The organism is Nocardia inohanensis NBRC 100128 (genome assembly GCF_001612945.1).
Taxonomy (GTDB): Bacteria; Actinomycetota; Actinomycetes; order Mycobacteriales; family Mycobacteriaceae; genus Nocardia; species Nocardia inohanensis.
This window is the reverse complement of the sequence record NZ_BDBK01000021.1, coordinates 1-57,671: the sequence shown is the minus strand read 5'-3', so window position 1 is coordinate 57,671 and position 57,671 is coordinate 1. Positions and strand designations below refer to the sequence as shown.

Below are 57,671 nucleotides of genomic sequence, written 5' to 3'. Positions count from 1 at the left end.
TCGTGGAAGGCGTTCTTCTTCGGCTCCTCCGATGCGGCCAACTCCATCACCGTCGACAAGACGCCGCTGTCGCTGTGGCCGATGGAGTTGTCGGTCCGGATGTTCGGGCTCTCCAGCTGGGCGATGCTGCTGCCGCAGGTGCTGCTCGGCATCGGTTCGGTCGCATTGCTGTGGGCGACCGTGCGACGAAACTTCGGGGCCACCGCCGGACTGCTGGCGGGGTTCGCGCTCGCGGTGACTCCCGTTGCGGCGCTCATGTTCCGGTTCAACAATCCGGACGCCATGCTGGTGTTCCTCATGATCGCGGCGGCGTGGGCGATGACCCGCGCGGTGGCGGATGGACGATGGCGGTGGCTGGTGCTCACCGGGCTGTTCATTGGATCGGGGTTCCTGGCAAAGCAATTGCAGGTGCTGCTGGTGGTGCCGGCGCTCGCGCTGACCTACCTGGTCGCCGGTCCACCTCGGCTCGGCAAACGGATTCTGCAATTGTTCGCGGCCGGGGCTTCGATGATCGCCGGAGCAGGATGGTGGGTGCTCATCGCCCAGCTGTGGCCGGCTTCGGATCGACCGTATTTCGGTGGTTCGCAGCATAATTCGATCATCGAGCTGACCCTCGGATACAACGGGCTGGGACGCCTCAACGGTGAGGAGAGCGGGAGCGTCGGGCCCGGCGGCGAACTACCGGCCGGCGGGAACGGCATGTGGGGTTCCACCGGTATCGGGCGACTCTTCGAACCAGCACAGGGCGGTCAGATCGCCTGGTTGATCCCGGCCGCGCTCATCCTGCTCGCCGGTGCACTCCTGTTGCGCGGCAAGGCTCCTCGCACCGATGCGCGCCGGGCGTCCATGATCCTGTGGGGCGGATGGCTGCTGGTCACCGGGCTGACCTTCTCCTTCATGAAGGGCATCTTCCACCAGTACTACACGGTGGCCCTGGCCCCGGCCGTCGCGGTGGTGACCGCAGCGGGCGCGGTGTTGCTCTGGCGCGAACGCCACCGCCCGTGGATTCGAGTCGTCCTGGCTCTCGCACTCGCCGCGACCACCTTCACCGCCTGGATCCTGTTGTCCCGCAGCAGCACCTTCCTGCCCTGGCTGCGCTGGACCGTATTGATCGCGGGCATCATCAGCACCCTCGCTCTCCTCGTCCCGCTCCCCCGCAAAACAGCCATCGCGACGGCCTGCGCGGCAACGGTGATCGCCCTGGCCGGGCCGACCGCCTACACCGCGCAAACCCTCACCGCCGGGCACGCGGGCCCCATCCCCAGCGCCGGACCCAGCGTCGGCCACGGTTTCGGCGGCTTCGGCGGTGGACCCGGTGACGGTCGAAGCCGAACCGACGGCGCCGGTGCAGCGCCCGAGCGCGGCCAGCCGGGCGGCGGCATGATGGGTGGCGGACCGGTCGGCGGCATCATGGGCGCGAGCAAGCCGAGCGATGCGGTGACCGCGCTGCTCGCCACCGACGGTGACAACTACACCTGGGTGGCGGCCACCGTAAGTTCCAACAGCGCAGCCGGATTCCAGCTGGCGACACAGTTGCCGGTCATGCCCATCGGCGGATTCAACGGCAGCGACCCCTCCCCCACCCTCGCCCGATTCCAGCAGTACGTAGCGGAAGGACAGATCCACTACTTCGTCGCCGGCTCCCAACCGGGCCGGGAACGCGACGGCGGATCAGCGAATACCAGTTCGCAGATAACCCAGTGGGTGAAGGACCACTTCGCCTCCCGGGAGGTGGACGGGGTCACCCTCTACGACCTCACCACCCCGCTCCCCTGAAATGTCGAGATCATCCGGCGGAAGGCGACTTCCGCCGGATGCTCGCGTCCTACCCTGAAACAAGCATCGGACCAGCGAGTTTCAGGGACTCCACATGACCCCTCCCATGCCCCTCAGCGACGAACACCGAGAAGCTTTCTGGCGCACCGTCGGCTGGCGTCCAGACCTCCCCGACCAGGAGCGCGAGCACATAGAGCGCTGCTGGGACGACCAATCCATCGAACTGGCCGAGGCTTTCGGCTTCTGATCGGTCCGGCGTATTCCTAGGATCAGTGAATCATCACCGATTCACATGGGGGTTCGCCGCTTTGACCTATCCACCGCATGCACGGCGACATCGCCGATCGGCCATGATCTTCGGGCTGGCCACCGCATTGATCGTCGCAGCGGGCGCAACAGCATATTTCCTGATGAATCGGGCAGACGAGCCCGAGCAGGTCGCCCGAGGCGGGTTCGATAATCCGCTCTCGCTCGACCCCTGCTCGTACATCGAACCGAAGACATTCGCCGCCGTCGCGGACCGAGCGCCCCAGGGCGGTCCGTGGGTCCGCGTGCGGCCCGCCGGCTTCAGCATCTGTACGGCGGAGGTGATGCACTCAGGCCTTCCTGTCACCATCAACCTGGAGGCCAGGCATTTCGAGTCGCACGAAACCTCCTACACCGCAACGAAAACCACGAAACGCGGATCTGTCGAGATAGCCGATCTCGGCAGCAATGGACTGGAACACTGCCCGCAATTGCTCATCCGTCCGGATGGGGCCGCCGTCCGGCTGTCGGCGTCCATGGATTCACCGCGTGGCGCGAACACCCGTGAAACAGTATGCGAGATCCGCGATGCCGCCACCGACGCGGCGGTATCGGCACTCACCCGCGGTTCCGCGAAAAGCCTCGAATACCCCGCCGATTCACTCGCCGGCATCTCCCCCTGCTACCGCTTCACCGCCGCGAACCTCCAGTCCACCGTCGGCCAGTCCCCGGTGACCAAGCACCCATCCGAATTGCCGTACACCTGCGAATGGGAAGTCGGCAACGCCACCGTCCACCTCGAAATCGGTCTGAAACCGAAATCCGAAACCGGTGGATTCGGCGACGAAACACTCGAAGGCCATCAAGCCAACGCCATGCAATTGAACACAACCGAGTGCATCGTCCAGACCCTCGGACGCGGTTGGGAACCCTGGCCGGGCAGCCACGCCAACTATCCCGGCGGCACCGACGCCGACTCCGCGGCCTACGTCGAATTGGCTACGCTCAGTGTCCGGGGAACCACGGATGACGGCTGCGGCAAGGCCGCAGCACTTGCGACCATCCTGTGGCGACAACTGCCGAAGGCGTAGGAGGCCCACCCCGGTTTTCGCGGCAGGCGCCAGGGAAGACGAATTCCTATGATCGAGTGATCGATTCGTACTCGGCAGGGGGTTCGCCGCTATGTCCGAACCACAGCAAGAACCCGACACCGGTTCCGGGCAGTCGCCGTGGGCGCGGTCCGATGCTCAGCCGCAGTACGCGGTGGAGATCGGGCCGCCTGCCTACATCGAGCCGCCGCTCCCGGCCGCAGCACCGGAAGGTGTAGCGCCGCAACCCGACTCGAGGAGGTCCAGCGCTGCTCCGCCGAAGCGCAGGACGGCCCTGATGCTGGGTGCGGTCGGAGTGCTGCTGGTAGCGGTGGCCGGCACGGCGGTGATGGCCGGTACGCGGGGCGAAGACCGAAGCACTTCCGCCGCGACTGCTTCCGCGAGTGCCAGTAGCTGGGCAGGCGGGGGATTCGATGATCCGGCGTCCATCGACCCTTGTTCGTTCGTCGAGCCGTCGATGTTCGCGGGGGTCGCGGCGAAGAGTTCGGGGGGCGTGCCGGAGGTGCGGATCGAGCCGGAGAGTTTCTCCGGGTGCGCGGTGGAATTGGGGTTGGGTGGAACACGGCCCGGGGTGACGGCGAAGTTCGATATCGCGCGGCTGCCCGCGGAATTTCTGGCGCGGTATGCCGATCTTCCGATGGTTCAGCATGGTCCGGTGAAGACCACCGATGCCGGTGCGGTCTCGGCGGAGGAGTGCGGGCAGTTGATCCTGCGCGGCGACGGGGTCGGGGTGATCCTGTCGGTGACCGCCGCGGGGGCGCATGGCACTGTCTCCGAAACCCTGTGCAAGGTACGCGATATCGTGAGCGAGGCGGCCGTCGCCGCGTTCACCGGCAATACGGCGAAGCGCATGAGATATCCGTCCGATTCGGTGGGCTGGGCCGATCTTTGCGCATTGTTGAGCGAGTCCGAGCTGCGGTCGGCGACGCGGGCGAGTTCGGCTGCCGCCGAAGACGATTCGATCGCCTATCACTGCCGCTGGAAGGCCGATCAGGCCGTCATCAATCTGCATGCCGAGCTGGCCGGGCGGTCGCAGCCCGTACCGGGCGGTGCTACGGCGATCATCGCGGGCCGGAAAACGGTGGTTGAGGACGATCCGGCGGGGCGATGCGTGCTGACGCTCACGGGGCGTTCGTGGGAGCCGTGGTCGGGCACCCATTTCGACTATCCGGACGCCGCCGACGACAGTGCGTCACGGTTCGCGGAGCAGATCACGCTGATCGTCTACAACGGGAAGGACTCCTGCGTCGCGGCGAAAGCCCTGGCCGCGACTGCTTGGCCGAAACTGCCGCACTGATCAGTGCGCAGCGTTCAAAGCCGTGTGCAGGGTGGCGGCCCACTGCTGGACGATGTCCTTGCGGCGCAGGGAGTCGTCGGTGAGGACGTCCGCCAGGCCGAGGCCACGGGCCATGTCGAGGGTGGCTTGGACGAGGTGGTGGGCGACCGGGTCTTTGTCGTCCACGCCGAGGGCTTCGACGGCCAAGCGGTGCTGGGTGCGGCCGAAGTGGGCTTCCAGCGGGACTATTCGTTCGCGTAGGACCGGGTCGGCGGCGGCGTGGGTCCAGACCTGGAGGGCCGCTTTGAAGAAGGGGGTGGTGTAGCCCTCCACCAGCGAGGTGACCACGGCTTCGGTGCGGCCCACGCCTTCGGCGATCTCGTCGATGGACTTGGCCTCCGTCATGGCTTGAACCATGCGGGTTTCGAACATGTACTCGAGGGCGGCGGTGATCAGGTCCTCACGGGTGGGGAAATGATGCTGGGCCGCGCCTCGGGACACCCCGGCGCGTTCGGCGACCACGGCCACCGTGGCGGCTGCCCAGCCGTTCTCGGCCAGGCAGTCGATGGTGGCCTCCAGCAGCCGCTGCCGGGTGGCCCGGCTGCGGTCCTGCTTGGGTTCGTGGGGTGTCGCCATGGGGGCTATTCTGCCCAGTTCGGTGGACGCTTCTGAAAGAAGGCCGTCATGCCCTCGATCACCTGGGGGGTTCCGAAGAAACCGGCCGAGCGTTTGGCCAGGTCCTCCGCCGCGCGATCGAAGGCGATGAGCAGGTCGGCGTTGACCAGGCGCTTGGATTCGGCCAGGCCCTGGGGAGCGCCCTTGCGGAGTTCACCGCAGAGCCGGGCGGTCTCGATCGCCGGGTCTTCGGCCGCCACCGTGATGAGGCCGATGCGTTCGGCTTCGGCGGCGTCGAAGGTCTCGCCGGTGCTGAAATAGCGGGCTGCCGCACGGGCGGACAGGCGCGGGAGCAGCGGGAGCGAGATCATGAAGGGAGCCAGGCCGATACGGACTTCGGTGAGGCCGAAGCTGCTGCTGGTGCCCGCCACCGCGATGTCACAGGCGGCGAGGATGCCCATGCCGCCCGCGCGGACATTACCGTTCACCTGTGCCACAACGGGTTTCGGCATCTCCAGGATGGTGCGCAGGACCGAGATCATCCAGCGGGTGCGGATGTCGGCGGCGGCGGCCGGGTCGGCGTCCAGGGTTTCCTTGAGGTCCGCGCCCGCGCAGAAGGTGTTGCCGGTGTGGGTCAGGATGACGCCGCGCACCGCGTCGTCGGCGGCCGCCTGCTCCAGACCCGCGAGCAGTTCGGTGATCAACCGCGAGGACAGCGCATTGCGGTTGTGCGGGGAATCCAGTGTGAGAGTGGCGAATCCGTCCGCTACCGCGTAGCGGACGAACGGGCCCTCGGGCGCTTCGCTCATCAGTAGGACCTCGGGAGGCCGAGGGAGTGCTGGGCGACGAAGTTCAGGATCATTTCGCGCGAGACGGGGGCCACGCGGGCGATGCGGGAGGCGGCGAGCATGCCCGCCAGACCCACATCCGAGGTCAGACCGGCGCCGCCGTGCGTCTGGATCGCCTGATCGAGTGCCTTGATACTCGCTTCGGCCGCAGCGTATTTCGACATATTGGCGGCTTCGGCGGCCCCGAAGTCGTCACCGCTGTCGTAGAGGAACGCGGCCTTCTGCATCATCACCTTGGCCAGCTCGAGTTCGATCTTCACCTGGGCGAGCGGATGCGAAATGCCCTGGTGCGAACCGATCGGCGCACCCTTCCACACCGCGCGCTCCTTGGCGTACTTCACCGCCTGATCGATGGCGTAACGCCCCATGCCGACCGCCATCGCCGCACCCATGATGCGCTCGGGGTTCAGGCCCGCGAACAGCTGCGCGATGGCCGCGTCCTCCTGGCCGACCAGCGCGGTCGCGGGCAGGCGCACGTCATCGAGGAACAGCGTGAACTGGTTGTCCGGCTCGATGATGTCCATTTCCTGCTTCGTCTTGATGAAGCCGGGGGCATCGGTGGGGACGATGAACAGGGCGGGCTGGAGATTGCCGGTCTTGGCGTTCTCGGTGCGCGCCACGATCAGCACCGCCTCGGCCTGATCCACGCCGGAGATGAAGATCTTGCGGCCGTTGAGGATCCAGTCCTCGCCATCGCGGCGGGCGGTGGTGGTGATCTTGTGCGAGTTGGAGCCCGCGTCCGGCTCGGTGATGCCGAAGACCATCTTGCCCGAGCCGTCGGCCAGCTTGGTCAGCCAGTGCTGCTTCTGCGCCTCGGTGCCGTACTTGGTGATGATGGTGCCGCAGATGGCGGGCGAAACCACCATGAGCAGCAGGCCGCAACCCTGCGCGGCCAGCTCCTCCTGCACCAGCGCGAGCTCGTAGATGCCCGCGCCACCGCCGCCGTACTCCTCGGGCAGGTTCACGCCCAGGAAACCGAGTTTGCCCGCCTCGTCCCACAATTCGTCGAACGGCTCGTTGCGGCGGGCCTTGGGACCGGCGTAATCGCGGAAGTTGTATTTGGCGGCGAGCTTCGCGACGGCGGCCCGCAGCGCCTTCTGTTCGTCGGTTTCGATGAAGCTCATTGCCTACTCCTGGTTTTCAGCGTCGTCGGACTGGACCACGGCGAGGATTGCGCCGACTTCGACCTGCTGGCCTGCGGTTACGTTGAGTTCGGTGAGAGTGCCCGCGGCGGGGGCCGCGATGGTGTGCTCCATCTTCATCGCCTCCAGCCACAGGATGGGCTGGCCCTTCTCGACCCGGCTGCCGACCTCCGCGCCCACGCGGATGACCGCGCCCGGCATCGGTGCGAGCAGCGAGCCCTCGGCGACCTGATCGGCCGGATCCTCGAAGCGCGGCAGGCGGCGCACGGCCACCGGGCCGAGCGGGGAATCGACCGCGACCAGGTCACCGTAGCGGGCGACACGGAAAGTGCGGCGAACCTTGCCGCGCTCCCCCGGCACCAGCAGCGTGACGGAATCCGGTGTGGCATCCAGCAATTCGAGGCCGTCGATGCCCTCCACCTCGAGGCCGGCACGGGTGATGCGGTAGCGCACCTCGTGCTTGCCGGTGAGGCGGCTGTCGTAGGACTTGGACTGGCTCTGCGACGGCAGATTGCGCCAACCGGACGGCAACCCACGGCCGACCCGCGCCGACTTCCGGTTGGCGGCGGCATCGGCGAGCGCGGCGGCCACGATCGAGAGCTGCTCGTCAGCCTCGGAAACCAAAGGCGCGGAGAGCTTTTCCAGGCCGTGCGTGGCGAAGAAGGCGGTATCGGTGTCGCCCGCCAGGAACGCCGGATGCCGCAGCACGCGCACCAGCAGGTCCCGGTTGGTGACCAGGCCGTGGATTTCGGCGCGCTGCAAGGCCGATGCCAGCAGATGCGCTGCCTCGTCCCGGGTTTCGGCGAAGGAGATGACCTTCGAGAGCATCGGATCGTAGTGCACGCCGACCACGGAACCGTCCACCACGCCGGTGTCCAGACGCACGCCCGGTTCGGTCAGGACGGTGAATTCGCCTGCGGTGCCGGGGATATCGAGCTTGTGCACGGGGCCCGACTGCGGCTGCCAATCGTGCGCGGGATCCTCGGCATACAGCCGCACCTCGATGGCATGCCCGCGCATCTCCGGCTGCTTCGCCGGCAGCGGGCGACCCGCCGCCACCTGCAACTGGAGGCGCACCAGGTCCAGGCCGGTGACCTGCTCGGTGACCGGATGCTCCACTTGGAGACGGGTATTCATCTCCAGGAAGAAGAAGTCGCCCTTCTCGTCGGCCAGGAATTCGACGGTGCCCGCACCCTCGTAACCGATGGCCTCCGACGCCAGCTTCGCGGCCTCGAACAGCCGCGCCCGCATGCCGTCGATCTTCTCGACCAGTGGGGACGGGGCCTCCTCCACGACCTTCTGGTGGCGGCGCTGAATCGAGCATTCGCGTTCGCCGACCGCCCACACCGTGCCCTGGGTGTCGGCCATGACCTGCACTTCGATGTGGCGGCCGGTCTCCAGGTAGCGCTCACAGAAGACGGTCGGATCACCGAAGGCGGACTGGGCTTCCCGCTGCGCGGCCTCGATCTGCGGGGTCAGGTCGGCCAGCTCGCGCACCACGCGCATACCGCGGCCGCCGCCGCCCGCCGACGCCTTGATCAGCACCGGCAGCAGGTCGGCGGTGACCTCGGCGGGGTCGAGCTGCTTCAGAACGGGCACACCGGCGGCGTCCATCATCTTCTTGGACTCGACCTTGGAGCCCATCTGCTCGATGGCGGTGACCGGCGGGCCGATCCAGGTCAGCCCGGCATCCTGCACCGCCTTGGCGAATTCGGCGTTCTCGGAGAGGAATCCGTAGCCCGGGTGGATCGCGTCGGCGCCGGCGGCCAGCGCGGCCTCGATGATCAGCTCAGCGCGCAGGTAGGTTTCGCCGGGAGTGTTGCCCGGCAGGCGAATCGCCGCGTCCGCCTCGGCCACATGCGGGGCGTTGGCATCGGCATCCGAGTACACCGCGGTCGTCGCGATACCCATCCGGCGGCAGGTGGCGAACACCCGCCGGGCGATCTCGCCGCGATTGGCGACCAGAACGTTCGTGATCTCCATACTCGGCCTCACATCCGGAAGACGCCGAAGCCCTCGGCGCCCTTGATCGGGGAATTGTGGATGGCGGACAAGGCCATTCCCAACACCGTGCGGGTATCGCGGGGGTCGATGACGCCGTCGTCGTAGAGGCGGCCCGACATGAACATGGGCAGCGATTCGGCCTCGATCTGCGCCTCGATCATGGCGCGCAGACCGGCGTCCTGCTCCTCGTTGAACGGAATCCCGCGTGCCTCATTGGCCGCCCGGCCCACGATGGAGATGACGCCCGCCAGCTGCGCACCACCCATGACAGCGGATTTCGCACTGGGCCAAGCGAATACGAAGCGCGGATCGTAGGCACGACCGCACATGCCGTAATGGCCCGCACCGTAGGACGCACCCATGAGCAGCGAAATGTGCGGCACCTTCGAGTTCGACACCGCGTTGATCATCTGCGCGCCGTGCTTGATGATGCCCTTCTGCTCGTACTCCTTGCCGACCATGTAGCCGGTGGTGTTGTGCAGGAACAAAAGTGGCGTATTCGACTGGTTCGCCAGCTGGATGAACTGGGTGGCCTTCTGCGCTTCCTCGGAGAACAGCACGCCGCGCGCATTGGCGAGGATGCCGACCGGGTAGCCGTGCAGTTCCGCCCAGCCGGTGACCAGACTGGAGCCGTAGAGCGGCTTGAACTCGTCGAAGTCCGAACCGTCCACCACGCGGGCGATGACCTCGCGCGGATCGAACGGGATCTTGAGGTCGGTCGGCACGATGCCGAGCAGTTCCTCCTGGTCGTAGAGCGGCTCGATGATCTCCTCGATCGGTCGCGCCGCCGGACCCTGCTTCTGCCAGTTCAGCCGCTTCACGATGGAGCGGCCCAGGCGAATCGCGTCCTGCTCGTCCACGGCCAGGTAGTCCGCGAGACCCGAAGTGCGGGCGTGCATTTCCGCACCGCCCAGGGATTCGTCGTCGGACTCCTCACCGGTGGCCATCTTGACCAGCGGCGGACCGCCCAGGAACACCTTGGAGCGATCCTTGATCATGACCGTGTAGTCGGACATGCCCGGGATGTACGCGCCGCCCGCGGTCGAATTGCCGAAAACCAGTGCGATGGTGGGGATTCCGGCCGCCGACAAACGAGTCAGGTCCCGGAACATGCGCCCGCCGGGGACGAACACCTCTTTCTGCGTGGGCAGATCCGCGCCGCCGGACTCCACCAGGCCGATCACCGGCAGGCGGTTCTCCAGCGCGATGTCGTTCATGCGCAGGGTCTTGCGCAGCGTCCACGGGTTCGAGGTGCCGCCGCGCACCGTCGGATCCGGTGCGGTGATCATGCACTCGACGCCCTCGACGATGCCGATGCCCGCGATGACGCTCGCACCCACATGGAAGTCACTGCCCCACCCGGCCAGCGGGGCCAGCTCCAGGAACGGCGAATCCTCGTCGAGCAGCAGCTCGATGCGCTCGCGCGCGGTCAGCTTGCCGCGCTTGCGATGCCGCGCCATCTTGTCCGGACCGCCGCCTGCGATGTTCTTGGCGTACTCGGCCTCCACCTCGGTCAACTTGGCGGTCATGGCTTCGGCGGCCGCCTGATAGTCGGCCGATTTCGGATCTACGGTGCTACGCAGAGTGGTCAAGACTGGAACCCCAATCGCTTGGCCGCGAGGCTGGTCAGGATTTCGTTGGTGCCGCCGCCGATACCGAGAATGCGAACGTCCCGGTAGTGGCGCTCGACCTCGGACTCACGCATGTAGCCGAGCCCGCCGAAGAGCTGAACCGCCTGGTGGGCAACCCATTCGGCGGTCTCCACGGCGGTGTTCTTGGCGAAGCACACCTCGGCGATGAGATCGGTCTCGCCCTGGGCGGCACGGTCCACCACATGATGGGTGTAGACGCGGGCCACATCGATGCGGCGCGCCATCTCCGAGAGGGTGTTCTGCACGGCCTGGCGGCTGATCAGCGGGCGGCCGAAGGTTTCGCGGTCGCGGCACCATTGCAGGGTGAGGTCCAGGCAGCGCTGGGCGTGACCGTACGCCTGGGCGGCGAGGCCGACACGTTCGCTCACGAAGGCCGTGGCGATCTGGGCGAAGCCGGAGTTCTCCGCGCCGACCAGGTTCGAAACCGGCACGCGCGCATCGACATAGGAGAGTTCGGCGGTGTCGGAGGCCAGCCAGCCCATCTTCTCCAGCTTGCGGCTGACGGTGAAGCCGGGCGTGCCCTTCTCGACGACGAGCAGCGAGACGCCGGCCGCGCCGGAGCCGCCGGTGCGCACCGCCGTTACCACGTAATCGGCGCGCACGCCGGAGGTGATGAAGGTCTTGGAGCCGTTGACGATGAACTCGTCGCCGTCGCGTACCGCGGTGGTGCGCAGGTGGCCGACATCGGAACCGCCACCCGGCTCGGTGATCGCCAGGGAACCGATCTTCTCGCCCGCCAGGGTCGGCTTCACCCAGCGCTCGATGTGCTCCTGATTCCCGGACGCGACGATGTGCGGCACCGCGATCCCGCAGGTGAAGAGCGAGGCGAACAGGCCGCCCGAGCAGCCCGCGTAATGCAATTCCTCGCACACGATGGCGGCGTCGATACCGTCACCGCCGGAACCGCCGACCTCTTCGGGGAACTGGATGCCCAGCAGCCCCAGCGCGCCCGCCTTCTTGTGCAGCTCGCGCGGGATCTCGCCGCTCCGTTCCCAATCGTCCAGATACGGGAGCACTTCCCGCTCGGCGAAACCACGCACGGTAGCCCGCAATTCGCGACGCTCCGGCGTGGTCCAGGGATTCACGTATCCGGTCTTCATGGCAGCAACTCCACAGGAATCTCGATGTGCCGGGCTCGCAGCCATTCCCCGAGCCCCTTGGCCTGCGGATCGAAGCGCGCCTGATAGGCCACGCCCTCCCCCAGCAGCCCTTCGACAATGAAATTGAGGGCCCGCAGATTCGGCAGGACATGCCGGGTCACGGGCAGTTTCGCGGTCTCCGGCAGCAGCAGGCGCAACTCGTCGACGGTCAAAGCGTTGACCAGCCACCGCCATTCGGCGTCGGTGCGGACCCAGACGCCGATATTGGCATTGCCGCCCTTGTCGCCGCTGCGGGCCAGCGCGATCGTGCCCAGCGGGACGCGCTTGGTTTCACCGGCCGGAAGCGGCTGTGGCAGAACCGGTTCCGCGACCTCCGCCAGCGTCAATGTCTCCGATGCGGGTGCGATGGCGACCTCGGAACCGTCCGGCAGCACGGCGGTGTGCGGAACTTCCCCGGAATCGACGTAACCCGGCTTGAAAACTCCGTACGGGCCGCCGTTTCCGGGCGGTGCGGTCAGCGAGAAGCCCGCGTAGCTGGCCAGCGCCAATTCGACTGCCACGCTGGAGAATCCACGGCCCACCTTGCTGGGGTCGGGATCGCGCACGACACAGCGCAGCAGCGCGCTGGCCTGCTCCTCGGTCTCGGCGTCCGGGCGGTCCAGGCGCACCAGCGACCAGTCCAGCTCGGCGGGGCGCACCGGCAGCCAGGACTCCAGCTGCTGTTGCGCCAGTCGCGCTTTGGCCTCGATATCCAGGCCGGTGACGATGAATTCGACTTCATTGCGGAAGCCGCCGATGGTGTTCAGCGAGACCTTGGTCCGCGCGGGCGGGGCCTCGCCGAGCACGCCGCTGATCAGCACGCGGTCCGGCCCCTCCTGGCTGAGCCGGATGCTGTCCAGGCGGGTGGTCACATCCGGGCCGGCGTAGCGCGGGCTCTGGATCTCGTACATGAGCTGGGCTTCCACCGTGTCCACGGTGACCGCGCCGCCGGTGCCTTCGTGCTTGGTGATCACGCTGCTGCCGTCGCGGCGGAGCTCGGCGATCGGGAAGCCGGGGCGGTTCATATCCGGGATCTCGGTGAAGAAGGCGAAATTGCCGCCGGTGGCCTGGGTGCTGCACTCGATCACATGGCCCGCCACCACGGCGCCGGCGAGCGCGTCGTAATCCGTACGGCTCCAACCGAAATGGGCGGCGGCGGGGCCGACCACCAGCGAGGCGTCGGTGACGCGGCCGGTGACGACGATGTCCGCGCCCGCGTTCAGGCATTCGGCGATGCCCCATGCGCCGAGGTAGGCATTGGCCGTGAGCGGGGCGCCCAAGCCGAGTTCGGCGGCGCGCGGCAGCAGGTCGTCACCGGTCACGTATGCGATCTTCGGTGTGAGACCGAGCTTTTCGGCCACCTCGCGGACGCGCTGCGCCAGCCCGGCGGGGTTCAGGCCGCCCGCGTTCGCGACGATCTTCACGCCCGATTCCAGGGCCAGGCCGAGGCTGCCCTCCAGCTGCTTCACGAAAGTCTTGGCGTAGCCGAGGTTCGCGTCCTTCATACGATCCCGGCCCAGGATCAGCATGGTGAGTTCGGCCAGATAGTCGCCGGTGAGCACATCGAGCTGCCCGCCCTCGAGCATCTCGCGCATGGCGCTGAGCCGATCACCGTAGAAGCCGGAACAGTTGCCGATCCGAAGAAGCTCCGGATTCTCGGCGAGCTGACTCATACTGGGCCTCCCATGTGCACCCGCGTCCGGGCGCGGCGTCTCTGCCGCGGTCGGATCAAGGGTCACATCGGGACAAGAAAAAATCAAGCCTGCGTGCTTGTTAATTTGTGGGATCGCAGGTCAGAGCCGGTGTCGGGCGATTCGGCACCCTTCCTGCAAACTTGAGCGATGTCGTCGAGCGTGATTTTCGTGCTGCTGCTGGCCCTTGCCGGATTCCTGCTCGGCGGGGCCTACACGACCTGGAAGACAGCCAAGCCCCTCGCCATCGCGCTCGCCGTGGCCGGTGCGCTCGCCGTGGCCGGGGCCATCCTCTGGATGTAGACGACTCTCGTAGCTCTCAGGGGCTTCGCCCCCGAACCCCCTCGAGACTTCGGGGCTCCGCCCCAGCCCCCTCGCGACTTCCGGGGCTCCGCCCCCGGCCCCCGATGGTTCTTGCTACTCGGCGTCGAGGCGGAAGATGCGCAGGTCCTCCGGTACTCCGCTGAGCGGGGCGGCGAAGAAGCTGCGGCGGTAGGGCTTTACGCCGAAACCGAGTTCTTCCAAGGTTTCCGGGTCGAGGGAATCCAGGGTGACGGCGGAGAGCATGGTGTTGCCGTTGCCGCCCGCTTCCATCACGCGCGCGGCGATGGTGACGTCGACACCCAGCCAGTCGCCGCCGATCTCGCGGGGCGAACCCGTGTGCAGGCCCACCCGCATCTGGGGGCGGTAGCCGTCGATGCTGACGCCCGAGAGGTTCTCCTTGGCGGCCACGGCCGCCCGTACGGCCCGATCGGCCGACGGGAAGACCGCCATCACCCCATCGCCCATGCGCTTCACCACGGAGCCGCCACGGTCCACGATGGGCGGTTCGATGGCCTTGGCCACGCGGCGCAGCAGTTCCAGGGTCGCCTCGTCACCGGCGGCGAGGGACCAGCTGGAGAAGGCCACCAGATCGGTGAACATGATGGTGATCTCCTGGGTGCCGCGGCCCTTGCCGACCCGTTCCAGCATGGCCTGCCAGACCTGGAGGGCGCCCAGGCCCAATTCGCGTGCGGCACTGGGCGAATCGCCGACCAGCTTGTCGGCGGCACGGGCCACAGCGCGGGCGCTGCCGGGACCGGAGACCGAGAGCGGATCACCGAAAGCGGGGTCGCCGGGCAGGTTTTCGCGGGCCTTGCGGATCGCGCCGATCAGGTCGCCGCGCTGATTGGCGGCGGCCATCAGGCCGGAGAGCTGGCCGGGGAAACGGCCCCGGCGGCGGTTGGCTTCGTTCTCGTCGATATCGGCCGGGACCAGCGGAATCACCACATCCGGATCGATGGGACGCGGTTCACGCGGACGGGAACCGGTCGAGTTCTTCGACCGGTTGCGATCGGTGCCCAAACCTTCGGTGCGGTTCGCGTCGTTCGCGCGGTCTCCGCCGTCGGAGGGTCGTTCGCTCACGCCCAGAGCGTATCTCAGGGCTTGATCCTCGGATGGATTAATGATTGCCACCTGTACACCTCCCGATCGGTACGAGCGGCCACAACGTTGAGCCCGCCGATGTTTGAGTGCGTTGGTTGCTGAGGCGATGCTACCGACGGTTCAGTTCGGCGGCTAGGCCCTTCCGGATGGAAGCGACAGTTTTCACACAGCGTTCTTCTCAACGTACCTGTCACCCCGGTCGCGACCCGGAAATGACATCCCCCGGAAATGACATCGGCCCGATACGGAGACTCCGTATCGGGCCGATGGCGCTACCGGCCGGGCAGTGGCCGGCAGCTCCCCGGGCAGGGTCTAGGCGTCGCGCTCATTGGTCACATAGAGCGCGGCGGCGAACACGATCACCACGAAGGCTGTGAAATAGACCAGCGAACCCCACTGGCCCCAATGCCACGGTGCGGAGTCGTCGGCCGAGAGGCCGAGGAAACGGGACGCGTTCTGGAAGGGCAGGAACACCCGGATATTGCTGCCCACCTTGCCGAAAACGCTGACGATCGGCTCGATCAGGGTCGGCCACACGATCAGCAGCGACAGCGCCGCCGCCGACTGGCGCAGCAGCGCGCCCAGGCCGACCGAGAGGAACACCACCAGCGCGATGAAGATCGGGACGCCGTAGAAGACGCGCAGATCGCCGCTCAAGCTCAGGTCGTGGCCGACATCGGACTTGGTCAGCGCCTTCAGGATGAAGAAGCTCAGGAAGGTCAGCAGCCCCGAGAAGACCGCCATCACCACCGCGATGAAACCGGCCTTGGCCGCCAGCACCGCCGCGCGATTCGGGACCGCCAGGAAGCTGGCCTTGATGGTGCCGAAACGGTACTCGCTGGTCACCGCCAGCGCCGCCACGATCATCACCAGGATGTAGCCGAAGCCCGGAATGAACGGCGGCACCCCGATGAAGCCCAGCCCGGCCACCGCGTTGTCGGCGCTCGGGGGCTCGGCCATGGTGACGTGACCGCTCTCGACCTGCTTGTTGTACTCGCTCATCTCGAAGTTGAGCAGGAAGGCGAACCCCACCGCCAGCAGCAGCGCCCAGACGGCGATCAGGGCCGAACACCACCAGGGCGAACGGGTAGAGGTGAGCTTGATACGTTCCGCGGCAAGCACTCCCATCAGAGCGCACCTCCCATCACCTGATCGAAACCGGCGGCGTGGTACTGGACCGAACCGCCCGTCATGCTCATGAACGCTTCCTCCAGCGAGGCCCGCTGCGGGGACAGCTCGAAGAGCGTGATGTCGTTGGCGCCGGCCAGTTTTCCGACCGCGTCGCTGGTCACGCCGACCACGATCAGGGCCGGGCCGTCGCCGTCCTCACGCACCGTCATCCCGTTGGAGGTGAGCAGGCTGCGCAATTGATCCAGCTGCGGACTGCGCACGCGCACAGACGCTTCCGACGACTTCTCGATGAAATCCTTGGTGGGGGTGTCGGCGATGAGACGGCCCTGGCCGATCACGATGAGATGGTCGGCGGTCTGCGCCATCTCGGCGAGCAGGTGGCTCGAGACCAGCACGGTGCGACCCTCGGAGGCGAGGCGCTGCATGAAACGGCGGATCCACAGAATGCCCTCGGGATCCAGGCCGTTCACCGGCTCGTCGAACAACAGCACCTGCGGATCGCCGAGCAGCGCGCCCGCCAGGCCGAGCCGCTGGGACATGCCGAGCGAGAAGCCGCCCGCCTTCTTCCCGGCCACCTCCGACAGGCCGACCAGGCGCAGCACCTCGTCGACGCGGGAGACCGGGAGACCGTTCGAAGCCGCCATCCAGCGCAGATGCGAACGAGCCGAACGATTCGGATGCACCCACTTGGCATCCAGCAGCGCACCCACCTTTGTGAGCGGATTCGCCAGGTCGCGGTACGATGTGCCGTCGATCAGCGCGGTACCCGAAGTCGGTTTGTCCAGACCCAGGATCATGCGCATGGTGGTCGATTTACCGGCCCCGTTCGGGCCCAGAAAACCGGTCACCTGGCCCGGGCGGACCGAGAACGACAGATCCTGCACCGCGACGGTCTGGCCATAGTGTTTGGTCAGGCCCCTCAGTTCGATCATGGGGAACAGTCTTCCTCGAGAACCGGTCCCGGACCATAGCTCAGAGGTCGCGCGTTCCGTCCTACTCGAGGATGACCTGTCCCCCGAGCCACTCCCGCCATACCCTCACATACGAGTCACGGGGGCTACGGGTTCACCGCCGGCGGGATTCAGAGCGAAGGAGACGACGCCTGCGCCCAGAAACGCTTGGGGATACGGCCCGCTTCCCTTGCCAGCCAACCGGCTTCGACCGCGTGCGCCATGGCCGCCGCCATCAGGGCGGGGCGGCGTGCGCGGGTGACGGCGGTGGCGAGCAGGACGGCGGAGCAGCCGAGCTCCATGGCCAGGGCGGCGTCGCTGGCGGTGCCGATGCCCGCGTCGAGGATCACCGGGACACCCGCGGCGGCGACGATCATCTCGATATTGTGCGGATTGGAGATGCCCAGGCCGGTGCCGATGGGGGAACCCAGGGGCATGACGGCGGCGCAGCCCGCGTCCTCGAGGCGCTTGGCCAGCACCGGGTCGTCGGTGGTGTAGGGCAGGACGGTGAAACCGGCGTCCACCAGTTGTTCGGCGGCGCTGACCAATTCGATGGCGTCCGGGAGCAGGGTGCGCTCGTCGGCGATGACTTCCAGCTTCACCCAATCGGTTTCGAGGGCTTCGCGGCCCAACTGGGCGGTGAGCACGGCTTCGGCGGCCGAGCGACAGCCCGCGGTGTTCGGCAGCGGGGCGATCTCCAGGCGTTTGAGCAGGTCGAGCACGCCCGTGCCGCCAGCGGCGTCCACCCGGCGCATGGCGACCGTGGTCAGCTCGGTCTTCGAGGCGACCAGGGCCTCCTCCAGGACCGTCAGGTTCTCCGCGCCGCCGGTGCCCATGATCAGGCGGGAGCCGAACTCGCGGCCCGCGATGACCAGCGGGCTAGCCACCCTGCACCGCCGTCAGCACCTCGAGCTCCCAGCCCCGGCCGACCGGCTCGTCCCAGCGGGACTTGGGGAACAGGGCGCCGTCGACGGCCACCGCGACGCCCTGGCACGGGAGGTTCAGGGTCTCCAGCACCTCGCGCACCGAAGTGTGCTCGGCGAACTCGTGATCGACACCGTTCACGGTGATACCGACCGGGATCGCGGTCATTCAATTCCTCCTGAGGAGACGGGGGCGGTCCGGAAGCGTTGGGGGGCGGCGGATTCGGCCGCCGGGAGCACGGTGTCCGCGAGCAGGGCGGTGACCGCGTCGGCGGTGACCGGGGTGTCCAGGATGCCGTTGCGGCCGTGGCCGGTCGCGGCGATCACCCGGTCGTCGAGGTAGCCGATGAGCGGGAGATTGTCCGGGGAACCCGGGCGGGACCCGGCGATGGCCTCGGCGAACTCGTACTCCCCCAGGCCGGGGAAGACGGTTTCGGCATCGGTGACGAGGTCACGCACGCCGGCGACGGTGACGGCGGTATCGAATCCCACCTCGTATTGTGTTGCCCCGAGCACGATTCCGTCGGCGCGCGGCACAAGATATATAGGACGGCCGTGCACGCGGGCCCGGATCACGTGCGCCGGGACCGCAGGCGCACCGGGCCGACGCCGCAACCGCAGGATCTCCCCCTTCACCGGGCGCACCGGCAGGCCGGGCCACAATTGAGCGGAGGCGGCGCCGGCGGCGAGCACGATCCGGTCGTGCGGCAGGTCGGCGAGATCGGTGACCGGTTCGGCGCGGAACTCCACGCGCACCGCCGCGCAGGCTTCCCGCAATGCGGTCACCAGCGCCCGGTTGTCCACCGCGGGCTCGCTCTCCGACAACAACGCGGCCCGGATTCCGCGGCCCAGCCCCGGCTCCGCGGCCCGCACGCCGGCACGGTCCAGCAGCCGCAGCCCCGGAGCACCGAGGTTCTGGGGCGAGCTCACCGAAAGCCGGTCCGCAGCAGCGGCATCGGCCTGCGGCATGGCGAATTCGCCGGTGACCGAGGCCGGGCCGGAGGATCGCGGCACGGTGAGCGAAGGCAATTCGCGGGAATTGACCCAGTCCGCGATGGTGCGCAGGTCGGCCGCGTCGGCCGCGTCGAGGGCGACGGTGAGGGTGCGGCCGGCGGTGAACAGGTGCGTGCCGGTGATCGCTTCGAGCGCGGCGGCGAAGGCGGGCCAGCGGGCGAGGGAGGCCGCACCGAATGCGAGGGCGGCATCCTCGCCGGGCCAGCCTTCCGAGAGCGGGGCGAGCATGCCGCCCGCGACCCAGGACGCCCCGGAGCCGGCCGCCGGGTCGAACAGCGTGACGGTCCAGCCCGATTGCGCGGCGCGCCACGCCACCGACAGGCCGATCACACCGCCGCCGACGACGGCCAGGGTCCGCATAGGAATCCACCTCACGCTGTATCAACTCGCGCCGTTCGGCGGCGCTCCCGCCGCCTCGGGCTTACTTCGCGACCCGCTCGCACACCGCCGCGAACAGCGTTCCGGACCGGGCCGGTGACAGGGGCTCGCGGCCGGGCGTCGCTCCGGGTTTCCGGCCGAACGCCGGATCCGAGGGTTCGCGACAGCATCGTCGACCGCCACCGGGGGGCATGGCACGTTTCGCATCCAACGGTAGCGCGACTAGGTTCGAAGGCGTGCAGCCCTCCCTTCCGAACCGGCCCGTATCACCGCGTGAACGCCTCGCCGACGCACGGTTGTACCTGTGCACCGACGCCCGGCGCGAGAAGGGGGACCTGGCCGAATTCGCCGACGCGGCGCTGGCCGGGGGCGTGGACATCATCCAGCTCCGGGACAAGGGGTCGGCCGGGGAGAAGCAGTTCGGGGCGCTCGAAGCCAAGGCCGAACTGGGGGTGCTGGCCGAGTTGAAGGCGGCCGCGCGGCGGCACGGTGCCCTGGTGGCCTGCAATGATCGCGCCGACATCGGGCTGGCGGCCGGGGTGGATGTGCTGCATCTCGGGCAGGGCGACCTACCGCCCTGGTACGCGCGCCGGATTCTCGGGCCGGACGTGGTCATCGGCCGGTCCACCCACAATCGCGCACAGGCCGGACTGGCCGCCATCGACGAGCACATCGACTACTTCTGCACCGGGCCGGTCTGGACCACTCCGACCAAGCCCGGACGCACGCCCGCCGGACTGGAGCTGGTTCGCTCGACCGCCGATTCCCACACCCGGCGGCCGTGGTTCGCCATCGGGGGCATCGACGACGAGCGGCTGCCGGAAGTCCTCGGCGCGGGCGCGACCCGAATCGTCGTGGTGCGGGCCATTACCGAAGCCCGCGACCCGGAGGCCGCGGCCCGTGCACTGAAGCAGCGCATTCTCGACAACACCGCCGGCTGAGCCGGTGCGCCGAGTCAGTCGATACCGGCCGGCTCGATTCGGACCGGGACGCCGTTGAGGTTGGACATGCCCGCGAGGCGTTCTATGTCTTCGAGGTTGGTCGAGGTCAGGTCGTTCACGTTGGCGCCGCCCGCCGCGTTCGCCAGTTGCCAGCCGCCGTTGTGGCCCCAGCCGTGGGGGACGGCGATGGTGCCGGGGGTCATGTCCTCGGTGCAGAGCGCGGGCAGGGTGATGGAGCCGTGCGGGGAGGTGATGCGGCAGGGGGTGCCGTCGGGAATGCCCGCGGCGGCCGCGTCTTTGGGGTGGATGCGGGCTGATTGGCGGCGGGGGCCGCGCATCAGGGGTTCGGCGTTGTGCATCCAGGAGTTGTGGGATTTGAGTTCTCGCATGCCGATTACCCGGAGCGGGTAGGAGGGATCCGGCGGGGAAGTCGTGAGGGTGGTCAGTTCGGCGATGATTTCGGGTGGAGCCAGTCGCACTCGGCGATCCTTGTGCTGCACCACTTTTCGGAGGACACCGGTGGGGATGGAGTCGGACAGGATGAGGCCGTGGGGGTGGCGGCGGAGTTCGGCCAAGGAGAGCCCGCCGCGGCGCAGGCCGAAGCGGTCGCCGTAGGGGCCGGTGCGCAGGGCCAGATCCAGCAGCAGCTTCGGGGTGGGTCGGGCGGCGGAGCCACCGGGGATACTGCGGCGCAGGGCGCTGACGAGGCGGCCGAGCGGGCGGGCGGGGCCGGCGGCGAAGGGCTGCACACCGATTCGGGTGGCGATGGCGTCGATGATCTGCCATTCCTCGCGGGCTTCGCCGGCGGGTTCCAGGACACGTTCGGTGTATTGGGTGTACGGGGTCGGAGCCAGGGCGGCGAAGGGCAGTGGAATGTCGTCGCGCTCCAGCCAGGTGGTGGCGGGGAGGATGTAATCGGCGGTGCGGTTGGTGTCGTTGACGTAGAGGTCTATGGAGACGAACAGGTCCAGCTGTTTCAGGGCGGCGGCGAGTTCGCGGCCGTTGGGGACCGAGGAGACCGGGTTGCCCGCGGAGGTGAAGAGGGCGCGGAGCCGGCCGTCGCCGGGGGTGGTTATCTCCTTGGCCATGACGGCGGCCGGGAAGGTGCCGAGGACGTCGGGGAAATCGCCTATGCGGGAACGGTTCTTGCCGTAGCCGATGAGACCCAGGCGGGCATTGAGTTCGGAGACCGCGACCAGTTCCTTGCCGAAGACCAGACCGCCGGGGGCGTCCAGATTGCCGGTCACCACGGCCAGGGCGTCGATCAGGAAGGCGACCAGGGTGGCGTGGCGGCCCAGGCAGGTGCCGGTGCGGCCGTAGACGGCGGCGGCATCGGCGCGGGCCAGATCGCGGGCGAGGGCGCGGACGCGCTCCGGTTCCAGACCGGTGATCTCGGCGGTCAGTTCGGGGGTGAATCGGCTTACGGCAGTGCGGAGTTCGCGGACGCCGGCCGCTTGGCGGCGCAGTGCCTGGGCATCCTCCAGACCTTCGGCGAAGATGACCTGGAGCAGCGAGGCCAGCAGCCAGGCATCACCGTCGGGACGGATGCCGACATGCTCGAAGAGGCGGGCGGTTTCGGTGCGGCGCGGATCGACCACGACGACGCGGCCGCCGCGTTTGGTGATGGCGGTGAGCTTCTCGCGGATGCGCGGCACGCTCATCGCACTGCCGTGCGAGACAACGGGATTCGCGCCGAGCACGAGCAGGAAGTCGGTGCGGTCCAGGTCGGGTACGGGCACCGAGGTCAGGGAGCCGTAGAGCAGGTGACTGGCCACGAAGCGGTTGTTGATGTCCTGCGAGCCCGCCGAATAGATGTGCCGCAGTCCGGCTCCCAGCTGGAAGCCGACTATCCACAGGGTGTGTGAATAGGAGAACGAGGACGGGTTGCCGAAATACCAACCGAGGCTTCGCCGTCCGTGTTCGCCGATGATGCCGCGCAGGCGCGCGCCGATATCGTCGAGCGCCTCGTCCCAGGAGACCTGTTCGAAGCCGTCGGCGGTGCGGCGCAGCGGATGCAGCACGCGATCCGGATCGTTCTGGACGGCGGTGAACGCGATCCCCTTCGGGCAGGCATTGCCGCGCGATAGCGGATGCTCCTTGTCGGCGCGCAGCTGAAGCAGCCTGCCGTCCTCGACGGTGGCGATCAGGCCGCAGAGCGGTTCGCAGATCCGGCAGTACGTGGGAATCTCACGTGGGCTCACGCCTCAAGACAACACCTGGGCCAGGGTGAGGAACAACACATTTCCGGTCAAATCGGCGGTGTCGGAGATCGTTTCGCCCGTGCCGATGCGGACTCGGCGGCCATTGCCCAGGCCGTGCGTCTGCAACCAGAGGAAGCCGTGGTGGGCCAGGTCGACCGTGCGCGGCAACGCCGCCGCCACCGTGTCCGCTTCGGCCAGATCGATGAGGTCGATCAAGGTGGGGGTGGCGCGCAGGGCGGGCCAGGCGGCGGCGAAACCGGGATGCAGCGGACGGGCGTCGACCTCGGATTCGGGCACCCAGGCCAGCGCTTGGCTCTCGATATTGCCCTCGGTGGCCAGCTGCTCGGTCGCGTCGGCGATGACGGTCGTATAGGTCCAGCCGCTCGGCGCGGTCGCCGTCACCCGGGTGCCGCGCACCCGGATCGCGCCGGCGGCGATGCCCGCCTCCTCCTCGGCCTCGCGGACGGCGGCGTGCACGGTGGTCTCGTGGCTGTCGCGCGCCCCGCCGGGCAGCGCCCAGGTGCCGCCCTGATGGCTCCACGCCGCCCGATGCTGCAACAGCACGGCCGATCCCCCGCCCGCCAGCGGAGCTCGCAGCAACAGCCCGGCAGCCCCGAAACGACCCCATTGGCGCGTGCCATCGGGGCTTTCGGACCAGCCGTCACCGTCACCACGCATGCCTGTCTCCATCCTTCGAACCGGGACGCAGCGCAACGCATCGTGTTCCCGCGTCACGGCACCGGTACGTCCACAATAAGCTCATCCGGGATAAGCAAGTCGATCGTTCGGTTTCGGTCAGTGGGAGGTGAGCATGGCTCGCACGGAGCAGTTGCGGCTCGACGAGCTGTCGCCCCGTGCCGCCGCGGCGGCCGTGCGCCAACGGCTCGCGACCACCGAAATGCGGGCCTTCGCGCACTCCTCGCCGGCCAAATTGATCGCGGTCGGGCTGGTGCTGCTCGGTCTGTGCCTGACCGCGGGCGTGGTCACCGGGACCGCGGTCACCAGCCGGCAACACGCCCTGGACGTGCTGCTGGATCAGGCCGAACCGGATGCCTATTCGGCGCAGCGGCTCTACACCTCGCTCTCGGTGGCCGATGCCTCGGCGGGCACCGCCTTCATCTCCGGCGGGCTGGAGCCCAAGCCGGTGCGGGACCGGTACAACCAGGCGGTCGGCGAGGCGGGGGCCGAGCTGGTGACGCAGTCCAATCGCAGCGACCAGGACACCGATTCGCACCTGCGCAGTGGGATAGCCACGGGATTGCCTGTGTACACCGGGATCATCGAGACGGCGCGGGCCAACAATCGCGGCGGACAACCGGTGGGCGCGGCCTATCTGAGCGAGGCGTCCAACCTCATGCAGGCCACCCTGCTGCCGATGGCGCAGGAATTGCAGAAGCATCGCGAGAGCGCCATCGCGGGGACGCAGCGCAATCATGTGCGACCGCCCTGGCCCGCCATCGTGCTGCCGCTGGTCGCGGTGGCCGCGCTGGTGGCGGCGCAATGGTTCCTGTTCCGGCGGTGGCATCGGGTGCTGAATCTCGGGCTGCTGCTGGCCACTACGACGATGGTGGCGCTGCTGGCCTGGACGGTGATCGCGGGCGTCATCTCGGCGGTCGCCACCACCGATTCGCGCGATGACGGCAGCGTGCCCGCGGCCAGCCTCACCGAGAGCCGGATCCTGGCGCAGCAGGCGCGCACCGCGGAGACCCTGAAGCTGGTGCGGCGCGATACCAGCGCGGGCTACGACAACACCTTCGACGCGGCCGTCGCGAAACTGCGCGGCATCCTGGCCGACTATCCTTCCGGCGCACCGGGTTCCGCCGATGTGAGCACCGCGTCCGCCGCCCTGGAGCGGTGGAAGGGGGCGCATCAGCGGATGAACGACGCGCTGTCCAAGGGCGATTTCATCGGGGCCGGGGCGGTGGCCACCGGGCCCGGGGCGAACGAGGCCACCGCGCAGGTGGACGCGCTGGACCGGGCGCTCGGCGACGGCATCGCCGATACCCGGAACATGCTGCGCTCCAACACCTCCCGGGCGGCGCGGGCGCTGGACCTGCTCGCGCCCGGCGCACTGGTGCTGAGTACGGCGGCGGCCGTGCTCATCGCCGCCGGGCTCTGGCCTCGACTACGGGAGTACCGATGAGCCGAAGACCGCTACGCATCGCCTCGGCCGCCGCGCTCACCATGCTGGCGGTGACCCTGACCGGCTGCGGCGAGGACGCCACCGCGCCGCCGGTCACCACCCGGGTGCCGAGCTATGTGGAGCCGCCGCTGCCGGCGGGAGCGGTTGCGGCGCAGACCCATTCACCGCTGCCACCGGATACCGAGACCTGCGCGGATCCGACGGCGAGCTTGCGGCCCAACGGAATTCGAACCGGAGCGGCCATCGATGCGATCCGGGCGCGCGGGCGGCTGGTGGTCGGGCTGGATCCGGGCAGCAATCTGTTCAGCTTCCGCGATCCCACGACGGGATCGCTGGACGGGTTCGATGTGGATATCGCCAAGGAATTGGCGCGGGATCTGCTGGGGAATCCGGAGCTGATCGAATACCGCGTTCTCGGGTCCGCGGACCGGGAGCGGGCGTTGCAGGAGCATACGGTGGACGTGGTGGTGAAGACCATGACGATCACTTGTGAACGGCGGCAACGGGTTACCTTCTCGACCTCCTATCTCCAGGCGCATCAGCGGGTGCTGACCACGCAGAATTCCGGGATCACCGGGCTGACCGATCTGGCCGGGCGGCGGGTCTGCGTGGTGCGCGGGACCACCTCGCTGGATCGCATCCGGCGCGAGCAGCCCGCCGCCTCGATTCTGACCGTGCCCAGCTGGGCCGATTGCCTGGTGGTGTTGCAGCAGCGGCAGGTCGAGGCGGTGAGCACCGATGACACCGTGCTGGCCGGGCTGGCCGTGCAGGACCCCGCCACCGCGGTGGTCGGGCCGAACCTCTCCACCGAGCAGTACGGGATCGGCATCTCGCAGGGCGCGGACGATCTGGTGCGGTTCGTCAACGGGACGCTGGAACGGATTCGCGGGGACGGGACCTGGAATCGGCTCTACCGGCGTTGGCTGGCGGCCCAGCTCGGGGATGCCGCCGTGCCGCCGCTGCCGAGGTATCAGGACTGACTATGACCGAGACCCCCGAGCCCGAACCGGATCAGGATGCCGCGGCCGAAGCCGACAGCACCGCCGCCTACCACCGCCCGATCGGCACCGAGACCTTCCTGCGCACCGAGGTCAGCCCGCGACCGGAATCCGATGCGGAGCAGGAGCATTCGCCGGGCACCGAAGCGGTCGCGGGGACGCAAGGGTGGGCTTGGACCGAGGCCGCACCGCGCTTCACCGGACCGAATACGGCTGCGGTGGGCGAGGTTTCGGCGCGCGAATCCGAGGGCGAAGTGCGGACCCCCACCCGGCCCTCGCAGCGGACGGCACGGATGGCGCGGACGCGGCCGGTGGTGCGGCGGCTCGGGGCGGGACTGGTGTCGATTCCGGCGGTGGAACCGGTCGATCCGGAAGCCGCCGTGCTGGCCGATCCGATGGTGGCCGAGGGGCGACGCTTCTGCTGGCGGTGCGGGAAGCCGGTCGGGCGCGCCACGCCCATGCACGCCGCGAACACCGTCGGCACCTGCGAAACCTGCGGCGCGCCCTATGATTTCCGGCCCTCACTGTATCCCGGGGATCGGGTGGCGGGGCAGTACGAGATCCAGGGCTGTATCGCGCACGGCGGGCTGGGCTGGATCTATCTGGCCATCGACCGCAATGTGAGCGATCGATGGGTGGTGCTCAAGGGCCTGCTGCACGCCGGTGACGCCGAGGCGCAGGCGGTGGCGCTGGCCGAGCGGCAGTTCCTGGCCGAGGTGGCGCATCCGAGCATCGTCAAGATCCACAATTTCGTGGAGCATCCGGGCCCGGACGGGACGCCGGTCGGGTACATCGTGATGGAGTACGTGGGCGGGCATTCGCTGCGCGATCTGCTCGATCAGTACGTGAAACCGGCGCGCATGCCGGTGACCGAGGCCATCGCCTACATCCTGGAAATCCTTCCGGCACTGGACTATCTGCATTCGGTGGGGCTGGCCTACAACGATCTCAAGCCGGACAACATCATGGTCACCACCGATCGGGTGGAGCTCATCGACCTGGGTGCGGTGTCGCAGTTCGAGGCGTACGGAAACCTGTACGGCACCAGGGGTTTCCAAGCGCCCGAGATCGCGCACACCGGGCCCACCGTCGCCTCGGACATGTACACGGTGGGGCGCACCCTGGCCGTGCTGGTGCTGAACATGCCGATGGTGAAAGGCGCTTACGTGGACGGGATTCCGGATCCCGCCACCCAGCCCGTGCTGGCGAAGCACGAGTTCCTGCACCGGCTGCTGCTGCGCGCCACCGATCCGGACCCGGACCGGCGTTTCCCGTCCGCGCGGGTGCTGGCCGGACAGCTCACCGGCGTGCTGCGCGAGATTCTCGCGGTCGAAACCGGCAACGAGCACCCGCAGCTGTCCACGCTGTTCAGTCCGCCGCGCACCAGTTTCGGGACGGGTGAGCTGGTGGCGCAGACCGACGGGCTGATCGACGGGCTCGATCGCGGGACGCTGTTGCAGCCGCGCGATGTGGTGGCGGCGCTGCCGGTGCCGATCGTGGACTCCGCCGATCCGTCCGCGCCGCTGCTGGCGGGTGCGGCGCATCCGGAACCGCGGCACGCGCTCGACGAACTGCGGCATGCCCGGCAGCGGGCGGCGGCCGAACCCGGCGGCGCGCCGGAGTCCTTCGAGCTGGAGGTCACCCTCGCCGAGGTGCGGGCGCATCTGGATCTGGACGAGCCGGCGGCGGCGCGCATGCTGCTGCGGCGGCTCGACGATCGGCCGGAACCGCCCGCCACGGATTGGCGCATCGACTGGTATCTGGGCATGACCGAGCTGCTGGAGCTGGATTACGAGCGGGCGTTCAGCCGGTTCGATGCCGTCCTCCAGGCGCTGCCCGGTGAGATCGCGCCCAAGCTGGCGCTGGCGGCCACCGCGGAACTCGTGCTCCAGCACTGGGATTCCGAGGATCCCGAGCAGTGGCGGTGCTACGCCGAGACCTACTACGACACCGTGTGGCGGACCGATCGCGGGGTGGTGAGCGCGGCCTTCGGATTGGCGCGGCAGCTGGCCGCGGCCGGGCACACCGACACGGCGGTGCACGCGCTCGACGAGGTGCCGCCCGCCTCCCGGCATTACTCCGAGGCCCGGATGACGGCGGTGCTGATGCTGCTGGCCTCGGCTCCGGTACACGAAATCGACGAATCGACGCTGCATGTGGCGGCGGCACGGGTGCAGGCGCTGCCGCCCGGGGAGAGCCGGAGCGCGCAATTGCGGGTACTGGTGCTGGGCACCGCGCTGGGATGGTTGCAGGCCGGGAACAGCCCGAAATCGGCTGATACCAAGCTGTTCGGCGCGCCGTTCACCGAACGGGTGCTGCGCCAGGGCATCGAGACCGGGCTGCGCGGGCTGGCACGGTCGGCCCCGGAGCGCGGGCATCGATACAACCTGGTGGATCTCGCGAACGCGGTGCGCGCCAAGTCCTGGTTCTGAGCCGGCACCGGAGGGACCCCGTGTCGCTACCGCGGTGACCTTCGGGGGCAGCCTTCAGGTCGTGGGATCGGCGAGGGAAGTTCGTTCCCAACCGCGGTTGTGCGTTGTGCGACACGGGTTCCGGTGAACCGGAGGAACCGGATCCGAGGACCACGATGCCAAGCGCATCGTGACGTTTTCGTGAAGCGTCAGGCGACCAGCTTGGCCGATGCGCGGGCGATGGCGAGTTCCTCGTTGGTCGGCACCACCAGCACCGCGACTTCCGAGTCGTCGGTGGAGATCTGGCGGGCGGAACGGTCCTTGGCGGTATTGCGGGCCTCGTCGATCCGGATTCCGTAGCGTTCCAGGGCGGCCAGTGCGGCGGCGCGCACCTTGGCGTCGTTCTCCCCCACCCCGGCGGTGAAGGTGATGGCGTCCACGCGGCCCAGCTCCACCAGGTACGCGCCGAGGTAGCGGCGCAGGCGGTGGATGTAGACCTCGAAGGCGAGTTTGGCTGCGGTATCGCCCTTTTCGATGAGCTGACCGAGCTCGCGGAAGTCATTGACTCCGGACAGGCCCTTGATGCCGGATTGCCGGTTCAGCAAAGCATCCACATCGTTCACATCCATGTCCGCGGTGCGGATCAGATGGAAGATGATGCCCGGGTCCAGGTCACCGGAGCGGGTGCCCATGACCAGGCCCTCCAGCGGGGTCAGGCCCATGGTGGTGTCCACCGCGCGGCCGCCGCGAATCGCGGAGGCGGAGGCGCCGTTGCCCAGGTGCAGCACGATCTGGTTCAGGTCGGTGGTTTCGCGGCCCAGGAAGTCGGCGACCTGGCCGGACACGTACTCGTGCGAGGTGCCGTGGAAGCCGTACTTGCGAACACCGTGCGCGGCAGCGGTTTCGGCGTCGATGGCGTAGGTCTTGGCGGCGGCGGGCAGGTGATGGAAGAAGGCGGTGTCGAACACCGCGACCTGCGGCACCTCCGGCAGCAGGGCGCGGGCGCTCTCGATACCCACCACATTGGCCGGATTGTGCAGCGGCGCAAGCGAAGACAGGTCGGAGATGGCCTTCACCACGTCATCGGTGATCAGCGTCGGCTCGTAGAACACCTCGCCACCGTGCACCACCCGGTGCCCGACCGCGCCCAGTCCCTCGGTGGCCAGATCATGACCGCTGTCGGCGAACAGCCCGAAGACCGCCCGCAGCCCGGCCGCGTGATCGATTATCTCGCCCTGATGCTCGAAAGTCTTGCCGTCGCTTTTGTGTTCGATGGTCACCACGTCATCGGGCAGGCTCTCACCGATCCGCGACACCATGCCCGAGGCCACCACATCGGTCGAATCCGGGTCCAGCAGCTGGTATTTGATCGACGACGACCCGGAATTGATGACCAGGACCTTCACTGTGCCTCCTGCTGCGCCTGGATCGCGGTGATCGCGACGGTGTTCACGATGTCGGCGACCAGCGCACCGCGCGAGAGATCGTTGACCGGCTTGCGCAGACCCTGCAAGACGGGGCCGATGGCGACGGCCCCGGCGCTGCGCTGCACGGCCTTGTAGGTGTTGTTGCCGGTATTGAGGTCCGGGAAGATGAAAACCGTTGCCTGCCCGGCGACCTCGGAGTTCGGCAGCTTGGTGCGCGCCACCGTCGGCTCGATCGCGGCGTCGTACTGGATCGGGCCCTCCACCAGCAGCTGCGGTTCCCGCTCGTGCACGTACTTGGTGGCCGCGCGCACCTTGTCCACGTCCGCGCCGGAACCGGATTCACCGGTCGAGTAGGAGAGCATGGCGACGCGCGGGTCGATGCCGAACTGGGCGGCGGTGCGGGCCGAGGAGACGGCGATATCGGCCAGCTGCTCCGAGGTCGGGTCCGGGACCACCGCGCAATCGCCGTATACGAGAACACGATCCGCGAGACACATCAGGAACACCGACGAGACCGTGTTCACGCCCGGCTGGGTTTTGATGATCTCGAAGGAGGGGCGGATGGTGTGCGCGGTGGTGTGCGCCGCGCCCGACACCATGCCGTCGGCGACACCCATGTGCACCATCATGGTGCCGAAATACGAGATGTCGCTCATGAATTCGCGGGCGCGGTCGACCGTCATACCCTTGTGGGCGCGCAGCCGGGCGTACTCCTCGGCGAATTCGTCGCGCAGCGGGCAGGTGCGCGGGTCGAGGACCTCGGCGGCCTCGATGTCCACGCCGAGTTCGGCGGCGCGACCGCGCACGGCGGCCTCGTCGCCCAGGATGGTCAGATCCGCGATCTTGCGTTGCAGCACCCGGCCGGCGGCGCGCAGGATGCGATCGTCGTCGCCCTCGGGCAGCACGATGCGCTTGCGATCATTGCGGGCCCGCTCGATGAGCTGGTACTCGAACATCTGCGGCGTCACGATGTTCGGGATCGGAATCTCGATCTGCTCCAGCAGATCTCGCGGATCCACGTACTCCTCCATGAGCGCCAGCGCGGTATCGACCTTGCGGATGCTGGAGAGCGAGACCCGCCCGCGCGTGCGGGCGGCGGCCTTGGCGGTCTCGTAGGTGCCCAGCTCGGTCGCGAGGATCGGCAGGCGCGGCTTGAGGCCCGCCATCAAACGGGCGATGGTCGGCGCGGGCTCCATGGCTCCGTTCATCAGAATGCCGGCCAGGGACGGAAAGCCCTCCGCCTCATGGGCATTCACCAATGCCAGCAGCACGTCGGAGCGGTCGCCGGGGGTGATGACGGCGACGCCGTCGGTGAGGCGCTCCAGAATGTGCTCGGCCGTCATACCGCCGACGATCACCTCGAGGGCCTCGCGCTGCATGAGTTCCGGGTCGCCGCTGTAGATTTCGCCGCCGATGGCCTCGCAGAGCTCGGACATGGTGGGGGCTTGCAGCAGCGGGACTTCCGGGAGCGTCCAGGACGGCACCAAGGCGACCTGCTTCAGCACGGCCGCATCGGCATCCATCTGCTCGGGCTCGCAGCGGTTGGCGATCACCGCCACCAGTTTCGCGTGCTCGGAGACCAGTTCGGCGCGGCAGAGTTCCACCAGCTGGCCGAGTTCGGCCGGGGTGCGGTCGGAACCGCGCACCACCAGCAGCACCGGCGCGCCCAGGTTCACCGCGATGCGCGCGTTGTAGCGCAGCTCGGAAGGGCTTGCGACATCGGTGTAATCGCTGCCCAGGATGAGCACGGCGTCGCAGAGTTTGGCGACCGCGTGATACCGCATGACGATCTCGCTGATCGCGGCGTCCGGATCCGCGTGCACCTGCTCGTAGGTGACGCCGATGGCCTGGTCGTAGTCGATATCCGCGGTGGAGTGCTCGAGCAGCAACTCCAGGATGTAGTCGTGCCCGTCGGCATCACGGGTGATGGGCCGGAAGACCCCGACGCGGGGCGTGGTGGCGGCCATTGCCTGCAACACGCCGAGCGCCACGGTGGACTTGCCGGTGTCGCCCTCGGGCGACGCGATGTACACACTCGATACCGGTGCGGCAGCCATGAGCAGAAGATTACCGACCGCTATGTACGGATTTCCGGGGCCACGCGTATTCGTGCGAAAGGACACAGGATCCGACTCTTCGAGCGGCCCTCGATCCCGTCATTCCGGCACGCTTTCAGCCGGAATCCACACGGTGGGCGTGTGGATCCCGGCCAAGAGCACGCCGGGATGACGAGGGAAGCGAATTACAGGGCGCGCAGGCGCGGGGCGATGTCGGCGGCGAACAGGTCCAGGAAGCGGCGCTGATCGTGGCCGGGGGCGTGGAAGACCAGGTGGTTCAGGCCCGCGTCGAGGTAGGGCTTGATCTGCTCCACGGCCTGGTCGGGGTCGGAGGCGACGATCCAGCGCTTGGCGATCTGCTCGATGGGCAGGGCGTCGGCGGCGGCCTCCATCTCGATCGGGTCGGTGATGGAGTGCTTCTGCTCCGGGGTCAGCGAGAGCGGGGCCCAGAAGCGCGTGTTCTCAAGGGCCAGTTCGGGATCGGTGTCGTAGGAGATCTTGATCTCGATCATCCGGTCGATGTCCTCGGCGGTGCGGCCGGCCTTCGCCGCGCCCTCGGCCACCGCGGGCATCAGCTTGTCGGTGTAGAGCTCCATGCCCTTGCCCGAGGTGCAGATGAAACCGTCGCCCGCACGACCGGCGTAGCGGGCCACCAGCGGACCGCCCGCGGCGACGTAGATGGGGATGCCGCCCTTGGGGACGTCGTAGATCGACGCGCCGACGGTCTTGTAGTACTGGCCGTCGAAGTCGACGCGGTCACCGGTCCACAGGGCGCGCATCAGATCCACCGACTCGCGCAAGCGCGCGAAACGCTCCTTGAACTCCGGCCATTCGCCCTGGAAGCCGGTGGCGATCTCGTTCAGCGCCTCACCGGTGCCGACGCCGAGCATGATGCGCTCGGGGTACAGGCAGCCCATGGTGGCGAACGCCTGCGCGATCACCGCCGGGTTGTAGCGGAAGGTCGGGGTCAGCACCGAGGTGCCGAGCTGGATCCGATTGGTGCGCTCGCCCACCGCGGCCATCCAGGCCAGCGAGAACGGGGCGTGACCGCCATTGTGCCGCCAGGGCTGGAAATGATCGCTCACCGTCGCGCTGTCGAGGCCGTGCTCCTCGACCGAAACCGCGAGTTCCACCAGCTCCCGGGGCCCGAACTGCTCCGCCGACGCCTTGTATCCGAGCTTGAGGTCCTTCACGCGCCACTCCTGTCGCTGTTCTGCGCTGTGTTCTGCGGGCCAACCTCCCGCCCGACCGATCGGGACGCGGGTGGGCGTCGCGCGAACTGTCTCCTTCGCACCATAGGTCCAAAGTCGGCGCGAGCTGTGGTGGGGGTCGCAACGCGAAGGCAAATTAGACTCGGGCGAGTGACCACCATTGCTGATCCCATCCTGTCCTACCTCACCGACATGGACGGCGTCCTGGTGCACGAGAACCACATGGTGCCCGGAGCCGACAAGTTCCTCGCCGAACTGCGCGGCAACGAGATCCCGTTCCTGGTCCTCACCAACAACTCGATATACACCGCGCGCGATCTGCAAGCGCGGTTGAAGCACACCGGGCTGGAGATCCCGATCGAATCGATCTGGACCTCGGCGCTGGCCACCGCGAACTTCCTCAACGAGCAGCGGCCCGGCGGAACCGCCTATGTCGTAGGCGAATCCGGGCTCACCACGGCCCTGCACGAGATCGGATACGTGCTCACCGACAGCGATCCGGATTACGTGGTACTGGGCGAGACCCGGACCTATTCGTTCGAGGCCATCACCACGGCGATCCGGTTGATCTCGGCCGGAGCGCGGTTCATCGCGACCAATCCGGATGCCACCGGGCCCTCGCGCGAGGGCATCCTGCCCGCCACCGGGTCGGTCGCCGCGCTCATCACCCGGGCCACCGGCAAGGAGCCCTACTACGTGGGCAAGCCGAACCCGCTCATGATGCGGTCGGCGCTACGGCGGATCGGGGCGCACTCGCAGTCCTCGGTGATGATCGGCGACCGGATGGACACCGACATCATCTCCGGGATGGAGGCCGGCATGCGGACCGTGCTGGTGACCACCGGAATCTCCAGCCGGGCGACCATGGAGCAGTACCCGTACCGGCCGACGCTCATCCTCGACTCGGTCGCGGAGCTGGTGGGGCACACCAAGGATCCGCTCTCGCTGCTCGGCTGAGCCTGTCCGTCAATCGATTTCGGGCAGGCCGACCGCGTCCAGGGCCGCGGACAAGCGGGTGAGCGCGGCGGCGATGGTGCGCATTTCGCCGACTCCGAGTTCCGCCGCGAGGCGCTTGGCGTAGGCGGCGTGCTGCGGGTCGATGGCGCGGACGGCGTCGAGCCCGGCTTCGGTGATCGCCACCAGCTTGGCGCGCTTGTGCGCCGGGTTCGGGCGGTACTCGGCAAAGCCCTTGTCCACCAGCAGATCCGCCACCCGCTGCACGCTCTGGCGGGTGATGCCCATCTCGCGGGCGATACCCGCCACCGGCAGCGGCTCGCGCAGCACCGCGCCGAGCACCATCCACCAGGCCACGGTGATACCGGACGGACGGGCCAATTCCTCTGCGATGGCCAGGAATTGGCCGTTCAGCTTGAACGTGGTGACCGCCGAGGTGGCGAAGAGGTCCTGCTCGGGCGAGTTCACTCGGCCACCGCCGTGCGGGACTGCTCGTACTCGGCGAGGGCGTAGAAGCCGGCCGGATCGTTGTGCTTGTACATCTTGATCCAGGCTTCGAGTACGTGCGGTTCGTAGATGCCGAGCTTCGCGAAGATGGCGGCGGCGAAATCGACGGGGGCGATGCCGCTTCCGGTGATCAGCTCACCGTCGGTGACGGCGGGCTGCGGAACGAAGTTGGCGGCGCCCGAATATCCGCTGTAGGCAAGGTATTCCGCGGCGTTGCTGGTGTGCTTGCGCTCATCCAGCAGGCCCGCCGCCGCCAGGCCGAAGGTGGCTCCGCAGATGGCGGCGACCGGGACGCCGGCGGCGAGGAATTCGGCAGCCTTGTCCGAGAAGTCCTTCAGCGCACCGGTTTCCCAGGTGTCGGAGCCGGGCAGGATCAGCAGAGCGCTGTCCGACGGGGAGAGGTCCGCGAGCGCGATATCCGGGACGACCGTCATGCCACCCATGGAGGTGACGGGTTCGGTTGTCGGTCCGACGGTCTTGACCTGCCAGGTGCCCGGCTCGCGATGCCATAGTGCGCGATTGATGTGCGCGGTGGCGAAACCAGGCTCCCAGTCGGCGAAGGTGTCGTACACGGCCAGATGCACTGTCTTCATCATGACAGCATCCTGTCATATTTGACAGCAAGCTGTCAATAGGAGAAGGCGGGGGCTGAGCCCCCGGACCCCTTGACGCAAAAAAGCCGGGACCGTCAGGGACGGTCCCGGCTTCGGAGTTCGAGCAGATCAGCTCAGCGCACGATCCAGATCGCCGATCAGATCCTCGACATCCTCGAGGCCGATGGAGATGCGCAGCACGCCGTCGGTGAGGCCGATCGACGCCCGGCCCTCCGGCCCCATCGCACGATGAGTCGTGGTGGCGGGGTGGGTGATCAGGGTCTTGGCGTCGCCGAGATTGTTGGAGATGTCGATGATGCGCAGGCCGTTGAGCACCTCGAAGGCGCGCTTCTTGCCCTCTGATTCGGGGGCCTTCAGCTCGAAGGTGATCACCGTGCCGCCGCCGGACATCTGACGCTTGGCCAGCTCGTACTGCGGGTGCGACTTCAGGAACGGGTACTTCACCCAGGCCACGGCCGGATGCTGCTCCAGGAACTCGGCGATCCGCAGGGCCGACTCGACGGACTGGCGCAGCCGCAGGGGCATGGTCTCCAGGCCCTTGAGCAGCGTCCAGGCGTTGAAGGGGCTCAGTGCCGGGCCGGTGTGCCGCATCAGGTTCTTGACCGGGCCGTCGATGTACTCCTGCGAGCCCAGGATCGCGCCGCCGAGCACGCGCCCCTGACCGTCGATGTGCTTGGTGCCGGAGTAGACCAGCACGTCCGCGCCGAGCTCGAAGCCCTTCTGGAGCAGCGGAGTGGCGAAGACGTTGTCCAGCACCACCTTCGCGCCCGCGGCATGCGAAAGATCCGCCACCGCTTGCACATCCACCAGGGTCTGCATCGGATTGGAAGGGGTTTCGAAGAACACGGCCTGGGTGGGCACCGACAGCGCCTGTTCCCACTGGTCCAGATCCTCGCCGTCGACGAAGACCGTCTCCACGCCCCAGCGCGGCAGGATCTCGTTGGCCACCACGAAGCAGGAGCCGAAAAGCGAACGGGCCGCGACCAATCGGTCACCCGCGCCGAGCAGCGCGCCCAGGGCGGTGAAGACCGCGGACATGCCGGACGCGGTCGCGAAGGCCGCCTCCGCGCCGTCGATGAGGCGCAGCCGCTCCTCGAACATGGCGACCGTCGGATTGCCGTAGCGCGAGTACACGAAGTGCTCGATATCGCCGGTGAACGACGCTTCGGCGGCTTCGGCGCTCTCGTAGACGAATCCGGAATTCAGGAACAGCGCCTCCGAGGTCTCCTCGAAACCGGAGCGCCGGGTGCCGCCGCGCACGCTGATCGTGGCGGGGCCGACGCCCTCGGGGAGCGGACGGTCGAACGAACCACCGGTGATCATGACTGCCTCCTATCGACCCGAGCCGGTTACGACTGCCGCCAGGGCAGGCCGTCGGCGCGCCAGCCGGTGCTGCCGCGGTGACCCTGTGCGTCCAGTGCGCCTTCGAAACCCTCGACCACATTGAACGACGGCGTGAAGCCGACGGCGGTGGCCGCGGTGGCCGCGCCGATGGAGCGCTGGCCGGACCGGCAGATGAAGATGACGGGGGCTTCGGAGTCCGCGCCGCGCTCGGCGAGGATGCCCTTGAGCTGATCCACGAAGCGCGCGTTCGGGGTGCCGGTGACGTCCACCCATTCGATCAGCGCGGTCGGGCGGCCGATGCCGCTGGTGTCGGGGACGCCGACGAAACGCCATTCGGCTTCGGTGCGCACATCGACCAGCACCGCATCCGGATTGTCGCGCAACAGTTCCCACGCCTGCTTCGGCGTGATGTCACCCGCGTAGCTCACTGCAAACCTCCTGTGAATCCGCACTTGCCGCATCGCTCTCCGATGCACAGCCAGGTCGTCACCCGGAGCACCCCACCGCGGAGGAGGGTTGCCGACCAGCCAGCCGGGGCTTTTCGCTGGTACTCATGACCTGGGAGAAGAGTGCCGGGTGCGAGGCCCGGCTGTCAAACCGTTCGCCGATCATCGAAACCGTGTCACGAATCGCACACCAACCAGGACGAACCCGACTTGCTGAAGTGCCAGGTGGTGGTGGATTCCCGGTCGCCGGCCTGCCAGGTGACCTGGGCGGTCGCCTTGTCGCCCTCGACCCGGGGGTCGGCGAGTTTTACGTAGGCGTACTTCGGATCCTGTTCACCGGGCTTGCCCGCCAGCGGCGACTTGGCCGGGTCGAAACCCTCGCAGGCCGTGGACTTTTCGAGCGATTCCGCGCCGCCGCGGGCATCGGTGAAATTGCGGGCGGCGATGGCCAATCGATCGGAATCTGTGACATTCTTCTCAGCCGGGGAGACCAGCGCGGCGATCACGATGCCGACGATGACGAGCACGATCACCACGGCCGCCACCAGGAAGGGCAGCATGGTGCGGGTCTCGTCCTGATCGATCCGAACCGGCTGGTCATCGACGTCACTCATGGGTAGATCATGCCTGCCCAATACCGGCGTATCGAGCGCGGCTCCGGGGTGTCGAATCGGCGGGCATTCGTGTGGTTCATCGCACCCTCGCGGGTCCGAGTCCACCTCACCGATAGAATCAGCACAATTCCCCCGCCCCGGCGGGAATAGCAGGACCACGCAGCAACGATGCAGCGTCGGGGGTCTACCGGACACCCCGAACCCGGTCGCAACTTAGCCTAAGCTAAGAAATAACGACCACGACCTGAAGTATCGAATCAAAGGGTGCGCGTAAGAATGACCGAACAGAGTGCAGCGACCCGCCCGCTCCGCATTGCGATCGTGGGCGCCGGCCCGGCCGGTATCTACGCCGCCGACGCGCTGATGAAATCCGATGCCGATGTGAGCATCGACCTCTACGAGCGGATGCCCGCCCCGTTCGGTCTCATCCGCTACGGCGTCGCTCCGGACCATCCGCGCATCAAGGGCATCATCACCGCCCTGCACAAGGTGCTCGACAAGCCGCAGGTGCGCCTGCTCGGCAATATCGACTACGGCGTCGACATCACCCTCGAGGACCTGCAACGGTTCTACGACGCGGTCATCTTCTCCACCGGCGCCAATGCCGACCGGGCCCTGGAGGTTCCGGGCATCGACCTGGACGGCTCCTACGGCGCCGCGGACTTCGTCTCCTGGTACGACGGGCACCCGGACGTGCCGCGCGAATGGCCGCTCGAGGCCGAGAAGGTCGCCGTGCTGGGCGTCGGCAACGTGGCCCTGGACGTGGCGCGCGTGCTGGCCAAGACCGGTGACGAACTGCTGCCGACCGAGATCCCGCCGAACGTCTACGAGGGCCTCAAGGCCAACAAGGCCATCGAGGTGCACGTGTTCGGGCGGCGCGGTCCGGCGCAGGCCAAGTTCACCCCGCTGGAGCTGCGCGAGCTCGACCACTCGCCGACCATCGAGGTCATCGTCGATCCCGAGGACATCGACTACGACGAAGGCTCCGAGGCGGCGCGCCGGCACTCCAAGCAGGTCGACATGATCTGCAACACCTTGGAGCAGTGGGCGATTCGCGATGTCGGCGACCGCCCGCACAAGCTGTTCCTGCACTTCTTCGAATCGCCCGCCGAGATCGTCGGCGAGAACGGCAAGGTCGTCGGCCTGCGCACCGAGCGCACCCAGCTCGACGGCACCGGAAACTGCAAGGGCACCGGCGAATTCAAGAACTGGGACATCCAGGCCGTGTACCGCGCGGTCGGCTACCTGTCGCAGAACATTCCGGCGCTGCCCTTCGACGACCAGGCCGGGACCGTGCCGAACGAGGCCGGGCGCGTGCTGGTGAACGAGGACGCCGACGGTGCGGAGCGCTACATGCCCGCTACCTACGTGACGGGCTGGATCAAGCGCGGTCCGGTCGGCCTGATCGGCCACACCAAGGGCGACGCCAACGAGACCATCGCCTGCCTGCTCGACGACGCCGCGAACTTCGCGCCCGCCGCCGAACCGGAGCTGGACGCGGTCACCACCTTCCTCGAGGGCAAGGGCATCCCGTTCACCACCTGGGCCGGCTGGTACCGCCTGGACGCGCACGAGCGCGCGCTGGGCGAGCCGGAGGGCCGCGAGCGGGTCAAGGTCGTCGAGCGCGAGGACATGCTCCGCGCGTCCGAACCGGACAAGGTGAACAACCCGTCCTGACCAGGATCGATCCGCCAGGTGGACAAGGTCATCCACACTTGTCACCGTTCTGAGGCATGCTGATCAAGTGTTCGATGCCCATGTCCACATCATCGATCCGCGGTTCCCGCTGATCGAGAACGAGGGCTACCTGCCCGACCCCTACCCCATCTCGGCCTATCGCGAGCGCATGCGGCGCTTCGATATCGAGGGCGGGGCCGTGGTCAGCGGGTCCTTCCAGGGCACGGATCAGAGCTTTCTACGGGCCGCCCTCGCCGAACTCGGCGAGGGCTGGGTCGGGGTCGCCAATCTGCACGTGGACGCCACCGACGACGAGATCGTCTCGCTGAATCGGGCCGGGGTGCGGGCGGTTCGGTTCAATCTGAAGCGCGGCGGCGGGGATATCGTCGGGCTGACCATGCTGGCGTTGCGGGCGTACGAGCTCGCCGGGTGGCATGTGGAGTTGTATATCGACGGGTCCATGCTGGGGTCGCTGGAACCGGTCATCACCAAACTGCCCAAGCTGTCGATCGATCACATGGGGATGAGCGACGACTGCCTGCCGTATCTGCTGAACCTCGTGGATCGCGGGGCCAAGGTGAAGGCCTCCGGGTTCGGGCGGGTGTCGATGGATGTGGGGCTGGCGCTGCGGCGGATTCACGCGGTGAGCCCCGAGGCTCTGATGTTCGGGTCGGATCTGCCGGGGACGCGGGCGGGGCGGCCGTTCCGCAACGACGACATCGATTTGATCGCGAATGCGGTGGGCGGGGATCTGCACCGGGTGCTGGACGACAATGCCCGCGCGTTCTACGGGCTGCCCGCCAAGAAACGGCGGGCCGCTCCGGCGCCGGCCGTGCCGATGTTCGGACCGGAAGCGCCGACCTTGCGGCTGCATCGCTCGGAATTGCCGAAACCGCTTCCGCACGACACGCTTCCGCTGCCGATCATCGACCGCAAGCTACGGCCGCCGATGCGTTAGAGGGCGATGGCGGCGGCGAGCCAGACGCCCGCCGCCAGTAGAGCCCCCAATAGTTCGATGAGCATGGACAGGCCGACGCCTTTGAGGGCGTGCACGGTCGACTGCCAGGCGGCGTTCTGTTGCTGGATGCGCTGGAGTTCCGAAAGGTAAACGCCCAGAACGAATCCCAGGAACAGGCCGATCACCGGGACCACGAAGAATCCGATGATGCCGAGCACCGCGCCGATGAACAGCGAGCGGTTCGGGACGCCGGCTTCCTTGAGTTTGCGGCCCGGCCAGGTGTATTTGATGATGCCGCTGATCACCAAAAACGTTGTGCAGACCGCGAATACGGTCCAAGCACCCGCTCCCCCGGTCATGATCGCCCACACCAGGATCGCGGCATCGATCAGGATCACCCCCGGCAGGATCGGCACGATCACCCCGAGCAGGCCCACCACGATCGCGAGGCCGACCAGCACCTCACCCGACGCACTCACTCCACCGACCTCCACTCTTTTCACGCATTGTCTCCCACCCCACCGACTTCCGGACGAACACGGCGGCCATCCGCTTCCCGACCCGACCCTCACCCCTTGCCGCCGGCAGGCAGCGAAGCGTTATTGTCATACCGTCAACACCGGTGTTGTGATCCGGTGCGCAGGATCGACGATGAACCGAGGCAGGACGTGAGCACTCCATCCACCGTCAAGCAGGGCCCGCTCGCGGGTATCCGGGTTGTTGAACTGGCCGGTATCGGCCCCGGTCCGCACGCCGCACTGCTGCTCGCGGATCTCGGCGCGGACGTGGTCCGGGTACAGCGGCCCGGACAGTTCCCCGGATTCATGGAGCGGCCGCAGTGGCGTGGCCGGACCATTGTCGAGGCGAACCTGAAGGATCCGGCCGATATCGAGAAGGTTCTCGGCCTGGTCGACAAGGCCGATGTGCTGATCGAAGGCTTCCGGCCGGGCGTCACCGAGCGTATGGGGCTGGGTCCCGAGCTCGCGCTGGAGCGCAATCCGCGGCTGGTGTACGGCCGCATGACCGGCTGGGGCCAGGACGGGCCGATGGCCGACCGCGCCGGGCACGACATCAACTACATCTCGCTGACCGGCGTGCTCAATGCCATCGGCCGCAAGGGTGAGCGGCCCGTGCCCCCGCTGAACATGGTCGGCGACTTCGGCGGCGGCTCCATGTTCCTGGTCTTCGGCATCCTGGCCGCCCTGGTGGAACGGCAGACCTCCGGCAAGGGCCAGGTCATCGACTCCGCCATGATCGATGGGGCGCTTGCCCTTTCACACATGATCTGGGGCATGAAGGGCATGGGGCTGTGGTCCGACGAGCGCGGCACCAACCTGCTCGACACCGGCATGGCCTTCTACGACACGTACGAGACCTCCGACGGCAAGTACATGGCGGTCGGCTGCATCGAGCCGCAGTTCTACGCCGAAATGCTGAAGGGCCTGGAGATCGATCCGGAGGGCCTGCCCCACCAGCTCGATCCGGCCGGTCAGGATCAGCTGCGAAAGCTGTTCGCGGACAAGTTCAAGACCAAGACCCGCGACGAATGGTGGGCCGTCTTCGAGCACACCGACGCCTGCACCACCCCGGTCCTCACCTTCAGCGAGGCCGAGCAGAACCCGCACATCCAGGCGCGCTCCGGCCTGATCGAGATCGACGGCGTCGTGCAGCACGCCCCGGCCCCGCGCTTCTCCCGCACCCCGGGCGGCATCCCCACCCCGCCGCCGAACGCGGGCACGCCCATCGACGAGGTGTGGGCCGACTAGCCGGTCCGGCTGCTACCGAACGCCGAAGGGGCGGCACCCGTAACGGGTGCCGCCCCTTCGCATTTCGCGACTTCGAGCGAGATGCGATCAGGCCTGCGGCTCGACCAGCTGGATGTCGAGCTCGATGGCGATCTTGTCCGAGAGCATGGCGTTCGGCATGCCGGGGGCGACGTCGAAGTCGCTGCGCTTGATGGTGCCCGCGGCGGAGAAGCCGGCGTGGTTGGTGCCGTCGTGGAAGGCCTGCACGCCGCCCCACTCGACGTCGAGGGTGACCGGCTTGGTGATGCCGCCGATGGTGGCCTCACCGGTGACCTCGAACTCCTCGCCGACCTTGACCAGCTCGGGGACGCGGAAGGTGAGGTGCGGGCGGTTGGCGATATCCAGGATCTCGGCGCTGCGGACGTGGTTGTCGCGGAACTCGTTGCCGGTGTCGAAGGAATCGAAGTAGATGGTGGCCTCGATGGCGGCCTCGCCCGACTCGTTCACCACGAAGCCGGTCTCGAAGCGGTTGAAGCGGCCACGGACCTTGGAGATGCCGAGGTGCTTGACGGTGAAGTTGACCGAGGAGTGCGCGGCATCCAGGGTCCAGGAACCGGGGGTCAGGGTCTGCGTGGAAGTCGTCATGCAGATGACGATAAGTGGACTTCGGTCCGGTTAGCCACACCGCCGTTATCCGGGTACTGCCAGGGCGGGGATAAGCGGACCGGAGTCCGTGCATTATGGATAGGTGGCTCGTTCCGAATTCGCTGATTTTCTCATCGCCCGGCGCGCCCAGCTACAGCCCGAGGCCGTCGGACTGCCGGCCGGGCGGCGACGGCGCACCCCCGGACTGCGACGCGAAGAAGTCGCGGCGCTCGCCGGTGTGAGCGTCGACTACCTGGCCCGACTGGAACAGGGGCGCGACACCAATCCGTCCATGGCGGTGCTCGGCGCGCTCTCGGATGCCTTGCGGCTCAACGAAGTCGAACGCCATCACTTCGGCAAACTGGCGCTGGGCATGGAACAGAAGGCCACCTGCCCGTCCAGTGGGCAGGCCGGGGAACGCGTGACCGAGACCGTACAGGCGGTCGTGGACGCCATGCATCCCACCCCGGCCTTCGTGGTCGGGCGCTGGCTCAACCTGCTCGGCTGGAATCCGGCCTGGAAGGACTTCGCCGAACCGCTCGGCCTGCTCGGTGACGAGGCGCACGGCAACTTCGCCTACTACCTGTTCGCCCATCCGGACGCGCCGAAATACTTCCTGAACTGGGCAGACGCCGCCGATATGGTGACCTCGATCCTGCGCGAGACCCGCTTTCGGTTCCCCAGTGACGAATCCCTCGACACCATGATCACCACCTTGCAGGGCTTCCCCGAGTTCGAACGCCGCTGGCGCGAGCACGTGGTCACCTACGCGCGCTCGGGCGTGTTCCGCATCGAACATCCGCTGCGCGGCGAGGTCGAGGTCGAGGTGGAGACCCTGGATCCGGCCGCTGACCAGAGCGTCATGGTCTGGCTGGTGGACCGGCGGCAGGTTCGCGCGCCCGGATTGCGCCTGGTCAACGAGTAATCCACGGACTCCGGGCCTTTCGTTTCCCCTGCTCACAAAGGGTCGGCGCACTACAGTTGAGCCATGGCTCGGAATTGGCCGATGGTCGAACGCGAGGACGAACTCGAATCGATCAGGTCGGCACTGAGCGGCGGCGACTTCGTCGGCGCCGTTCTCACCGGTGACGCGGGAGTCGGAAAGACCACGCTGGCGCGGCAGGCCACCGCCGCCGTCGGCGGCAACGTTCGCTGGGTGGCGGGCACCGAATCGGCCAGATCCATCCCCTTGGGCGTGTTCGCGCACATGGTCGGGGTGTACACGGCCCACGATCCGGTGACGTTCATGGCCGCGGCGCGGGAAGCGCTGCTCGCGGACGGGCACACCATCATCGGGGTGGACGACGCACATCTGCTCGATCAGCTGTCGGCGACACTGCTGTTGCAGCTGGCCATCGACAAGGCGGCGCGGATCGTCACCACCGTGCGCAGCGGGGTGCCGGTGCCCGATGCGGTGACCTCGCTGTGGAAGGACGGGCATCTGCTGCGGATCGACCTGTCGCCGTTCACCCAGCGGCAGAGTGTCGAGCTGGTGGAATCCATGCTGGGCGGGCAGCTGGAGGGGTTCACCTCCAACCTGATGTGGGAATCATCCGGGGGGAACGCGCTTTTCCTGCGGCATCTCGTCGAAGGAGCTTTGGAAGCGGGGACACTGCGGCAGGTCAACGGGGTGTGGCAGTTGCGGGGGCGGGCCGCGGTCACCTCGGAATTGGCTGCGCTGCTGGAGGATCGGGTCGAGCAGCTGCCCGAACCGGTGCTGCGGGTGCTGGAGTTGCTGACCTTCTGCGAGCCCATCGACCTGGACGTATTGTCCGAGCTGGCGGGAGCGGAAGCGGTCGAGGCGGCCGAAACCCGCAGTGTCATCAGGATTGTCGAGAACAGTCACCAGTTGCTGGTGCGGTACAACCATCCGCTGTTCGGAGAGGTGATCCGGCGGCGATTGGGGATCGCCTCGGCGCGGCGATTGCGCGGGCGGTTGTATTCATCGCTGCGGGAGCGGCCCATCCACTCGGCCTCGGATCGGATCCGATTGGCCGAATTGGCTTTGGACAGTGACAAATCCGCGGATCTGGAGTTGTTCGAGGCGGCGGCGGCCGATGCCATCGGATTGGCGAATCTGCCACTGGGAGAACGGTTCGCGCGGGCGGCCGTGGAACGGCGGGGCGGGGTCGAGGCGGCGGATCTGCTGGCGCGGGCGTTGCTGTGGCAGGGGCATCGGATCGAGGCCGAGCGGACCCTCGCGGGGTTCGATCCGGACCAGATGAACGAAGTGCAGCTGGCGCGCTGGGGTAGTACGCGGGTGTCGAATCTGTTCTGGTCCATGGGGGATGCGGATCGGGCCGAAGCGGCGTTGCAGGCGGTGCGGAGCCGGGTTCGGCATCCGAAGATGATCCTCACGCTCGATGGGCTGGCCTCCGCCTGCGCGGTGCACGAGAACAAGATCGGGGAAGCGTTCGCGCTCGCCGAACCCGTCATGGACGCGGAAGGGGCGCCGCCGTGGGCGGTGTGGTGGGCCGCCTTCGGGGGCGGGCTGGCGCTGGCGTTGATGGGGCGCGGGGAAGCGGCGCGGCAGTACGCGAAGCGCGGGCATCAGGTGGAGTCGCATATCGACGGGCTGAATCGGTTCATGTCGACGCATGCCGAGGTGCTGGCGCTGACCTTCACCGGGGAGATCGAGGCGGCGCGGGTGCGGGCGAGCAGCCCCTACACCTACTCCTCGCCCGGGCAGTACCACGCGTGGGGGATGTCGAAGATCTTGCAGGGCACCGTCGATGTGGCGCGCGGGCGGTTCCTGGAAGGGATCGACGAGCTCGAGCAGGCACTGGCCGCGCTGACCACGGAAGGGGCCGCCACCTGGATGTTTCCCGCTCGACTACGGTTGGCGGAGGCGTATTCGGCGCTCGGGCGGGCCGGGGAGGCGGCCGAATCGATCGCGTTGGCAGAGGAGCGCGGGGGGCGGCACATCGCGGTGTATCAGCCGCAATTGGAGATCGCCAAGGCTTGGCAGGCGGCAGCGGAAGGGACCGCCACGCCGGCCGTGCGGCTGGCATTAGGGGCGGCCGATGCGGCGGCGCGGTCCCAGCAGCACGCCATCGAAGCCATGGCATTGCATACGGCGGCGCGGTTCGGGGATCACTCGGTGGCCGGGCGGCTCGCGGATCTGGCGGCCCGGGTGGATGGGCGGCTGGTGCAGGCGCAAGCCCGGCACGCGGTCGCGGTGGCGGCGCACGACGGGCCCGGATTGGATACTGCCGCAGCGGAATTCGAGGATATCGGGGTATTGCTGTCCGCGGCCGATGCCGCCGCGCAGGCCGCGTCGGCGCACGAACGCGCGGGCGATCGGCGGCGGCTGCTCGAATCCGCGGCGACGGCCAACCGGTTGGCGGCGGCCTGCGGCGGGGCCAGTACGCCCGCGCTGCGGCAGTCCGCGCAACCGCTGCCCTTGACCGCCCGCGAACGCGAGATCGCCAATCTGGTGGCGGCCGGACTGTCCAATCGGCAGATCGCCGATCGGCTGACCGTGTCGGTGCGGACCGTCGAAGGGCATCTCTACCGCGCGTGCATCAAGCTCGATGTCACCGATCGAGAGGCGCTCGGCGAACTCATGCGCGGCGAGTCATCTTCCGGCAAATCCTGAGCTCGAGATTCGCAACCAGCGGTGCGAGCTTTCTGCCAGCACAGTGTGGGATACGTCTCGCCGCGCAACGTCGGGCATAGCTTCCTCGAAATCACATCTGGAACCAGCAGTTTCCAATCAGCTACCATCCTCGCGAACTGACCGCTCCAGGTCAGCCGAGCGGCCGCATCCGAGCCGCGGGGGACAGTCCCAGATCTGATGAGGGTGGTGTTTCGGCGTGACTCGTCGGCATCGAGAAATGAATACCGGCGTGCTCCGCCATGCCCTGCGCCCCGCCATGGGCGCCCTCCCGCTGGCCATCGCCATCGCCTGCGCGGGCATCGCCCAGGCCGCCCCGCAGCCCGGCGTCACCCGCCCCGCCCAGCCCGGCGTCACCAGCCCCGGCGGCAGCGGCAAACAGCCCGGCACCACCGTCGAACCCGCCGCCCCGCAAGCCGACTACGCGGTGCCCCCGAACTACCGCCCCATCCCGGTCGAGACCGAACCGGCCCCGGCGATCGACTGGCAGCAGCTGCACGCGCCCGAACCCGTCGAACCGGTCGCCCCCATCGCCCCGCCGCCGCGCACCCTGCGCGTCGGCGACTTCATGACCGAGGTGCCGGACGAGGTACCCAACGATGTTCTCAACCCGGTCAACGACTTCGCCGCCAATGCCGAAGCCGCAATCGCGACCGGCGGCAAGTCCATCGGCATCAACCCGAGTCGCTCCGACAAGATCGCCGCCGCCACCGCCGCGGGAGCACTCGGTGGCGCGGCCGTCGGTGCCGCCGTAGCGGGCATTCCCGCCGCAGTCGTCGGCGGTGTCGGCGGCGGACTCGCAGGAGCGGCCATCGGCGCTGTTGTCGGCACGGTCGGCATCGTCGGCATTCCCGTCGCGGCCGCAGCGGTCGGAGCCGCGGTCGGAGCCGTCACCGGCGCGGCAGCGACCGGCGGTCCCGGTGCGATCCCGGGCGCGATCATCGGCGCGGTCGGTCCCGCGATCGCCGTCTTCGCACCGGGCGCAGCCCTCGCCGCACCCGGCGGAGCCGCCATCGGCGCGGCGATCGGCGCGGTCGCGGGCGCCGCGATCGTCGGCCTCCCCGCCGCGGCGATCGGCGGCCTCATCGGCGGTGTCGCCGGTGGTGTCGGGGCCGGCGCCTGGGCCGGCGCCAACCTCTGACCAGCGGGCACGACCACGCAGCGATCGATGATCATCAGCAGCCGACGCGCGCCCACCTTCCGGTCAACCGAGCCATTCATGATCAACGGGAATTGGTTGCGGGATATAGCGGCGTGTCACCGCAACCAGTTCCCGTTCGCGATTCACGCGGTGGCGAGTGGCGGGTGGGGTGAGGGCGGCAGCCCGAATTTTCGCCGCCGAAGCCGTCCGGGTGGGCGACACGCGGTTCGGGGTGCGCGAAGTTGGGTTCGGGGAGAGCCGGGGGCGGGGTGGGGGCGAATTACGGGGTGGGAGGAGTGGATTGGGCGGGAGGCGTTGCCGGTGGTGACGGGTCTCGTTGTTGTTCGGCCTGATCGGGCCGATGGAATCGAATGTTCGAAGGTGGTGTTTTCGGCGTGACTCGTCGGGATCGGGAAATCAAGAGTCGTGGGGCGCGGCGGGCGCTCTTGCCGGTGGTGGGGGTGATTCCGCTGGCTTTGGCCGTGGCTTGCTCCGGTACTACTGAGTCGCAGGTTGCCGGGGCGGGGACTTCCGCCGGAAGTTCGGCCACCACCACTAATGGTGGCGGGCAGGCTGTTCCGGGTTCGGTGCCGGGGAACGGGGCTGCCGAAGGGGCGACACCGGGAGCGCCGGTGGTCCCCGGTGGGCAAGCGGTGCAGCCGGGGGCACAGGGTGGGTTCACGGGGACTCAGACTGTGCAGCCCGGCGTGGCTCGGCAGGCCGAGCAGGCCGGGGTGCAGCGGCAGGGATCGGTGCAGCCGGGGGTCACCACGCCGGTCAAGCCGGGGCCGCGGGTGGATTATGTTGTGCCGCCGAATTTCCGGGGCATTCCGCAGCAGCAGGATGCCGTGCCCGCGATCAATTGGCAGGAGCTGCATGTGCCGGGGCCGGTGACACCGGTTGCGCCTATTGCGCCGCCGCCGCGCACCCTGCGGCTGGGTGACTTCACTTCGGGTGTGCCGGACGATGTTCCGGACAATGTGCTGACGCCGGTCAACGAGGCGGCGGCTAATACCGAGGCGGCCATCGCTACCGGGTTCAATTCCATTGGCATCAACCCAAGCCGGTCGGATCGGATCGCGGCGGGGACCATCGCGGGTGCGGCGGCCGGTGCGGTCGGCGGCGCGCTGGCCGCCGGGGTTCCGATGGCGGTCATGGGTGCGGTGCCCGCCGGGGTCGCGGGTGCGGTTATCGGGGCGGGCATCGGATTCGGGCTCGGTATGGCCGGGGCGACTGTCGCGCCTTGGACCGCGCCCATCGACGTCGTCGGCGGCCCGATCGGCGGCGGGCTCATCGGTGGTGGGCTCGGTGCCGCCGCCGGCGCTGCCGCGCTCGGCATTCCGGCCGCGGTGGCCGGTGGCGTCGCGGGCGGTATCGCGGGTGGCGCGGTCGGCGGATTCCTGGGCGCTGCCTTCTAGCGAAGCCGGGGCGGCCACCAGCCTTGGCGATATCAACGCGGCGGTCAGCCCGCAGCGGGTGGTCGACCGAGTACGCCGGGGCACCCAAACCGCCAGCACGGAGGCCGGCCGAGAAACCGAAGCATTCCGGAACGACCGAGCCTTCCAGGGCGACCGGGATTATACGAGGCGCCCGCACCAACTTTGTTGGTGCGGGCGCTTTTTCATGTGGGGATCGCATCTCGACCGGAGCGAGCACATGTGCGGGATCGCATGTCAGCCGGAGAGCGCATCGGAATCCGATCGAACCGTCTGGGCGGTCCGATCGGATTCTTCGACGGTAGCCGGGCCGCGCATAACCTCGGCTACCGCACGTGGCGGCCGGGGGCGACCGTGGTGCGCAATGGGTAGTTCGGTGCTGTCGACAGAATCGAGTGTGCGACAAGGACTTCTGGTTGGGAAGCGAATTTCGGGCAATGCTGAAACGTGACCCTCGCTTTGAGGAAACGTTATGCGGAATGCGTTGCGCGTGACCGAAATAGGACGATCACGACATCAGAAGAGGGTGGGTTCACCGAAGCCCGGGGTGCGTTCGATTTCCAGGAGATGCTGCTTCGTGTGCAGCCCGCCGGGGGCCGAGAAACCGTGCAGGGCATGGTCGGCGGCCAGCACCCGATGGCAGGGGATGATCAAGGGGATCGGGTTGCGGCCCAGGGACTGACCGACTGCTTGCGCACCGCCGGGAGCGCCGATGCGGTTGGCGACCGTGCCGTAGTTGAGGGTGTGCCCGGGGTCGATCGCGCGCGTGATCGCGTACACCGCGCGGTCGAAGTCGTTGAGCGCGGTCAAGTCCAGAGGAATCCAGCGCAGGTCGTCCAAGTCGCCGTCGAGGTGAGCACGGATCCGCTCGATGGATTCGGCGATGACCGGCGTCGGTTCGGCTTCACGAATCTCGGCGATTCGATGCCGGCGCAGAATGTAGGACCGGGTGGTCGCCGCATCCGGATCGGGTAGCGCGAAGCGCAGAACACCGGTGGCGCTCCAAGCGACGGCGCAGGTGCCGATCGCGGTATCGAAAAGCGCCGCCGAGGCCGAAGGGCGGGCCGGTGCGGACATATCGCCAGTGTGCACCAACGGTCCGACAACTTCCGCGGCGTGCTCGCCACAACAGTCCCGCGAACCAGCGGCGGGCGGGTGGCAACTCACCGTTTCCGCCGTCCCACGGCATCTGGCCGAGAGCGGTTTCGGGAGGTTCGACGGCACGAGGCCGCCGCACCCGGGCGGGTGCGGCGGCGGTGGCTGGATGCATTCGGGTCGCCTGGAATCGTGTCGGTGCCGACCGGTCAGGTCGGCTGTTGCGGACCAGTCAGGCCAGCGGTAATGAGGCCAGTTTTCTAGAACTGGACTGTTTCCTCACGGCAGGGGATGCGGGACAGATCCGGGAAGCCGGCCGACCGGCGCTGGACCGGACTCGGAGACGCCGCCGGGGGTTCAGCGGCGTGGTGGGACTGAATGGCGGCCAGGTCCGAATATTGGCGGGACGCTTCGTAATCGGCGACCGACCAGTCCGACATGGGGGCATGCGGCCGGTAGCGCTCGAGCAGCACGCCCCAGCGTTCACCGGGGGCGGGGGCGAACAGGTAGACGATCGCGGCGAAGGCCGCGACCACCAGGAAGGAGGTGAGCAGAGCGATCATGAGGAAATAGTGGACCGGTCTGGACTTGAAGAAAATATCCAGTGCCCCGATACTGGACTGTATGGCGACACGAGTGATCGGCGCGGCCAGCCTCACGCGCGACCTGGGCCGGTGGCGGCAGGACGAGCCGGGGGCCACCGCCGACAACAAGCGGTCCACCCGGCCCGCGTACGTGGCATTGGCGGAGAGCATCCGCCTGTTGATTCACGATGGACGCGCGCCGCTCGGGGTCGCATTGCCGAGCGAACGCGATCTGGCCACCACCCTCGCGGTCAGCCGTACCACCGTGACCTCGGCGTACGCGCTACTGCGGGAGCACGGATATCTGATCAGCCGACAGGGGTCGCGCAGTACCGTCGCGCTGCCGCCGACCGTGGTGCACGACGGCACCAAACCGGCCCGCAGCCTGCTCGCCATGATGGCGCAGCCGGAGGTGCCGACCATCGACATGACCTTCGCGGCCATGTCCGCGCCCGCCGAGATGACCGATGCCTATGCCTTTGCGCTGCAAGGACTTCCGACCTATCTCGGCACGCACGGCATGGATCCCGTGGGCATGCTGATGCTGCGCGAGGCGCTGGCGCGGCGGTATACCGAGCGCGGGCTGCCGACCGATCCGGAGCAGATCCTGGTGACGCTCGGCGCGCAGCACGGCTTGCGGCTGTTGCTGAACGTGCTCACCACGCCGGCGGAGCGGGTGCTGATCGAACACCCCAGCTACCCCAACGCGATCGAGGCGATTCGTGACGTCGGCGCGCGGCCGGTCCCGGTGCCGATGCGCCCCGACGGCTGGGATATGGACGGAATCCGCAGCGCGGCAAGGCAAACCGCGGCCAGCGTGGCGTATCTCGTGCCCGACTACAACAATCCCACCGGCCTGCTGCTGGATGCGACCGGACGCTCCGAACTAGCGGCGATCGCCCGCGAAACCCGCATGACGGTGATCGTGGACGAATCCATGGTGGACCTGCACCTCACCGATGAGATCGTGCCGCCCGCAGCGTCTTTCGCTCGCGGCTCGGAGATCGTGACCATCGGATCGGCCTCGAAATCCTTCTGGGGCGGCCTGCGGGTCGGCTGGGTGCGAGCCAACCAGTCGCTCATCGCCAAACTGCTGGGCACCCGCTCCGCCATGGACCTCGGCACCCCCGTGATGGATCAACTGGCCACCGTCTACCTGCTCCAGCACGAGGACCAAATCCTCACCACCAGAAGGGAACAGCTGCTTTCCCGCCGCAACGCCCTACTCGAGGCGATCGCCGAGGAACTCCCGGATTGGCGGGTCTCCCCCGGTGCGGGCGGCATGTCGCTGTGGGCGCAACTCCCGGCCCCGGTCTCGACCGCACTGGCCGCCATCGCCCCGAATCACGGCGTATTGCTCGCCGCCGGACCGCGTTTCGGCGTCCAGGGCGCCTTCGAACGCTTCATCCGGCTCCCCTTCACCCACGAGGAATCGGATATCCGCCTGGCGGTGAAGTCGATCGCGGCGGCCTACTCCGCCCTCACTCCCCACGCCGCGGACCCGCTCGCCCCCCTGGCTCCGCTCTACTGAGCTGAAGCTCTCGCTATCGAATCCAAGCGCGACAACTGATTTCGCGCCGATGCGGGTAACTCATCGGGGACGCCCGAAATCGGTTGGCCGTCGACCGCCGGCACGCGTGCACGACGGTCGACGGCTCTCAGCCGCGCGCTGAAGACGCGGAGAGGCGGTCAAGCCAGGATGTCGTGCCGGACGATGGTCTGGTCACGACCCGGGCCCACACCGATGCAGGACATGCGTGCGCCCGAAAGCTCTTCGAGGCGCTTCACGTACGCCTGCGCGTTGGCCGGCAGCTCCTCGAAGGTGCGCGCCCCCGAGATGTCCTCCCACCAGCCCGGCATCTCCTCGTAGATGGGCTTGGCGTGGTGGAAATCGGTTTGGGTGGTGGGCATCTGCTCCACCCGCTCACCGTCGACCTCGTACGCGACGCAGATCGGCACGGTGTCGAGGCTGGAGAGCACATCCAGCTTGGTGAGGAAGTAGTCGGTGATGCCGTTGACGCGGGTGGCGTAGCGCGCGATCACCGCGTCGAACCAGCCGGTGCGCCGCGCCCGCCCGGTGGTCACGCCGACCTCGCCACCGGTCTTGGCCAGGTAGGTGCCGGACTCGTCGAACAGCTCGGTCGGGAACGGACCCGAGCCCACGCGGGTGGTGTACGCCTTGAGGATGCCGAGCACGGTCCCGATCTTGTTGGGCCCGATGCCGGAACCCACCGCCGCGCCACCCGAAGTCGGGTTGGAGGAGGTCACATACGGGTAGGTGCCGTGGTCGACGTCCAGCAGGGTGCCCTGCGAACCCTCGAGCAACACGGTCTCGCCGCCCTCGATGGCCTGGTTCAGCAGCAGGCGGGTATCGGAGATGCGGTGCTTGAAGCCCTCAGCCTTCTCCAGCACCTCGTCCACCACCTGCTGCGGGTCCAGCGCACGCCGGTTGTAGATCTTCACCAGCACCTGGTTCTTGAATTCCAGTGCGGCTTCGACCTTCTGGGTGAGGATCTTCTCGTCCAGCACATCGGCCACGCGCACGCCGACGCGAGCCACCTTGTCCTGGTAGCACGGCCCGATGCCGCGTCCGGTGGTGCCGATCTTCTTGTTGCCCAGGAAGCGTTCGGTGACCTTATCGATGGCCACGTGATACGGCATGATCAGGTGCGCGTCGGCGGAGAGCAGCAGGCGGGAGGTGTCCACACCGCGCTCTTCCAGACCGGCCAATTCGGCCAGCAGCACACCCGGATCCACGACCACGCCATTGCCGATGACGTTGGTCACACCCGGTGTCAGGATGCCCGACGGAATCAGGTGCAGCGCGAAGCTCTCACCATTGGGCAGGACCACGGTGTGACCGGCGTTGTTGCCGCCCTGGTAGCGGACGACCCAATCAACCCTGTCACCGAGCAGATCCGTTGCTTTGCCCTTGCCTTCGTCGCCCCACTGGGCGCCGATCAGCACGATTGCCGGCATCAGAAGTCTCCTACGGGATCGACACGCAGCACTGCGGTGCTGCGGCACCCGCCGTCGGAAGGCGGTGGCCGGAGGCACAGTTTACTGGATGGCCACATACCCACTGGTTCGTGGTCCGGGTCGGGCGAATCCGACGTAACGGGTGAGCAGCGAAGCCAGCGACCCCTCTGGGTCAGGGTTATGGTGGCACGGGGAGCCGGACCGGCTGGGGGTCCGCGAGAACGCAGCGAGGCGATCGACATGTCAGGTCAGAGGAGGGTGTACCGCAGTTGAGTACCCATGTTCTCCGCTGCGATGGCGCACCCGTTCCGATCGCATTGGCTTCACTCCCGCTGACCCAGACCTCGGCCATTCCCGAGGGTTCGGCATTGGACGAGCTACTTCCGGTGATGGCCGCCGACAGCCTGCCGCGTTTGATCGTGCTCGGTGAGGATGCCGGGCTGGCGGCGGTGCTCACCCATCTGCTGCGGACCGAACGGTTGCATGTCGAGATCGGTTACGTACCGGTCGATCGCACCTACGGTTCGCGCGCCTACGAGACCGGGACCGGGTCCGCCGCCGCCAAACGCGCGCTGGAGGGCAAGCCCACCGAGACGCCGTTGATCCGCGACGACACCGGCAAGGTGCTGATCGGCCGCGCCACCCTGGTTGGCGTGAACGGGCAGAAGCTCGAGGGTGAGGCGTACGTCGACGACACCCGGCTCTTCACCGGCAAGGCGGGGGCGCTGCATGTTTCGCCCACGCTGCGGATGCCCGGATTGCACGCGACCGTGCAGCGCGGACTGCGCAAACGCAAATGGGTCGAGGGGCGCGCCATGCAATTGGGGACGCCGGGCGCGGTCGTCACCCGCGACGGCATCACCACCGATCGGGTCGTGAAACGCTCCACGTTCTATCGCCACCACGAACCGTGGCTGCTCGTACGCTGACAGCGTCCCCGTACCTTCGGCTCGAAAACCGGGGTCCCACACAAGGAGTCCGATGAATCAACCCTCCGCGATCGGCCGCGCCCACGGGGCTGTGCGGCCCTCGCCGGTCTTCCTGCTCGTCGTCGCGCTGACCGTCGCGGGCGGGGCGCTGGCGTGGAATTCCGAACTGCTGTCCAAGCAGGCGGAGCTCGGGGTTTTCCTGATGGTGGTGGCGGGCTGGATCGTCTCGGTCTGCCTGCACGAGTTCGGGCACGCGTATGTGGCGTGGCGGGCCGGGGACCACGAGGTGGAGTTGCGCGGGTATCTGACGCTGAACCCGTTGAAGTATTCGCATCCGCTGCTGTCGATCGCGCTGCCGGTGTTGTTCATCGCGATCGGCGGGTTCGCTTTGCCGGGTGGTGCGGTGTACGTGCATTCGCATTCGTTCAGCCCGCGCACGCAGCGGATTCTCAGTGCGGCCGGGCCGGGCGCGAACCTGGCGTGCGCGATCGTGCTGCTGATCGTCATCAAGGTGTGGGGTAGCGCGAGCTCGCATCCCGCGTTCTGGTTCGGGCTGAGTTACCTTGCGTTCCTTCAGATCACGGCTACCGTGCTGAATCTGATTCCGGTGCCGGGGACCGACGGGTACGGGATTCTGGAGCCTTCGCTGAGTTATCAGACGCGGCGGTCGCTGGATCAGATCAAGCCGTACGGGGTGCTGATTCTGGTGGCGCTGCTGTTCGTGCCGGAGTTGAACGCGCTGTTCTTCGACGCGGTGCACGGACTGTTCGATCTGTCCGGGATTCCCTCGCGCTGGCCCGCCTACGGTGGGACGCTGACGCGGTTCTGGCTGTAGCTGCGATAGCCGGGCCAACCCCTCGCTGGCCCGGGCTGTCTCGAACATTAGAGCGGCACAAGCGGATACACCCGAGTAGTGCACTACCCGAAGATCGGTACGCGATCCCGCAGCCGAGCCGGTGATACGCGGGTCAGTCGATGGGGGTCACGAAGGGGTGGTCGACGGTCGGCGGCAGCAATGCGATCGCGGACAGCCGGCGCATGCCGCAGACCTGCATGAGATCGACCACGATGGAACGGAGTTGGGCGAAGACCACGTGGGCGGAGATGCCCGCACTGTCGACCAGGTCCTTGGTGGCGCCCTTCGCGACCGTACGCAGCACGCGGGTGGCCTCGGCGGCGTCGGGTTGATCGCCCGGATCGGCGAGCATCATGCGGCGGACCACGTCCACGGCCTGGCCCAGTTTCTCCACCTGCTCGATGAGGCGGGGGTCGAGAACCTCGTCGTCACGGACCGAGGTGAGGGCCCGGCGCAGTAGGACGCGGGCATTGCGGACGGCATTGTCGAGGGGGTCGGCGGCTTGGCGCAGACGGTCCAGGCGGGTGCGGGAGTTCCAATACAGCGGGGAGATGCGGATGATCTCCGAACTGCCCTCGAGGGTGTTGCGCAGGGAATCTATCGGGGCCTGGGTGCTGCGGGCGGCCTCCAGGGCGGTCTTGATTTTGGCGGCGTCGTGTTCGAGCAGGCCGTCGGCGCATTCGACCAGGGCGGTGCCCATGACATCGAGGATGTCGGCGGCCTGCTGGCGGGCGCGGCGCACCGGATGCAATGGAATGGCCGCCACCACCAGGATTCCCACCAGGCCGCCGACCAGCGCATCGACCATGCGCAGGCCGGAGCCGCCGCTGTTGGGCGGGATGAGGGTGGCGACCAGGACGGCCGAGCTGGCGGCCTGCATGGTGATGACCGGGCCGCCGTCGAGGAAGACCGCGGTGCTCATGGCGGCCAGCACCAGCAGGGAGATCTGCCAGACGCCGGAACCGAATTGGGAGACGAACAGGTCGCCGACGCCGATGCCGACCGCCACGCCGACGATCAGCTCCACGGCGCGGCGCAGGCGGGCGCCGAAGGAGACGCCGATGGAGATCATGGCCGCCATCGGGGCGAAGAACGGGTGTTCGTGGCCGATCAGATTGTGTGCGATGAGCCAGGCCAGGCCGGCGCCGATCGCGCACTGCACGATCGGCAGCATGGACGACCGGACCCGATTCGCGGCCTTGCGCATACGGGCCGCGCCGCTCTCCCTGGCGGCGTCGAAGGTATCGCTGAATCCGGTCGTCAAGTCCGCAGGACTCAGTCGAGGCCGAGTTCCGTGGCGGCGCGCGGGTCGCAATCCTCGAGCAGGTCCAGGCAGCGGGCGTACTCGTCGGATTCACCGATCGCGCGGGCCGCGCGAGCGAGCGCGCCCACACAGCGCAGGAAACCCTGGTTCGGTTCGTGCGACCACGGCACCGGGCCGAAGCCCTTCCAGCCGTTGCGGCGCAACAGGTCCAGGCCGCGGTGGTAGCCGGTGCGGGCGAACGCGTACGCCGAAACGATGTCGTGGTTGACCTCACCGGTCTCGTTCTCGCCGCGCTTCAGGGCGGCCTCGGCCAGATAGGCCCACGCGATGGAGGCCGACGGATATTGTGCCGCGACCTGCACCGGATCCTGGTTTTCCAGCAACGCCCCCTCGGCGTCGATATTTTCCGGCAGCAGTACCGGCTGCGGTCCGAGCAGATCACCGAAGGAGGTCATGCCGATCATTCTGCACCGACCGCCCGGATGCTCAGTAGGCTGACCGTCGAATCACAGTTCAGCCGAACCGAGGGGTAGCGCGTGTCCGAGCCGAAAGACGACCAGCAGCCGCAGGACTCTGCCCGCAAGGCAGCCCAGGGCGCGGCCGCCGAACCGGACACCACCGTCAACTCCACGCCCCCGGGCGTGTCGAAGTCGCCCGCCCCCGGCGGACCCGGCCGCCCCGATGCGAACGCGGCCCCGTCCGCGTCCGGCGAACGCCGTGACACCCGCGACGAATCCACCGCCGCCATGCCGGCCACCCCGGCGGTCTCCCCGGCCTCCGCCCCGAACGCGCCCGCCAACCCCGGTGAACGCCGCGACACCCGAGCCGAATCCACCGCGGCCATGCCGACGACCCCCGTCGTCTCCCCCACCGCCGCCACCGAAGTGATCCGCACCGGCGGTGCAGCGCCCGCGCAAAGTCCGGTACCCGGACGCGGTCCGAACCAATCGACCGAACAGTCCGACCGCAGCCCCGCCTCGGGAACGGCGCAGCCCGGCGTTCCGGCACAGCCCAACGGTTCGGCGGCATCCGGTCCCACGAATCCCGCTGCCGCAGGCGGCAACCCGACGGGATCCCGGCCGGGAAACTCCGGTCCCGCAGGCGGCAACTCGACGAGATCCGGGCCGGGGAACGCAGGCCAGGGCGGACCCGACCAGAACTTCGGCCGGGGTGGCGCAGCACCCAAAGCTCCCGCACCGGCGGGCAAGCCGGGCTTCGCCACCATCCAGTACGAGCCGCCGCAGGCTGGCGGGCGACCGGGCCCCGGTCTGGGTGGACGCCCCGGTCAGGCCGGACCCAATGCGGGGCAAAGCAACCCGAACGCGGGCTCGGCCAACCCGCCGAGCAACGCGGGACAGAACAACCCGAACGCAGGTTCCGGCGCAGCCAACCTGCCAGGCAGCATGCGACAGAACAACCCGAACTCGGGCCCCGGCGCAGCCAACCCGTCGGGCAGTGCGGGACAGGGCAATCCGAACCCGGGTTCCAGCGCAGCCAACCCGTCGAGCAGCGCGGGGCAGGGCAATCCGAACCCAGGTTTCGGTGCAGCCAACCAGCCC

The 57,671-nt window shown here is 68.1% G+C and carries 50 protein-coding genes, 1 pseudogene and 1 riboswitch (1 of these 52 running past the window's edge); of the genes and pseudogenes, 21 read left to right on the top strand and 30 right to left on the bottom strand.

Annotation, left to right across the window (positions count from 1 at the left end; translation table 11 throughout):
- The 4 genes from NI1_RS35770 to NI1_RS35760 all read left to right on the top strand — a co-directional run.
- Positions 1-1,776, top strand: partial view of an ArnT family glycosyltransferase gene (locus NI1_RS35770; protein WP_067830570.1) — the 3' portion only. It extends 201 nt beyond the left edge of the window; only the last 1,776 of its 1,977 coding nucleotides appear in the window; the start codon falls outside the window, past its left edge; its stop codon occupies positions 1,774-1,776.
- A gap of 94 nt (positions 1,777-1,870) precedes the next feature.
- Positions 1,871-2,023 carry a hypothetical protein gene (locus tag NI1_RS38610; RefSeq protein WP_169815692.1) on the top strand — a complete coding sequence of 51 codons (153 nt, stop codon included), beginning with the start codon at positions 1,871-1,873 and terminating at the stop codon, positions 2,021-2,023.
- Between the two features lie 163 nt (positions 2,024-2,186).
- Positions 2,187-3,113: a hypothetical protein gene (locus NI1_RS35765; protein ID WP_157535527.1), complete on the top strand. Its 927-nt coding sequence runs from the start codon at positions 2,187-2,189 to the stop codon at positions 3,111-3,113.
- Positions 3,114-3,204: 91 nt separating this feature from the next.
- Positions 3,205-4,428, top strand: coding sequence for a hypothetical protein (locus tag NI1_RS35760; protein WP_067830564.1), 1,224 nt, complete (start codon positions 3,205-3,207; stop codon positions 4,426-4,428).
- Here the strand turns inward: NI1_RS35760 and NI1_RS35755 are convergent, their stop codons facing one another.
- Genes NI1_RS35755 through NI1_RS35725 form a run of 7 tightly spaced genes read right to left on the bottom strand, consistent with a single transcriptional unit; the run spans position 4,429 to position 13,480 of the window.
- On the bottom strand, positions 4,429-5,043 hold the full coding sequence (locus NI1_RS35755; protein ID WP_067830561.1) for a TetR/AcrR family transcriptional regulator: 615 nt from the start codon (positions 5,041-5,043) through the stop codon (positions 4,429-4,431). It lies immediately after the preceding gene.
- Between the two features lie 5 nt (positions 5,044-5,048).
- Positions 5,049-5,831 (bottom strand): enoyl-CoA hydratase family protein, encoded by a 783-nt coding sequence (locus tag NI1_RS35750; protein ID WP_067830558.1) that lies wholly within the window; start codon positions 5,829-5,831, stop codon positions 5,049-5,051.
- Positions 5,831-6,994: an acyl-CoA dehydrogenase family protein gene (locus NI1_RS35745; protein ID WP_067830555.1), complete on the bottom strand. Its 1,164-nt coding sequence runs from the start codon at positions 6,992-6,994 to the stop codon at positions 5,831-5,833. Before NI1_RS35745 ends, NI1_RS35750 begins: the two co-directional genes overlap by 1 nt.
- Before the next feature lie 3 nt (positions 6,995-6,997).
- Positions 6,998-8,995: an acetyl/propionyl/methylcrotonyl-CoA carboxylase subunit alpha gene (locus NI1_RS35740; protein WP_067830552.1), complete on the bottom strand. Its 1,998-nt coding sequence runs from the start codon at positions 8,993-8,995 to the stop codon at positions 6,998-7,000.
- An 8-nt stretch (positions 8,996-9,003) separates the two neighbouring features.
- Positions 9,004-10,608, bottom strand: coding sequence for an acyl-CoA carboxylase subunit beta (locus tag NI1_RS35735; RefSeq protein ID WP_067830549.1), 1,605 nt, complete (start codon positions 10,606-10,608; stop codon positions 9,004-9,006).
- Positions 10,605-11,753, bottom strand: a complete 1,149-nt coding sequence (locus tag NI1_RS35730; protein ID WP_067830719.1) for an acyl-CoA dehydrogenase family protein — start codon at positions 11,751-11,753, stop codon at positions 10,605-10,607. The genes NI1_RS35735 and NI1_RS35730 overlap by 4 nt, the downstream gene beginning before the upstream one ends.
- Positions 11,754-11,764: 11 nt before the next feature.
- Positions 11,765-13,480, bottom strand: a complete 1,716-nt coding sequence (locus tag NI1_RS35725) for an acyclic terpene utilization AtuA family protein (protein ID WP_067830547.1) — start codon at positions 13,478-13,480, stop codon at positions 11,765-11,767.
- A 168-nt stretch (positions 13,481-13,648) separates the two neighbouring features.
- On the opposite strand from NI1_RS35725, the gene NI1_RS38605 reads away from it, so the two are divergent.
- Positions 13,649-13,801, top strand: a complete 153-nt coding sequence (locus NI1_RS38605) for a CG2302 family histidine operon protein (protein ID WP_169815691.1) — start codon at positions 13,649-13,651, stop codon at positions 13,799-13,801.
- 114 nt (positions 13,802-13,915) lie between these two features.
- On the opposite strand, the gene NI1_RS35720 is transcribed toward NI1_RS38605, so the two are convergent.
- The 6 genes from NI1_RS35720 to NI1_RS35695 form a co-directional block, all read right to left on the bottom strand.
- Positions 13,916-14,680 (bottom strand): adenylate/guanylate cyclase domain-containing protein, encoded by a 765-nt coding sequence (locus tag NI1_RS35720; protein ID WP_067830717.1) that lies wholly within the window; start codon positions 14,678-14,680, stop codon positions 13,916-13,918.
- A 555-nt stretch (positions 14,681-15,235) separates the two neighbouring features.
- Positions 15,236-16,051, bottom strand: coding sequence for an ABC transporter permease (locus NI1_RS35715; protein WP_067830544.1), 816 nt, complete (start codon positions 16,049-16,051; stop codon positions 15,236-15,238).
- Complete coding sequence (locus tag NI1_RS35710; RefSeq protein WP_067830542.1) at positions 16,051-16,986, bottom strand: ABC transporter ATP-binding protein; 936 nt, start codon at positions 16,984-16,986, stop codon at positions 16,051-16,053. The genes NI1_RS35715 and NI1_RS35710 overlap by 1 nt, the downstream gene beginning before the upstream one ends.
- Positions 16,987-17,135: 149 nt before the next feature.
- Positions 17,136-17,891, bottom strand: a complete 756-nt coding sequence (locus NI1_RS35705; RefSeq protein ID WP_067830540.1) for a thiazole synthase — start codon at positions 17,889-17,891, stop codon at positions 17,136-17,138.
- Positions 17,884-18,096, bottom strand: coding sequence for a sulfur carrier protein ThiS (gene thiS / locus NI1_RS35700; protein ID WP_067830537.1), 213 nt, complete (start codon positions 18,094-18,096; stop codon positions 17,884-17,886). The genes NI1_RS35705 and thiS overlap by 8 nt, the downstream gene beginning before the upstream one ends.
- Positions 18,093-19,301: an FAD-dependent oxidoreductase gene (locus NI1_RS35695; RefSeq protein WP_067830535.1), complete on the bottom strand. Its 1,209-nt coding sequence runs from the start codon at positions 19,299-19,301 to the stop codon at positions 18,093-18,095. The genes thiS and NI1_RS35695 overlap by 4 nt, the downstream gene beginning before the upstream one ends.
- Before the next feature lie 254 nt (positions 19,302-19,555).
- On the opposite strand from NI1_RS35695, the gene thiE reads away from it, so the two are divergent.
- Positions 19,556-20,260, top strand: coding sequence for a thiamine phosphate synthase (thiE, locus tag NI1_RS35690; RefSeq protein WP_067830533.1), 705 nt, complete (start codon positions 19,556-19,558; stop codon positions 20,258-20,260).
- A 14-nt stretch (positions 20,261-20,274) separates the two neighbouring features.
- On the opposite strand, the gene NI1_RS35685 is transcribed toward thiE, so the two are convergent.
- Positions 20,275-22,461, bottom strand: a complete 2,187-nt coding sequence (locus tag NI1_RS35685; RefSeq protein WP_067830530.1) for a molybdopterin-dependent oxidoreductase — start codon at positions 22,459-22,461, stop codon at positions 20,275-20,277.
- A 3-nt stretch (positions 22,462-22,464) separates the two neighbouring features.
- A complete protein-coding gene (locus NI1_RS35680) occupies positions 22,465-23,139 on the bottom strand; it encodes an NUDIX domain-containing protein (RefSeq protein WP_067830528.1) in 675 nt (224 codons plus the stop codon).
- Between the two features lie 133 nt (positions 23,140-23,272).
- Between NI1_RS35680 and NI1_RS35675 the strand changes: the two genes are divergently transcribed.
- Genes NI1_RS35675 through NI1_RS35665 form a run of 3 tightly spaced genes read left to right on the top strand, consistent with a single transcriptional unit; the run spans position 23,273 to position 28,034 of the window.
- Positions 23,273-24,604, top strand: a complete 1,332-nt coding sequence (locus NI1_RS35675; RefSeq protein WP_067830526.1) for a GlnX family signal transduction membrane protein — start codon at positions 23,273-23,275, stop codon at positions 24,602-24,604.
- A complete protein-coding gene (locus NI1_RS35670) occupies positions 24,601-25,584 on the top strand; it encodes a glutamate ABC transporter substrate-binding protein (RefSeq protein ID WP_067830524.1) in 984 nt (327 codons plus the stop codon). Before NI1_RS35675 ends, NI1_RS35670 begins: the two co-directional genes overlap by 4 nt.
- Before the next feature lie 2 nt (positions 25,585-25,586).
- A complete protein-coding gene (locus NI1_RS35665; protein WP_067830521.1) occupies positions 25,587-28,034 on the top strand; it encodes a serine/threonine-protein kinase in 2,448 nt (815 codons plus the stop codon).
- A 188-nt stretch (positions 28,035-28,222) separates the two neighbouring features.
- Here the strand turns inward: NI1_RS35665 and NI1_RS35660 are convergent, their stop codons facing one another.
- The 3 genes from NI1_RS35660 to fgd all read right to left on the bottom strand — a co-directional run bounded on the left by NI1_RS35660 (position 28,223) and on the right by fgd (position 32,690).
- On the bottom strand, positions 28,223-29,419 hold the full coding sequence (locus tag NI1_RS35660; protein ID WP_067830518.1) for an acetate kinase: 1,197 nt from the start codon (positions 29,417-29,419) through the stop codon (positions 28,223-28,225).
- Complete coding sequence (gene pta, locus NI1_RS35655) at positions 29,416-31,497, bottom strand: phosphate acetyltransferase (RefSeq protein ID WP_067830516.1); 2,082 nt, start codon at positions 31,495-31,497, stop codon at positions 29,416-29,418. Before pta ends, NI1_RS35660 begins: the two co-directional genes overlap by 4 nt.
- A 185-nt stretch (positions 31,498-31,682) precedes the next feature.
- A complete protein-coding gene (fgd, locus tag NI1_RS35650) occupies positions 31,683-32,690 on the bottom strand; it encodes a glucose-6-phosphate dehydrogenase (coenzyme-F420) (protein WP_067830513.1) in 1,008 nt (335 codons plus the stop codon).
- Between the two features lie 210 nt (positions 32,691-32,900).
- Here fgd and NI1_RS35645 point away from each other — a divergent pair, with 210 nt between their 5' ends.
- Positions 32,901-33,665, top strand: coding sequence for an HAD-IIA family hydrolase (locus NI1_RS35645; protein ID WP_157535534.1), 765 nt, complete (start codon positions 32,901-32,903; stop codon positions 33,663-33,665).
- A 9-nt stretch (positions 33,666-33,674) separates the two neighbouring features.
- On the opposite strand, the gene NI1_RS35640 is transcribed toward NI1_RS35645, so the two are convergent.
- The 5 genes from NI1_RS35640 to NI1_RS35620 all read right to left on the bottom strand — a co-directional run bounded on the left by NI1_RS35640 (position 33,675) and on the right by NI1_RS35620 (position 37,187).
- Entirely contained in the window at positions 33,675-34,130 is a 456-nt protein-coding gene (locus NI1_RS35640) for a MarR family winged helix-turn-helix transcriptional regulator (protein WP_067830509.1), read from the bottom strand.
- Entirely contained in the window at positions 34,127-34,762 is a 636-nt protein-coding gene (locus tag NI1_RS35635; protein WP_218026871.1) for a type 1 glutamine amidotransferase family protein, read from the bottom strand. Before NI1_RS35635 ends, NI1_RS35640 begins: the two co-directional genes overlap by 4 nt.
- A gap of 129 nt (positions 34,763-34,891) precedes the next feature.
- The gene (locus tag NI1_RS35630; protein WP_067830505.1) at positions 34,892-36,106 is read right to left on the bottom strand and encodes an O-succinylhomoserine sulfhydrylase; all 1,215 of its coding nucleotides are present in this window, start codon (positions 36,104-36,106) and stop codon (positions 34,892-34,894) included.
- Between the two features lie 26 nt (positions 36,107-36,132).
- The gene (locus NI1_RS35625) at positions 36,133-36,555 is read right to left on the bottom strand and encodes a rhodanese-like domain-containing protein (protein ID WP_067830502.1); all 423 of its coding nucleotides are present in this window, start codon (positions 36,553-36,555) and stop codon (positions 36,133-36,135) included.
- Positions 36,556-36,570: 15 nt separating this feature from the next.
- Positions 36,571-36,686: riboswitch (SAM riboswitch) on the bottom strand.
- Between the two features lie 63 nt (positions 36,687-36,749).
- Positions 36,750-37,187 (bottom strand): Rv0361 family membrane protein, encoded by a 438-nt coding sequence (locus tag NI1_RS35620; RefSeq protein WP_067830500.1) that lies wholly within the window; start codon positions 37,185-37,187, stop codon positions 36,750-36,752.
- Positions 37,188-37,463: 276 nt separating this feature from the next.
- Here NI1_RS35620 and NI1_RS35615 point away from each other — a divergent pair, with 276 nt between their 5' ends.
- Together NI1_RS35615 and NI1_RS35610 are read left to right on the top strand one after the other, a co-directional pair.
- Positions 37,464-38,864 (top strand): FAD-dependent oxidoreductase, encoded by a 1,401-nt coding sequence (locus NI1_RS35615; protein ID WP_067830497.1) that lies wholly within the window; start codon positions 37,464-37,466, stop codon positions 38,862-38,864.
- A gap of 67 nt (positions 38,865-38,931) precedes the next feature.
- On the top strand, positions 38,932-39,822 hold the full coding sequence (locus NI1_RS35610; protein WP_067830495.1) for an amidohydrolase family protein: 891 nt from the start codon (positions 38,932-38,934) through the stop codon (positions 39,820-39,822).
- On the opposite strand, the gene NI1_RS35605 is transcribed toward NI1_RS35610, so the two are convergent.
- Positions 39,819-40,301, bottom strand: a complete 483-nt coding sequence (locus tag NI1_RS35605; protein ID WP_067830715.1) for a DUF456 domain-containing protein — start codon at positions 40,299-40,301, stop codon at positions 39,819-39,821. The genes NI1_RS35610 and NI1_RS35605 overlap by 4 nt on opposite strands.
- 189 nt (positions 40,302-40,490) lie before the next feature.
- Here NI1_RS35605 and NI1_RS35600 point away from each other — a divergent pair, with 189 nt between their 5' ends.
- The gene (locus NI1_RS35600) at positions 40,491-41,588 is read left to right on the top strand and encodes a CaiB/BaiF CoA transferase family protein (protein WP_067830493.1); all 1,098 of its coding nucleotides are present in this window, start codon (positions 40,491-40,493) and stop codon (positions 41,586-41,588) included.
- 87 nt (positions 41,589-41,675) lie between these two features.
- On the opposite strand, the gene NI1_RS35595 is transcribed toward NI1_RS35600, so the two are convergent.
- Entirely contained in the window at positions 41,676-42,212 is a 537-nt protein-coding gene (locus tag NI1_RS35595; RefSeq protein WP_067830490.1) for a YceI family protein, read from the bottom strand.
- A gap of 103 nt (positions 42,213-42,315) precedes the next feature.
- Between NI1_RS35595 and NI1_RS35590 the strand changes: the two genes are divergently transcribed.
- The 4 genes from NI1_RS35590 to NI1_RS35575 all read left to right on the top strand — a co-directional run bounded on the left by NI1_RS35590 (position 42,316) and on the right by NI1_RS35575 (position 48,387).
- A complete protein-coding gene (locus NI1_RS35590) occupies positions 42,316-43,137 on the top strand; it encodes a helix-turn-helix transcriptional regulator (protein WP_067830487.1) in 822 nt (273 codons plus the stop codon).
- Between the two features lie 63 nt (positions 43,138-43,200).
- Positions 43,201-45,810 (top strand): helix-turn-helix transcriptional regulator, encoded by a 2,610-nt coding sequence (locus NI1_RS35585; RefSeq protein ID WP_067830485.1) that lies wholly within the window; start codon positions 43,201-43,203, stop codon positions 45,808-45,810.
- Between the two features lie 250 nt (positions 45,811-46,060).
- Positions 46,061-46,969, top strand: coding sequence for a hypothetical protein (locus tag NI1_RS35580; RefSeq protein ID WP_245663576.1), 909 nt, complete (start codon positions 46,061-46,063; stop codon positions 46,967-46,969).
- A 707-nt stretch (positions 46,970-47,676) separates the two neighbouring features.
- Positions 47,677-48,387, top strand: a complete 711-nt coding sequence (locus NI1_RS35575) for a hypothetical protein (protein WP_245663575.1) — start codon at positions 47,677-47,679, stop codon at positions 48,385-48,387.
- 534 nt (positions 48,388-48,921) lie between these two features.
- On the opposite strand, the gene NI1_RS35570 is transcribed toward NI1_RS35575, so the two are convergent.
- Both NI1_RS35570 and NI1_RS35565 read right to left on the bottom strand, forming a co-directional pair.
- Positions 48,922-49,482, bottom strand: coding sequence for a methylated-DNA--[protein]-cysteine S-methyltransferase (locus tag NI1_RS35570; RefSeq protein WP_067830480.1), 561 nt, complete (start codon positions 49,480-49,482; stop codon positions 48,922-48,924).
- Between the two features lie 278 nt (positions 49,483-49,760).
- The gene (locus tag NI1_RS35565) at positions 49,761-50,063 is read right to left on the bottom strand and encodes a hypothetical protein (protein ID WP_067830479.1); all 303 of its coding nucleotides are present in this window, start codon (positions 50,061-50,063) and stop codon (positions 49,761-49,763) included.
- A gap of 61 nt (positions 50,064-50,124) precedes the next feature.
- Between NI1_RS35565 and yczR the strand changes: the two genes are divergently transcribed.
- A complete protein-coding gene (yczR, locus tag NI1_RS35560) occupies positions 50,125-51,615 on the top strand; it encodes a MocR-like transcription factor YczR (protein ID WP_067830477.1) in 1,491 nt (496 codons plus the stop codon).
- A 158-nt stretch (positions 51,616-51,773) separates the two neighbouring features.
- Here yczR and NI1_RS35555 read toward each other — a convergent pair whose 3' ends face one another.
- Positions 51,774-53,063, bottom strand: a complete 1,290-nt coding sequence (locus NI1_RS35555) for an adenylosuccinate synthase (RefSeq protein ID WP_067830475.1) — start codon at positions 53,061-53,063, stop codon at positions 51,774-51,776.
- A gap of 269 nt (positions 53,064-53,332) precedes the next feature.
- Between NI1_RS35555 and NI1_RS35550 the strand changes: the two genes are divergently transcribed.
- Positions 53,333-53,992 (top strand): hypothetical protein, encoded by a 660-nt coding sequence (locus tag NI1_RS35550; protein WP_067830472.1) that lies wholly within the window; start codon positions 53,333-53,335, stop codon positions 53,990-53,992.
- Between the two features lie 52 nt (positions 53,993-54,044).
- On the top strand, positions 54,045-54,827 hold the full coding sequence (locus tag NI1_RS35545; protein WP_067830470.1) for a site-2 protease family protein: 783 nt from the start codon (positions 54,045-54,047) through the stop codon (positions 54,825-54,827).
- Between the two features lie 133 nt (positions 54,828-54,960).
- Here NI1_RS35545 and NI1_RS35540 read toward each other — a convergent pair whose 3' ends face one another.
- Both NI1_RS35540 and NI1_RS35535 read right to left on the bottom strand, forming a co-directional pair.
- Entirely contained in the window at positions 54,961-56,055 is a 1,095-nt protein-coding gene (locus NI1_RS35540; protein WP_067830713.1) for an FUSC family protein, read from the bottom strand.
- Between the two features lie 68 nt (positions 56,056-56,123).
- A complete protein-coding gene (locus NI1_RS35535; protein WP_067830467.1) occupies positions 56,124-56,567 on the bottom strand; it encodes a DUF3151 domain-containing protein in 444 nt (147 codons plus the stop codon).
- An 81-nt stretch (positions 56,568-56,648) separates the two neighbouring features.
- On the opposite strand from NI1_RS35535, the pseudogene NI1_RS35530 reads away from it, so the two are divergent.
- Positions 56,649-57,671: pseudogene (locus tag NI1_RS35530) on the top strand (hypothetical protein); the annotation flags it as partial.

What these genes read in the sequence shown, in the direction of transcription:
- NI1_RS35715 (WP_067830544.1), bottom strand. Translation starts at nt 16,051, where the DNA reads ATGGGAGTGCTTGCCGCGGAACGTATCAAGCTCACCTCTACCCGTTCG.
- NI1_RS35615 (WP_067830497.1), top strand. Translation starts at nt 37,464, where the DNA reads ATGACCGAACAGAGTGCAGCGACCCGCCCGCTCCGCATTGCGATCGTG.
- NI1_RS35545 (WP_067830470.1), top strand. Translation starts at nt 54,045, where the DNA reads ATGAATCAACCCTCCGCGATCGGCCGCGCCCACGGGGCTGTGCGGCCC.
- NI1_RS38605 (WP_169815691.1), top strand. Translation starts at nt 13,649, where the DNA reads ATGTCGTCGAGCGTGATTTTCGTGCTGCTGCTGGCCCTTGCCGGATTC.
- thiS (WP_067830537.1), bottom strand. Translation starts at nt 18,096, where the DNA reads ATGACCGCGATCCCGGTCGGTATCACCGTGAACGGTGTCGATCACGAG.
- yczR (WP_067830477.1), top strand. Translation starts at nt 50,125, where the DNA reads ATGGCGACACGAGTGATCGGCGCGGCCAGCCTCACGCGCGACCTGGGC.
- NI1_RS35535 (WP_067830467.1), bottom strand. Translation starts at nt 56,567, where the DNA reads ATGACCTCCTTCGGTGATCTGCTCGGACCGCAGCCGGTACTGCTGCCG.
- NI1_RS35555 (WP_067830475.1), bottom strand. Translation starts at nt 53,063, where the DNA reads ATGCCGGCAATCGTGCTGATCGGCGCCCAGTGGGGCGACGAAGGCAAG.
- NI1_RS35750 (WP_067830558.1), bottom strand. Translation starts at nt 5,831, where the DNA reads ATGAGCGAAGCGCCCGAGGGCCCGTTCGTCCGCTACGCGGTAGCGGAC.
- NI1_RS35745 (WP_067830555.1), bottom strand. Translation starts at nt 6,994, where the DNA reads ATGAGCTTCATCGAAACCGACGAACAGAAGGCGCTGCGGGCCGCCGTC.
- NI1_RS35630 (WP_067830505.1), bottom strand. Translation starts at nt 36,106, where the DNA reads ATGATCACCGGTGGTTCGTTCGACCGTCCGCTCCCCGAGGGCGTCGGC.
- NI1_RS35595 (WP_067830490.1), bottom strand. Translation starts at nt 42,212, where the DNA reads ATGACGACTTCCACGCAGACCCTGACCCCCGGTTCCTGGACCCTGGAT.
- NI1_RS35585 (WP_067830485.1), top strand. Translation starts at nt 43,201, where the DNA reads ATGGCTCGGAATTGGCCGATGGTCGAACGCGAGGACGAACTCGAATCG.
- NI1_RS38610 (WP_169815692.1), top strand. Translation starts at nt 1,871, where the DNA reads ATGACCCCTCCCATGCCCCTCAGCGACGAACACCGAGAAGCTTTCTGG.
- NI1_RS35760 (WP_067830564.1), top strand. Translation starts at nt 3,205, where the DNA reads ATGTCCGAACCACAGCAAGAACCCGACACCGGTTCCGGGCAGTCGCCG.
- NI1_RS35565 (WP_067830479.1), bottom strand. Translation starts at nt 50,063, where the DNA reads ATGATCGCTCTGCTCACCTCCTTCCTGGTGGTCGCGGCCTTCGCCGCG.
- NI1_RS35710 (WP_067830542.1), bottom strand. Translation starts at nt 16,986, where the DNA reads ATGATCGAACTGAGGGGCCTGACCAAACACTATGGCCAGACCGTCGCG.
- NI1_RS35670 (WP_067830524.1), top strand. Translation starts at nt 24,601, where the DNA reads ATGAGCCGAAGACCGCTACGCATCGCCTCGGCCGCCGCGCTCACCATG.
- NI1_RS35570 (WP_067830480.1), bottom strand. Translation starts at nt 49,482, where the DNA reads ATGTCCGCACCGGCCCGCCCTTCGGCCTCGGCGGCGCTTTTCGATACC.
- NI1_RS35680 (WP_067830528.1), bottom strand. Translation starts at nt 23,139, where the DNA reads ATGCGTGGTGACGGTGACGGCTGGTCCGAAAGCCCCGATGGCACGCGC.
- NI1_RS35635 (WP_218026871.1), bottom strand. Translation starts at nt 34,762, where the DNA reads ATGAAGACAGTGCATCTGGCCGTGTACGACACCTTCGCCGACTGGGAG.
- NI1_RS35725 (WP_067830547.1), bottom strand. Translation starts at nt 13,480, where the DNA reads ATGAGTCAGCTCGCCGAGAATCCGGAGCTTCTTCGGATCGGCAACTGT.
- NI1_RS35675 (WP_067830526.1), top strand. Translation starts at nt 23,273, where the DNA reads ATGGCTCGCACGGAGCAGTTGCGGCTCGACGAGCTGTCGCCCCGTGCC.
- NI1_RS35665 (WP_067830521.1), top strand. Translation starts at nt 25,587, where the DNA reads ATGACCGAGACCCCCGAGCCCGAACCGGATCAGGATGCCGCGGCCGAA.
- NI1_RS35620 (WP_067830500.1), bottom strand. Translation starts at nt 37,187, where the DNA reads ATGAGTGACGTCGATGACCAGCCGGTTCGGATCGATCAGGACGAGACC.
- NI1_RS35765 (WP_157535527.1), top strand. Translation starts at nt 2,187, where the DNA reads ATGAATCGGGCAGACGAGCCCGAGCAGGTCGCCCGAGGCGGGTTCGAT.
- pta (WP_067830516.1), bottom strand. Translation starts at nt 31,497, where the DNA reads ATGGCTGCCGCACCGGTATCGAGTGTGTACATCGCGTCGCCCGAGGGC.
- NI1_RS35720 (WP_067830717.1), bottom strand. Translation starts at nt 14,680, where the DNA reads ATGGCCGCCGCCAATCAGCGCGGCGACCTGATCGGCGCGATCCGCAAG.
- NI1_RS35540 (WP_067830713.1), bottom strand. Translation starts at nt 56,055, where the DNA reads ATGCGCAAGGCCGCGAATCGGGTCCGGTCGTCCATGCTGCCGATCGTG.
- NI1_RS35740 (WP_067830552.1), bottom strand. Translation starts at nt 8,995, where the DNA reads ATGGAGATCACGAACGTTCTGGTCGCCAATCGCGGCGAGATCGCCCGG.
- NI1_RS35695 (WP_067830535.1), bottom strand. Translation starts at nt 19,301, where the DNA reads ATGCGGACCCTGGCCGTCGTCGGCGGCGGTGTGATCGGCCTGTCGGTG.
- NI1_RS35645 (WP_157535534.1), top strand. Translation starts at nt 32,901, where the DNA reads ATGGACGGCGTCCTGGTGCACGAGAACCACATGGTGCCCGGAGCCGAC.
- NI1_RS35755 (WP_067830561.1), bottom strand. Translation starts at nt 5,043, where the DNA reads ATGGCGACACCCCACGAACCCAAGCAGGACCGCAGCCGGGCCACCCGG.